Origin of the sequence: Flavobacterium daejeonense DSM 17708, from assembly GCF_000425425.1 — a bacterium.
Lineage (GTDB): Bacteria > Bacteroidota > Bacteroidia > Flavobacteriales > Flavobacteriaceae > Flavobacterium > Flavobacterium daejeonense.
This window is the reverse complement of sequence record NZ_AUDK01000001.1, coordinates 115,344-173,014: the sequence shown is the minus strand read 5'-3', so window position 1 is coordinate 173,014 and position 57,671 is coordinate 115,344. Positions and strand designations below refer to the sequence as shown.

51 protein-coding genes and 3 tRNA genes (2 of these 54 cut by a window edge) are annotated in these 57,671 nt (G+C 34.5%); 41 read left to right on the top strand and 13 right to left on the bottom strand.

What is annotated here, in order from left to right:
- Both gpmI and H599_RS0100695 read right to left on the bottom strand, forming a co-directional pair.
- Nucleotides 1-445: the start of a 2,3-bisphosphoglycerate-independent phosphoglycerate mutase gene (gpmI, locus tag H599_RS0100700; protein ID WP_026712357.1), read on the bottom strand. 1,079 nt of this gene lie to the left of the window's left edge; the window shows 445 of its 1,524 coding nt (coding positions 1-445); its start codon is at nt 443-445; its stop codon lies beyond the left edge, outside the window.
- Between the two features lie 141 nt (nt 446-586).
- Nucleotides 587-3,001: a DUF5916 domain-containing protein gene (locus tag H599_RS0100695; protein WP_026712356.1), complete on the bottom strand. Its 2,415-nt coding sequence runs from the start codon at nt 2,999-3,001 to the stop codon at nt 587-589.
- A gap of 187 nt (nt 3,002-3,188) precedes the next feature.
- On the opposite strand from H599_RS0100695, the gene H599_RS0100690 reads away from it, so the two are divergent.
- The 3 genes from H599_RS0100690 to H599_RS0100680 all read left to right on the top strand — a co-directional run bounded on the left by H599_RS0100690 (nt 3,189) and on the right by H599_RS0100680 (nt 4,300).
- A complete protein-coding gene (locus tag H599_RS0100690) occupies nt 3,189-3,908 on the top strand; it encodes a murein L,D-transpeptidase catalytic domain family protein (RefSeq protein WP_026712355.1) in 720 nt (239 codons plus the stop codon).
- A 166-nt stretch (nt 3,909-4,074) separates the two neighbouring features.
- Nucleotides 4,075-4,147 (top strand) — tRNA-Gly (locus tag H599_RS0100685).
- A gap of 80 nt (nt 4,148-4,227) precedes the next feature.
- Nucleotides 4,228-4,300: transfer RNA gene (locus H599_RS0100680), tRNA-Gly, on the top strand.
- A 94-nt stretch (nt 4,301-4,394) separates the two neighbouring features.
- Here H599_RS0100680 and pepE read toward each other — a convergent pair.
- Nucleotides 4,395-5,099 (bottom strand): dipeptidase PepE, encoded by a 705-nt coding sequence (gene pepE / locus H599_RS0100675; RefSeq protein ID WP_051590587.1) that lies wholly within the window; start codon nt 5,097-5,099, stop codon nt 4,395-4,397.
- Nucleotides 5,100-5,230: 131 nt separating this feature from the next.
- Here pepE and H599_RS0100670 point away from each other — a divergent pair, with 131 nt between their 5' ends.
- From H599_RS0100670 to H599_RS0100650, 5 genes are all read left to right on the top strand, one after another.
- Nucleotides 5,231-5,968 carry a peptidase associated/transthyretin-like domain-containing protein gene (locus H599_RS0100670; protein WP_026712353.1) on the top strand — a complete coding sequence of 246 codons (738 nt, stop codon included), beginning with the start codon at nt 5,231-5,233 and terminating at the stop codon, nt 5,966-5,968.
- Complete coding sequence (locus H599_RS0100665; RefSeq protein WP_051590608.1) at nt 5,961-6,680, top strand: carboxypeptidase-like regulatory domain-containing protein; 720 nt, start codon at nt 5,961-5,963, stop codon at nt 6,678-6,680. Before H599_RS0100670 ends, H599_RS0100665 begins: the two co-directional genes overlap by 8 nt.
- On the top strand, nt 6,670-7,422 hold the full coding sequence (locus H599_RS0100660; protein WP_026712351.1) for a peptidase associated/transthyretin-like domain-containing protein: 753 nt from the start codon (nt 6,670-6,672) through the stop codon (nt 7,420-7,422). The genes H599_RS0100665 and H599_RS0100660 overlap by 11 nt, the downstream gene beginning before the upstream one ends.
- 113 nt (nt 7,423-7,535) lie before the next feature.
- On the top strand, nt 7,536-7,862 hold the full coding sequence (locus tag H599_RS0100655; protein ID WP_026712350.1) for a Sec-independent protein translocase subunit TatA/TatB: 327 nt from the start codon (nt 7,536-7,538) through the stop codon (nt 7,860-7,862).
- Complete coding sequence (locus H599_RS0100650; protein ID WP_026712349.1) at nt 7,862-8,425, top strand: phosphatase PAP2 family protein; 564 nt, start codon at nt 7,862-7,864, stop codon at nt 8,423-8,425. The genes H599_RS0100655 and H599_RS0100650 overlap by 1 nt, the downstream gene beginning before the upstream one ends.
- Before the next feature lie 67 nt (nt 8,426-8,492).
- Here H599_RS0100650 and H599_RS0100645 read toward each other — a convergent pair whose 3' ends face one another.
- From H599_RS0100645 to H599_RS0100635, 3 genes are read right to left on the bottom strand one after another with little or no spacing between them, the layout of a single operon-like run.
- Nucleotides 8,493-9,134 (bottom strand): O-methyltransferase, encoded by a 642-nt coding sequence (locus H599_RS0100645; RefSeq protein ID WP_026712348.1) that lies wholly within the window; start codon nt 9,132-9,134, stop codon nt 8,493-8,495.
- Nucleotides 9,134-9,424 (bottom strand): type II toxin-antitoxin system RelE/ParE family toxin, encoded by a 291-nt coding sequence (locus tag H599_RS0100640; RefSeq protein ID WP_026712347.1) that lies wholly within the window; start codon nt 9,422-9,424, stop codon nt 9,134-9,136. Before H599_RS0100640 ends, H599_RS0100645 begins: the two co-directional genes overlap by 1 nt.
- On the bottom strand, nt 9,414-9,680 hold the full coding sequence (locus tag H599_RS0100635) for a hypothetical protein (protein ID WP_026712346.1): 267 nt from the start codon (nt 9,678-9,680) through the stop codon (nt 9,414-9,416). The genes H599_RS0100640 and H599_RS0100635 overlap by 11 nt, the downstream gene beginning before the upstream one ends.
- Before the next feature lie 199 nt (nt 9,681-9,879).
- Between H599_RS0100635 and H599_RS0100630 the strand changes: the two genes are divergently transcribed.
- Both H599_RS0100630 and rlmN read left to right on the top strand, forming a co-directional pair.
- Nucleotides 9,880-10,344, top strand: coding sequence for a hypothetical protein (locus H599_RS0100630; RefSeq protein ID WP_155960708.1), 465 nt, complete (start codon nt 9,880-9,882; stop codon nt 10,342-10,344).
- A 192-nt stretch (nt 10,345-10,536) separates the two neighbouring features.
- The gene (rlmN, locus tag H599_RS0100625) at nt 10,537-11,577 is read left to right on the top strand and encodes a 23S rRNA (adenine(2503)-C(2))-methyltransferase RlmN (protein ID WP_026712344.1); all 1,041 of its coding nucleotides are present in this window, start codon (nt 10,537-10,539) and stop codon (nt 11,575-11,577) included.
- An 82-nt stretch (nt 11,578-11,659) separates the two neighbouring features.
- Here rlmN and H599_RS0100620 read toward each other — a convergent pair whose 3' ends face one another.
- The gene (locus tag H599_RS0100620) at nt 11,660-12,511 is read right to left on the bottom strand and encodes a hypothetical protein (RefSeq protein ID WP_026712343.1); all 852 of its coding nucleotides are present in this window, start codon (nt 12,509-12,511) and stop codon (nt 11,660-11,662) included.
- Between the two features lie 178 nt (nt 12,512-12,689).
- Here H599_RS0100620 and H599_RS0100615 point away from each other — a divergent pair, with 178 nt between their 5' ends.
- The 5 genes from H599_RS0100615 (at nt 12,690) to dnaG (ending at nt 18,827) form a co-directional block, all read left to right on the top strand.
- A complete protein-coding gene (locus H599_RS0100615) occupies nt 12,690-13,667 on the top strand; it encodes a polyprenyl synthetase family protein (RefSeq protein WP_026712342.1) in 978 nt (325 codons plus the stop codon).
- 152 nt (nt 13,668-13,819) lie between these two features.
- The gene (locus H599_RS0100610; protein WP_026712341.1) at nt 13,820-14,389 is read left to right on the top strand and encodes an RNA polymerase sigma factor; all 570 of its coding nucleotides are present in this window, start codon (nt 13,820-13,822) and stop codon (nt 14,387-14,389) included.
- Entirely contained in the window at nt 14,376-15,059 is a 684-nt protein-coding gene (locus tag H599_RS0100605; RefSeq protein ID WP_026712340.1) for a hypothetical protein, read from the top strand. The genes H599_RS0100610 and H599_RS0100605 overlap by 14 nt, the downstream gene beginning before the upstream one ends.
- 31 nt (nt 15,060-15,090) lie before the next feature.
- Complete coding sequence (locus H599_RS0100600; protein WP_155960707.1) at nt 15,091-16,683, top strand: hypothetical protein; 1,593 nt, start codon at nt 15,091-15,093, stop codon at nt 16,681-16,683.
- Between the two features lie 89 nt (nt 16,684-16,772).
- Entirely contained in the window at nt 16,773-18,827 is a 2,055-nt protein-coding gene (gene dnaG, locus H599_RS0100590) for a DNA primase (protein WP_026712338.1), read from the top strand.
- A gap of 1 nt (nt 18,828) precedes the next feature.
- Here dnaG and H599_RS0100585 read toward each other — a convergent pair whose 3' ends face one another.
- The gene (locus H599_RS0100585) at nt 18,829-19,458 is read right to left on the bottom strand and encodes a response regulator transcription factor (protein WP_026712337.1); all 630 of its coding nucleotides are present in this window, start codon (nt 19,456-19,458) and stop codon (nt 18,829-18,831) included.
- A 98-nt stretch (nt 19,459-19,556) separates the two neighbouring features.
- On the bottom strand, nt 19,557-20,357 hold the full coding sequence (gene nadE / locus H599_RS0100580) for an NAD(+) synthase (protein ID WP_026712336.1): 801 nt from the start codon (nt 20,355-20,357) through the stop codon (nt 19,557-19,559).
- Nucleotides 20,358-20,459: 102 nt separating this feature from the next.
- Between nadE and gldB the strand changes: the two genes are divergently transcribed.
- Complete coding sequence (gene gldB, locus H599_RS0100575) at nt 20,460-21,425, top strand: gliding motility lipoprotein GldB (protein ID WP_026712335.1); 966 nt, start codon at nt 20,460-20,462, stop codon at nt 21,423-21,425.
- Complete coding sequence (gene gldC / locus H599_RS0100570; protein ID WP_026712334.1) at nt 21,425-21,760, top strand: gliding motility protein GldC; 336 nt, start codon at nt 21,425-21,427, stop codon at nt 21,758-21,760. The genes gldB and gldC overlap by 1 nt, the downstream gene beginning before the upstream one ends.
- 148 nt (nt 21,761-21,908) lie before the next feature.
- Here the strand turns inward: gldC and yihA are convergent, their stop codons facing one another.
- Both yihA and H599_RS0100560 read right to left on the bottom strand, forming a co-directional pair.
- Nucleotides 21,909-22,526 carry a ribosome biogenesis GTP-binding protein YihA/YsxC gene (gene yihA / locus H599_RS0100565; RefSeq protein WP_026712333.1) on the bottom strand — a complete coding sequence of 206 codons (618 nt, stop codon included), beginning with the start codon at nt 22,524-22,526 and terminating at the stop codon, nt 21,909-21,911.
- Between the two features lie 23 nt (nt 22,527-22,549).
- Nucleotides 22,550-23,314: an alpha/beta fold hydrolase gene (locus tag H599_RS0100560; protein ID WP_026712332.1), complete on the bottom strand. Its 765-nt coding sequence runs from the start codon at nt 23,312-23,314 to the stop codon at nt 22,550-22,552.
- A gap of 379 nt (nt 23,315-23,693) precedes the next feature.
- Here H599_RS0100560 and mraZ point away from each other — a divergent pair, with 379 nt between their 5' ends.
- The 24 genes from mraZ to H599_RS0100425 all read left to right on the top strand — a co-directional run bounded on the left by mraZ (nt 23,694) and on the right by H599_RS0100425 (nt 56,561).
- Nucleotides 23,694-24,164: a division/cell wall cluster transcriptional repressor MraZ gene (gene mraZ, locus H599_RS0100550; protein ID WP_026712331.1), complete on the top strand. Its 471-nt coding sequence runs from the start codon at nt 23,694-23,696 to the stop codon at nt 24,162-24,164.
- The gene (gene rsmH / locus H599_RS0100545) at nt 24,139-25,047 is read left to right on the top strand and encodes a 16S rRNA (cytosine(1402)-N(4))-methyltransferase RsmH (RefSeq protein WP_211253728.1); all 909 of its coding nucleotides are present in this window, start codon (nt 24,139-24,141) and stop codon (nt 25,045-25,047) included. Before mraZ ends, rsmH begins: the two co-directional genes overlap by 26 nt.
- Nucleotides 25,048-25,050: 3 nt before the next feature.
- Nucleotides 25,051-25,398, top strand: coding sequence for an FtsL-like putative cell division protein (locus tag H599_RS0100540; protein ID WP_026712329.1), 348 nt, complete (start codon nt 25,051-25,053; stop codon nt 25,396-25,398).
- On the top strand, nt 25,389-27,392 hold the full coding sequence (locus H599_RS0100535; RefSeq protein WP_026712328.1) for a penicillin-binding protein: 2,004 nt from the start codon (nt 25,389-25,391) through the stop codon (nt 27,390-27,392). Before H599_RS0100540 ends, H599_RS0100535 begins: the two co-directional genes overlap by 10 nt.
- Nucleotides 27,392-28,852 carry a UDP-N-acetylmuramoyl-L-alanyl-D-glutamate--2,6-diaminopimelate ligase gene (locus H599_RS0100530; protein ID WP_026712327.1) on the top strand — a complete coding sequence of 487 codons (1,461 nt, stop codon included), beginning with the start codon at nt 27,392-27,394 and terminating at the stop codon, nt 28,850-28,852. Before H599_RS0100535 ends, H599_RS0100530 begins: the two co-directional genes overlap by 1 nt.
- A gap of 80 nt (nt 28,853-28,932) precedes the next feature.
- Nucleotides 28,933-30,162 carry a phospho-N-acetylmuramoyl-pentapeptide-transferase gene (gene mraY / locus H599_RS0100525; RefSeq protein ID WP_026712326.1) on the top strand — a complete coding sequence of 410 codons (1,230 nt, stop codon included), beginning with the start codon at nt 28,933-28,935 and terminating at the stop codon, nt 30,160-30,162.
- A 1-nt stretch (nt 30,163) separates the two neighbouring features.
- Complete coding sequence (murD, locus tag H599_RS0100520) at nt 30,164-31,495, top strand: UDP-N-acetylmuramoyl-L-alanine--D-glutamate ligase (protein WP_026712325.1); 1,332 nt, start codon at nt 30,164-30,166, stop codon at nt 31,493-31,495.
- 95 nt (nt 31,496-31,590) lie between these two features.
- The gene (locus H599_RS0100515) at nt 31,591-32,886 is read left to right on the top strand and encodes an FtsW/RodA/SpoVE family cell cycle protein (protein ID WP_026712324.1); all 1,296 of its coding nucleotides are present in this window, start codon (nt 31,591-31,593) and stop codon (nt 32,884-32,886) included.
- Between the two features lie 34 nt (nt 32,887-32,920).
- Nucleotides 32,921-34,015 carry an undecaprenyldiphospho-muramoylpentapeptide beta-N-acetylglucosaminyltransferase gene (gene murG, locus H599_RS0100510; protein WP_026712323.1) on the top strand — a complete coding sequence of 365 codons (1,095 nt, stop codon included), beginning with the start codon at nt 32,921-32,923 and terminating at the stop codon, nt 34,013-34,015.
- Nucleotides 34,016-34,036: 21 nt separating this feature from the next.
- Nucleotides 34,037-35,389: a UDP-N-acetylmuramate--L-alanine ligase gene (gene murC / locus H599_RS0100505; RefSeq protein ID WP_026712322.1), complete on the top strand. Its 1,353-nt coding sequence runs from the start codon at nt 34,037-34,039 to the stop codon at nt 35,387-35,389.
- A complete protein-coding gene (locus H599_RS0100500; protein WP_026712321.1) occupies nt 35,373-36,098 on the top strand; it encodes a cell division protein FtsQ/DivIB in 726 nt (241 codons plus the stop codon). The genes murC and H599_RS0100500 overlap by 17 nt, the downstream gene beginning before the upstream one ends.
- 6 nt (nt 36,099-36,104) lie before the next feature.
- Nucleotides 36,105-37,484: a cell division protein FtsA gene (ftsA, locus tag H599_RS0100495; protein WP_026712320.1), complete on the top strand. Its 1,380-nt coding sequence runs from the start codon at nt 36,105-36,107 to the stop codon at nt 37,482-37,484.
- 55 nt (nt 37,485-37,539) lie between these two features.
- Nucleotides 37,540-39,522 (top strand): cell division protein FtsZ, encoded by a 1,983-nt coding sequence (gene ftsZ / locus H599_RS0100490; RefSeq protein ID WP_026712319.1) that lies wholly within the window; start codon nt 37,540-37,542, stop codon nt 39,520-39,522.
- 174 nt (nt 39,523-39,696) lie between these two features.
- Complete coding sequence (locus tag H599_RS0100485; RefSeq protein ID WP_026712318.1) at nt 39,697-40,146, top strand: GatB/YqeY domain-containing protein; 450 nt, start codon at nt 39,697-39,699, stop codon at nt 40,144-40,146.
- An 89-nt stretch (nt 40,147-40,235) separates the two neighbouring features.
- Nucleotides 40,236-40,309: transfer RNA gene (locus tag H599_RS0100480), tRNA-Arg, on the top strand.
- A 281-nt stretch (nt 40,310-40,590) separates the two neighbouring features.
- The gene (locus H599_RS0100475; protein WP_026712317.1) at nt 40,591-43,305 is read left to right on the top strand and encodes a hybrid sensor histidine kinase/response regulator transcription factor; all 2,715 of its coding nucleotides are present in this window, start codon (nt 40,591-40,593) and stop codon (nt 43,303-43,305) included.
- Between the two features lie 317 nt (nt 43,306-43,622).
- On the top strand, nt 43,623-45,848 hold the full coding sequence (locus H599_RS0100470; protein ID WP_026712316.1) for an alpha-galactosidase: 2,226 nt from the start codon (nt 43,623-43,625) through the stop codon (nt 45,846-45,848).
- 707 nt (nt 45,849-46,555) lie between these two features.
- The gene (locus tag H599_RS0100455; RefSeq protein ID WP_026712315.1) at nt 46,556-47,875 is read left to right on the top strand and encodes a sugar porter family MFS transporter; all 1,320 of its coding nucleotides are present in this window, start codon (nt 46,556-46,558) and stop codon (nt 47,873-47,875) included.
- A 4-nt stretch (nt 47,876-47,879) separates the two neighbouring features.
- Entirely contained in the window at nt 47,880-49,478 is a 1,599-nt protein-coding gene (locus tag H599_RS0100450) for a glycoside hydrolase family 32 protein (protein WP_026712314.1), read from the top strand.
- A gap of 13 nt (nt 49,479-49,491) precedes the next feature.
- Nucleotides 49,492-52,641 (top strand): SusC/RagA family TonB-linked outer membrane protein, encoded by a 3,150-nt coding sequence (locus H599_RS0100445; protein WP_026712313.1) that lies wholly within the window; start codon nt 49,492-49,494, stop codon nt 52,639-52,641.
- Between the two features lie 9 nt (nt 52,642-52,650).
- Nucleotides 52,651-54,396 (top strand): RagB/SusD family nutrient uptake outer membrane protein, encoded by a 1,746-nt coding sequence (locus tag H599_RS0100440; protein WP_026712312.1) that lies wholly within the window; start codon nt 52,651-52,653, stop codon nt 54,394-54,396.
- An 82-nt stretch (nt 54,397-54,478) separates the two neighbouring features.
- Nucleotides 54,479-55,375 carry a carbohydrate kinase family protein gene (locus H599_RS0100435; RefSeq protein WP_026712311.1) on the top strand — a complete coding sequence of 299 codons (897 nt, stop codon included), beginning with the start codon at nt 54,479-54,481 and terminating at the stop codon, nt 55,373-55,375.
- 56 nt (nt 55,376-55,431) lie between these two features.
- Entirely contained in the window at nt 55,432-55,641 is a 210-nt protein-coding gene (locus H599_RS0100430) for a hypothetical protein (protein WP_026712310.1), read from the top strand.
- Between the two features lie 101 nt (nt 55,642-55,742).
- Nucleotides 55,743-56,561, top strand: coding sequence for a zinc-dependent peptidase (locus H599_RS0100425; protein WP_026712309.1), 819 nt, complete (start codon nt 55,743-55,745; stop codon nt 56,559-56,561).
- Nucleotides 56,562-56,620: 59 nt separating this feature from the next.
- Here the strand turns inward: H599_RS0100425 and rpe are convergent, their stop codons facing one another.
- On the bottom strand, nt 56,621-57,283 hold the full coding sequence (gene rpe / locus H599_RS0100420) for a ribulose-phosphate 3-epimerase (RefSeq protein WP_026712308.1): 663 nt from the start codon (nt 57,281-57,283) through the stop codon (nt 56,621-56,623).
- Between the two features lie 148 nt (nt 57,284-57,431).
- On the bottom strand, nt 57,432-57,671 hold the 3' portion of the coding sequence (locus H599_RS0100415; protein ID WP_007804760.1) for a sigma-70 family RNA polymerase sigma factor. The gene runs 624 nt beyond the window's last position; only the last 240 of its 864 coding nucleotides appear in the window; its start codon lies beyond the right edge, outside the window — the gene reads right to left on this strand; its stop codon occupies nt 57,432-57,434.

Sequence of the window (57,671 nt, the reverse complement as noted above, 5' to 3'; positions counted from 1 at the left end):
TGAAAGCGTGTACAAAAACCTGATTTAATCCGTAATCCTGAGAAGCGTCGATTAAACCACGCAAATGAGAAGTGTGTGAGTGAACTCCTCCGTCAGAAACTAATCCTAAGAAATGGACTTTTTTGTTGTTTTCTTTTGCATATTGAAAAGCATCTTTAAGTACTTGTTCCTGAGCTAAAGTTTTATTGGCAACAGCCAAATTGATTTTAGCTAAATCCTGATAAACAATTCTGCCGGCACCTAAATTCATGTGTCCAACTTCTGAATTTCCCATTTGTCCTTCCGGTAAACCTACGTGTAAACCGTCAGTTCGTAATTGTGCGCTTGGGTATTTTTGGTAAAGGCTGTTTATAAACGGAACATTTGCATTATCAATTGCAGAAACTTTTGGGTCAGGTGATTTTCCCCAACCGTCCAAAATCATTAAAATTACTTTTTTGTTCATTGTTATTTAGTTTTCGACAAAGATAGATTATTTCTAAAATTTTCTTTAGGAATCAAATAACTATTATGTATTCGGAAATTTAGCGATACTAAAAATGATAATTTTTTTACCGAAGGTAGTTTTTATTAAAATAAATGCACTTTAGAATTTATTTTTCAGGGAGTTGTAATCAATGAAATAGCGCAAACTAATTGAGAAGATATTTGTCATATTAGAATTGAAGATGGAATTGAGATTTTTGTTAAGGCTTTTCTCTACCATATTGGTTTCTTCCTGAGCGTAGTTTCGGTATAATAACGAGAGTTGACTTCCGGGAGCAAACCACCAAGTGTATGAGAAATCTAAATTCCAGGAGTTTAAATTTCTGTTTTTATTATTATTGTAGCTGTTATTTGGGGTTAAGTAACCATTGTCTTTTAGTGTGAAATAGTCATGGTTTTCGGAATATGACCAATAGTATCTTACTTTAAGATTAAATGTCATTTTGTTATTAATTGCATATTTTCCAGTTAAATCTGCTTGAATAATTTCTCTGTTTCGTTTTGCAAAAATTATATTTGTGTCATTGGTTTCTACCCAGCCTATTGCGTTAGCTTCATTAGTGTAATCGGTTGTAAATGCTAATGAAAATCTATCGTTGAATCGGTATTTAGGTCCTGCGTAAATTCTGTATGTAAATCTGTTCTTTTCATCAAATTTTAAAAACGAAGGAGTGATGTTAAAAGTCAGGTTTTTGTTTTTGTTGGATTCCATACCTAGATAGGCAGAAATCACCCTTGGGTTGTAAATGTATTTGCCATCTTTTTGAGGCAGATAAAAATCAAATGTTTCAAATGGAACGATGTTAAATCCCATTTCAAAATTATATAAATTATGTGTTGTAGCAGCTACAGTAGTTTGAAACCAACTGGTGTTTTGAATCTTGTTAGTTGAATTGTCCAGGTCAAAGTTTGCCTCTTGCTCGATCAGAAAACTATTAAAAAGTTTGGTTGGATTTAAAATTCTATAACTTCCATTAACATAACCATTATAATAGTTGTAATAGTACAATATGCCAAGATCATTAGAATCAAATTGCTTAGATGTGTATTTTCCGGTAAGTAAGTATCTGTACTTTCCACTGGTTTTAGCAAAATTTAAAGAGGTTTTGAATCCGTCATAGTCTTCGGTGTCATTGATGGTGCTGTATCTAAAGTCTCCGGAGAGATTATAAGAGTTTGCTTTGGTGTTTAAGTCGAAAACTAAAGCGGTAACGTTTGCGTCTCTATAATTTCCGTTTCTGGTAGTGTTAGTGTTGATGATAGAAACAGAAGAATTTTGTCTGAAACGTTGATCAAATACTAATATGTTGTAATTAGCAAGTGGTTCAATTACTTTTTTTCTTGTTTCGTTTGTCTCGGAATTTGTTATAGTTGCAAATGTTTTTTCAGTAATTCCATTCAAAAAACCTATTCCAAGACCATTTTTGGTTCTTCCGGAAATTTTTATAGCGTTGATTAGGTTAACATTGTTTGGGTATTTTGTGACGCTTTCATTAGTGGGAAGATTTGATTCTACTTTTGATTGACTCACAGTTGGGCTTCCACCGATTCTTCGGGAGTAAAATATATTTCCAATATTGAATAAATTTGTTCCTTCGGTAAAAAACGGTCTGTTTTCGTTTAGTTTTTGTTCAAAAGGCTCTAAATTTAGAATAGCATTGTCAAATTTTGTTTGCCCAAAATCAGGGACCAATATAGCGTCTAGCGTGAAAGCATCATTAATTCGGTATTTGATATCTAAACCTGCTTTTATGGTTTTGTCAGAGTTGAAATCATCTTTTTGGTAATAGGCTGAGGTGTAGGGAATAAAGAAAAGTCGGGTAGACGGACTTATGTTTTCTATGCCTTTTAATTGCCCGCATTGGGTTAAAACATTTTTGATTTCTGCGTTAATAGGATTCCAGGAGAATTTTTGCGTAGTCCTTTTGATTTCGCGAACAAAGTTAATCCCCCAAACTTGTTTTTCATTTTTTGGAAAACGAATAGCGGCATAAGGAATCTTTATTTCTACTTCCCATCCTTTATTTGTGATTCTTGCATTACTTTGCCAAATAGCATCCCAGCTAAAATCCTCGTTATCTTCAGTGGCTAAACAATCCATCTGAGTTCCTGCGGCACTTACATAAAAACGATAATCTTGTTGGCCGTCATTAAAACCATTGATAAAAACAGCAAAATTATCTGCTATACCAAAAACGTCTCTTTCGGTAAGTTCGCGCTGAATTTTTTCGGGTTCGTTGTCGTTTAAAGTCGCAGAAATATAGATAGCATCATTGTCATAAAGAATCCGTACCTGAGTTTCTTTTTCTTTATCAATGTTTTTACCGTTGTCCGGAGTATACATGATGAAATTAGAAGCAATTTCATTGTTTTTTTGCCATTCGGTTTCGTCTATTCTACCATCAATATTTATGTTTCCGTCCTTTGGTTTAGCTAATAGTGTTTTTTTTTGAGCAAAAACACTTAGGTTTAGTAAGGCGAAAAAACAATAAATGGGTAAACGAAATGACGCCATATAATGAGATAATAGTCAAGCAAAAATACTAAAATTAGTCAGATTAACAATTTTTTAACATCGTTTTTTGTAATTAAAAAACTACTGTAAAGTTAAAACATTCTTATAGTGAGGTTTAAGATTTTTTTTTGTGATCTTTTTTTATATTTTTGGCATCAATAAAATTAATCTAAATAAATAGTAATCAATGGTTTGTAAGAGGGTTTTGTTTTTTTTGGGATTGTCTTTTTTGTTAATGTCTGCTACTGCTTTTTTGCCAAAGACGGCTGAAAAAAAGATTGTTTTAAAAAGAAAGGTGTTGAAGGAAGGTGAGGGGTCAGGTATTGAAGAAATTTATAGTAAGTTGCATACGTCTGGTTTTAGTTTGCCTAAATTAGAAAGTTTTAAAGAAGCTTTGGAAGGTTTTTATAAACTTAAAGCTCAGGGATTAGTGACTAAAAATATTGTTACCTTAATTGATTTTAGTTTGTCGTCAAATACTAAAAGACTTTGGGTGATTGACTTGGATTCAGATAGTATTTTAATTCATTCACTTGTGGCGCACGGCAAAAATACAGGTGAGGAGTTTGCAAGTAGTTTTTCCAATAAAGCAGAATCGTATAAAAGCAGTTTGGGTTTTTATGTAACCGGAGAAATTTATAATGGTAAGCATGGGAAATCATTGCGATTAGATGGTTTGGAAAAAGGAATTAATGATAATGCGCGCAATCGAGCGGTTGTAGTTCATGGTGCCAGTTATGTTTCGGATATTTTTATAAAAAATAATCAGCGTTTAGGCAGGAGTTTGGGTTGTCCAGCGGTTCCGCTTGCTGTTACAGACGAGTTAATCCGTACGATAAAGGATAAAAGCTGTCTGTTTATTTATTATCCTTCCGACTCTTATAAATATTTTTCAAGTATAATTTGATTGAATTTTGCTTAAAAAGTATTTTCTGATTTAGATTTGTTTAAAAAAATAAAAATCTAACAATTTAATTTTAAAAAGGTTATAAGTTAATTATAGATTTAAATAAAAAATCTGCTAAAAAAATTTGTTTTAAACTTAACTTATTCTTTATATTTGCACCCGCAATGCGGAAGTAGCTCAGTTGGTAGAGCTCCAGCCTTCCAAGCTGGTTGTCGCGAGTTCGAGCCTCGTCTTCCGCTCTGGTTAAAACCAAGAGTTATTGGTTTATTGAAATAAAATTTGTTGGTTAGCAAATAATAATTATATTTGCACCCGAAATGCGGAAGTAGCTCAGTTGGTAGAGCTCCAGCCTTCCAAGCTGGTTGTCGCGAGTTCGAGCCTCGTCTTCCGCTCTGTAAAGCCTTAAATTTTTTGTTTGAGGCTTTTTTGTTTTAAACAGGTTTTTTGTTAAGTTCAAAAAAAGTCCCGACTCAAATCGGGGCTTTTTTATTGGAAACTCAATTCGGTTTCTGGTGTTATCTCAATTGGAGGTTGGTTTTTTCGGAATAATTTGGCTGATAAAGCTCCTTTTAAAAAGATTTTGCCTTCTTTTATTTTTAGCCAACTTCCTTCTTTTAAACCTAAAACCGGAAAATTATTAAATTGATGAAACTCGTTAATTCGGGTTTCGCGTGATTCTCCCATGTGTGTAGATTGTTCCTCTTTGTCTAAATAATGTACATTTAAGTTGAAAGGAATTAGTCCTAAAGTTTGAAAACTTGGTGGATATACAATAGGCATGTCGTTTGTGGTTTGCATGCTTAGACCTGCTATATTGCTTCCGGCGCTGGTTCCTAAATAAGGTGTTCCTTTTTCCAGAGTTTCTTTTAGGGTGGTCATAATTTTGTTATGGTATAATTCTTTTACCAATAAAAAAGTGTTTCCGCCACCGGTAAAAATGCCTTTTGCTTCCTGAATAGCTAATGCCGGGTTTTCAAATTCATGAATTCCTTTGACTTCAATGTTAATTTGGGCGAAAGTCAAAACGGCTTTTTGAGTATATTCTTCATGCGTAATTCCGCCTGGTCTGGCATAAGGAATGAATAAAATCGATTTGCAGTTGGCAAAGTGTGTTTTTAATTCCGGTAATAAATATTCCAGATAACCACTGCCGTATAAGGTTGAGGTGCTTGCTAAAAGTATGTTTTTCATTCTGAATATTTTTTGAGCAAAGGTATTAATAGCTGTTTTATTGAAGAGGTTTAATTAACAAATTTTTATCAGCCTCTTAGTAATTAATTGGGAGTTGCCTATTCTAATTTTATCTTTTGAAATACAGTGAGATGAAAAAAATATTCCTTTCTTTTTTGATGTTATTTGCTGTTGCTTCTTTTGGGCAAAGTGCTGATGCTCTTGTTGTAAAAGGGAAGGTGAATGCTTATGTGGTCAATTTAGAAGGAGTCACGGTTATTGATACGAGAACCGAACATCTGGTTTTAACCGATGAAAACGGAGATTTTGTTATTCAGGCTAAGGTTGGCGATACTTTGGTGTTTTCAGGATTACAATTTAAACGAAAAGAAATTGTTCTGGGACAAGAAGATTTTGAAGACAAAATACTAAATGTGCATTTGGTTGCGGTTGCGCATCAATTGAATGAAGTTGTGATTAGAAATTATAATAGCATTACTGCTGAATCATTAGGAATTATTCCTTTGAATCAAAAAAAATACACGCCTGCCGAACGAAAATATGCAACGGCGGCTTCGTACAAAATGAATCCGCAGGGACTGGATCCGATATTGAATCTTATTTCCGGACGAACAGCGATGCTAAAAAAGGAAATCGAAGTAGAGAAGAAAGAAGCTTATATGGCCATGTTGGAAAAAATGTTTGATCAGGAACATTTTGTAAAAACTTTACAATTACCTTTGGAATATGTAAAAGGCTTCGAATTTTATGCGGTGGATAATAAACAATTTACCAAAATATTAGATACAAAAAACAAGACTACCATTGCATTTTTGTTAGGAGAATTAGCCGAAAAATACAAAGGGATAATTGCTTGTGAAAATGAATAACAGCTATTTTTTACTCCTTTTTTTATTTTGTCAGATGGTATTTTGTCAAAATAAAAACAGAAAAGAAATTCACGGAATCATTCGTGTCGATTCCACTTTTGTTGAAGGAGTGAATGTGTTGAACGAAAACACTCAAAAAGCAACTTCAAGTGACCGAAGCGGGAACTTCGTTCTTGTGCTAAAAGAAGGCGATGTTTTGGTTTTTTCTGCGGTAAATCTTGTAACTTTACGTAAAAAGATAGTTTCGGCCGATTTAGAATCATCAGTGTTGAAAATTCAATTGCAAACCGAAAGTATTCCGTTGAAAGAAGTTGTGGTTAAGGAAGAAACCCGAATTACCGCCGAAAATTTGGGGATTATTTCCAAGCCTGCAAAAAAATATACGGTTGCCGAGAGAAGATTGTACACTGCCAGGTCTGGTTTACTGGATCGTCCTTTGAATTGGATGTCGGGAAAAACTGCCCGATTGAAAAAAGAATTGGCGGTTTCCGAAAAAGAGCAGTTGATGGCTAAGATGGAATATCTTTTTGAAGAACATTTTTATACCGAAACTTTAAAAATTCGGAAAGATTATATAAGAGATTTTCAGTTGTTTTGTATTGAAAATAATGATTTTGTAACTTCACTTAAGGAGAAAAATAAAACATTATCTAAATTTTATATTCTTTCTTTGGCGAAAGATTACAATAAAATAACCGCTTATGAAAACTAAAGTAACCGTTTTGTTTTTTCTTTTTTTAATGCAATTTTCTTTTGGTCAAATTGGCGCCCGGAAAATCATTGAAGGACAGGTTAGGAATGATTTGGTGCCTGTGGAAAATGTGATTGTCTTTAATGTTAATTCTAATGTAGGAACGGTGGTTGATCCTTATGGTTCGTTTAGTGTTTTGGCTAAAGTCAACGATACATTGGTTTTTTCCAGTCTGGCATTTAAGTCTAAAAAAATAGTGCTTAGTGAAGGTGATTTTATAGGGGCAAAATTAATTGTCAAGTTAGATGTTTTTACAAATGAGCTGGCAGAAGTTCTTATTCGGGCTAAAAAAGAGCTGAATCCTATTCAGGGAAATACTCAGAAATATGTGGATTTGAAATATTTTGATGACGAAAAATCTTCGCCTAAAAACCGATTGATGCCGCCAAACGGGACTATAGAAAACGGAATGGATTTTGTGCGAATTTATAAGGATGTTTTAGGGGTTTTGCGGGCAAAAAATCCTCAGAAAACCGATTTTTATAAAGAAACCAGTTTTTCGGAAGTAGTGATGAATAAGGTGAATTATTCGTTTTTTTCAAACACTTTGCATTTAAAGGATGATGAAATTAAACTGTTTTTAATTTATTGTGAAAATGATTCGAAATCAAGAGTATTCATGCAGCCAAGTGAGGAATTCAGACTGATGGATTTTTTAATTACAAAGAACGAAGAGTATAAAAAAATCACACAATACAGATAAAAATTAGTTCGTAAAAAAGTCCTTAAGTTAATTAGTTAAGAGGCTTATTTTATGAAAAAATTAAAAATAGAACTTTTTAAATTTGGTATATTTGCCAAAAAAAATAACAGCATATGTTTGGTATTGGAGGAGGAGAATTAGTCTTTATAATGTTTGTGGTATTGTTGCTTTTTGGTTCAGATAAAATACCCGAAGTGGCTCGTACTATGGGTAAAGCTATGGCGCAATTAAAAAATGCGACCAATGATATAAAGAATGAAATTCAAAAAGGAGCCGAAGAAAACGGTTTGGATGCTAAATCCTTATCCGAAATGACCGGCGGAATTAATTCTCAAATTAATAAAGTTTCTGAAGATCTTTTAGGAGATACCGTAGTTCAGGCTAATAAAGTTAAAGAGGATATTGAAGATATCACCGGTCCGGTAAAACGCAGTCTGTAATGTTAGAAAAACTCCTTTCTTTAGATACACAGTTATTTGTTTATTTGAACGGCTTAGGTTCAGATTCCTATGATGGTTTGTGGCTTTTTATTACGAAGCAAATCAATTGGATTCCGTTTTTTTTGTTACTGTTTTATATTATTTATAAAAAAATAGGAAAGAGACAAACTTTATATGTTTTGTTGTTTATTGCGCTTTTAATTCTAATTACCGATCAATGTACTAATTTATTTAAGTACACGGTGCAAAGGTTGCGACCTTGCAATAATCCGGATATAAAGGGTGTCATAAGAATTGTACAATCCCGTTCTTCCTTTAGTTTTTTCTCCGGTCATGCGGCTAACAGTATGGCGGCAGCTATGTTTATTTATTTGTTGCTTAAGCCTTACTTTAAATATGTTTTTTTCCTTTTTTTATGGCCGTTAATTTTTGCTTACAGTCGTATTTATTTGGGATTGCATTATCCAATCGATATTTTATGTGGTTATCTTTTTGGGATGCTTAGCGGTTTATTTGTTTTCAGGATTTATCAATTTACGCAAATAAAATATTTTCCGCTTTAATTTTTTGTGGAAAGACAATAAACAAAAACGCACTTCAAAATTTTCAGAATGTGCGTTTTTTGCTTTTTTAAAGTACTCTGCTCACGGTTAATCCGTCGCGAATAGGAAGTAAAACCGTTTCTACTCTTGGATCTTCTTTTAATAACTGATTGTATTCGAGTAAAACTTTGGTACTGATATCTTTTGGGTTTAAAGGTTCTAAAACTTTTCCGCTCCAAAGCACATTGTCAGAAAGAATAATACCTCCTTTATTCATTTTCGGAACAATTAATTCAAAATAATTTAGGTAATTTTCCTTGTCGGCATCTATAAAAACCAAATCAAACTTTAAATCAAGCGTTGGAATAATGTCAACAGCCTCGCCTAAATGCTGTACAATTTGTTTTCCCCAAGGTGATTTGTCAAAATGTTTTCTTTGAAAATCAACCAATTCTTCTTTGATGTCAATGGTGTGCAAAACGCCGTTTTCGCGCATTCCTTCACATAAACATAAGGCAGAATAACCAGTGTAAGTTCCGATTTCCAAAATATTTTCCGGACGAATTAATTTGGATAACATACTTAAAACACGTCCCTGAAAATGTCCGCTAAGCATTCTCGGTAAAAGAACTTTTTGATAGGTTTCTTTGTTTAAAGCGGCTAATAATTCGGGCTCTTTTTCAGAATGTTGTTCTATGTAGTCTTCTAATTCTTGGGAAATAAAATGCATTATTTTAGTTTAAAATTACTTAAGTCTTGATGGTTGTTCCAAAATCGTAATAGGTAAACGGTTTTGTCTTTGATGGTGTAATAAATGGTGATTTGTTTGATAATAACCATTTTGTAAACATTGGTATAATCAGATGGTGTGAAAATAATATTCCCTTTTGCTAATAAATTAAGAGAATAATCTACTTCTTTTATGAAATTTAGAACTTCTTTTTCTGTCCAATGAATTTCCAGATATTCGATGTTTTTCCAATAATCATTTTTGGATAGCAAAGTCCATTCAATTTTCATTCTTGAAATATTTGGAATATTTTTCTTTGGTTTCTTCCATTACCATTTCATGAGGAATAGTTTGATGTTCCTTGACTTGAATGAGTGCTTCTTCTATTGCTTTTTTTTCAGAGAAACTCATTGAATTTGAAACGGAATCATCAGTTGTGGTGTCATTCAGATAATTATCAAAAACTGATGAAACGATACGTAATAAACGTTCGTCCGCATTTTCAATTTGCATTTGAATTTTTCGTTTTAATTCTGGAAGTCCCATAGTTAAGGATTTAGATACAAAATTACAAAATTTAATAATATGTTTATTTGTTGTATTAATCAATGAATTCATTTTTTTGTTTTTTTGAAATGTAGTTCAATGTGATTTTTTTGAAATAGATTAATTTGTCAAACATGTTGTTATATTTGTAATTTAAATCCTGTAATTATTGTTGATAAAATACGTGTATCTAAAAAGTATGAGAAAAATAAAATTAATTGCGAGTGTAGTTATGGTACTAATTTCATTTGCATGTAGCAAGACAGAGGACGAGACTGGAGTGGAGAAACAATTAGAGATAAATAATTATAATCTTTCTGGGATTTGGTATATCAAAAGTGTTATCAAATCAGATGGGAGTATTGTTGAACATAATAATATTTGTACATCTAAGAGAGATTATATTCAAATAAATAGTAATTATGTTATTTTCAATTTTGTGTATCAAGCAGATTGTATTAATATCAACAATGTTGGTTGTGGTTCCTTTTTCTTAGATAGCAAAGCGAAAACGATTACTGGTAACAGTTGTTCCTCTCCATTTGAAGGTAAAATTTCAAACCTGACAGCTTCTGTATTACAAATTGATTATAGTGAGGTAAAGGATTTAATGTTTCTGAACGAGCCTTTTAACTGCAAAGGGGTTATATTGTCACGACAGTAAAAATATTAGTTAGGTCTCTTTAATATAAAAAAGCTATAGAAAAATTTCCAGAAGTTATACGTTTTTTCAATTTTTTAAACGATTATTGGTGGTTTTATGGTGAGGGAATTTTATTTTTTTTGTACTCAAAAATCAATTTTAAAGTTTCTTTAGATTAGAGTCGATTTTGTAAATACTTGCTAACTTTGCACCATGATTGAGAAAAAAGACATACGAGCCTTATCTAAAGAAGATTTACGTCAATTTTTTGTGGCAAATAAAGATAAAGCCTTTCGCGGAAATCAGGTTTACGAATGGTTGTGGAGCAAGGGCGCGCACAGTTTTGAGGATATGACCAATATCTCAAAAGCAACCCGTAACATGCTTGAGGAACATTTTGTAATCAATCATATCAAAGTAGATACGATGCAGCGTTCGGATGACGGAACGGTAAAAAATGCAGTTCGTTTGCATGATGGTTTGGTGGTGGAATCGGTTTTGATTCCTACTGAAACCCGAACTACTGCCTGTGTTTCGAGTCAGGTGGGTTGCAGTTTGGATTGTAATTTTTGCGCCACTGCCCGATTAAAACGAATGCGTAACCTGGAACCGGCCGAAATTTATGATCAGGTGTTGGCTATTGACCGGGAAAGTCGGTTGTATTTTAATCATCCTTTGTCCAATATTGTTTTTATGGGAATGGGCGAACCTCTGATGAATTACAATAATGTGATGAAAGCGATTGATATGATTACTTCGGAAGAAGGATTAGGAATGTCGCCCAAACGTATTGTGGTTTCAACTTCGGGAATTCCAAAGATGATTAAAAAAATGGCTGATGATGAGGTGAAATTCAAGCTGGCGGTTTCTCTGCATTCGGCTATTGACGAAATCAGAGCCCGAATAATGCCTTTTTCTAAAAATTTTCCGTTGGCTGATTTGCGTGAAGCTTTAGAATATTGGTATAAAAAAACCAAAAGTAAGGTTTCGTACGAATATGTGGTTTGGAAAGGAATAAATGACAACAAAGCTTCGGTAGATGCTTTGGTTCGTTTTTGCAAATATGTTCCCTGTAAAGTCAATTTAATTGAATACAATCCAATTGACGACGGAGAATTTCAGCAGGCTTCGGAAGAAGCAATTAATGCTTATATTAAAGGACTGGAATCTATTGGAGTTGTGGTAAAAGTACGCAGAAGCCGGGGGAAAGATATCGATGCTGCCTGTGGGCAATTGGCAAACAAAGAAGCTTAATTTTTTTTGCAATAAAATAAAAAAAGCATTCGATTATTGAAGTAAATTATCAATAACCGAATGCTTTTTCGTTTTTAGGATTTTATTTTTTTAAGGTAATTTCGGTAGTCACACCATCAAGAGTAAGCGATGCCAGATTATTACATTCTCCGGTTCCAAAATCTAAAGTGGCTGTAGTATCATTCTTTGTGATTATTTTGGTTCCGGCAACCGGAAATGGCGAATTACAACTCATTTCGTAGCGCAACGGATTAGTGATTTCACAAGTAATTACCGTTCCGTCTTTTTTAGTGATGCTGCTGTCTCCTGAAATCATAAAAATATTGTCGTTCCATTCTAAAGGAGTACTGTAGCCTTCAACCATTTCACGAATTCGGTTACCTGCTATTTCATACGTTTTTCCGTCGTCAAAAGTGATAGAAAGATCGATGGTATGGCTTAACACCGGATGGATTTCTTCCTGTAAAGCAGTAGATTCTTTGGTGTAAGTGATGCTTTTACTTCCTTGGATAAGTTTGCCGTTATGATAAAATCCTTCAAAAGTAGTATTGATTGCGAGAGTATTGGTACTGAAATCATTGGTGAAACTGATACTGATTTTTCCTTTGATGGTATTTCCGTTTGCCAGCGTACAACCTTCTGCTCCAAAATCGATGGTTCGAGTCCATACATTATCGGTTAACACTGTGGTAATGGTAGCACAACTTGGTAAAATGCTTTTTCGGTAACCGTCAATTCGGGTTGTGAGGCTTTGTTGAGCACTAAACTGATCTTCGGTAATGGCGTCAATGTCTTCTAACGAGCTGTCAATTTTTGCCGTTAAGGCTACATCATTGGAAGAAACGGCGGTGCTGTCGGCAGTAGTGTCATTAGAACTACAACTGAAAAAAGTGAGAGCGGCAAAAAATCCAATTATTAAAAATTTTGTTTTCATAATGCTTCGGTTTTTTGGTTTTAGGTAAGACATTAAAATCTTTTATTGGTTTAATGAGCCAATTTTTTTTACATTAAACGCAATTTTTAGTTTTATAGTATAAATCTATTGATAATAATACTAAGAGTTTTAAAAAAAGAATGTCTTTTTTATATAAAATAGTATCTTTGAAAACCAAATGAATGTTACTTCTCAAATAAAACAGCCCATATTCAAGGAAATGGAACTTTTTGAAAAAAAGTTCTATGAATCGATGTCTTCACAAGTGGCGTTGTTAAACCGAATTACTTATTACATTGTCAATCGTAAAGGAAAACAAATGCGACCGATGTTTGTGTTTCTTACGGCTAAGATGATTTCCGGTGGAACGGTTAATGAGCGAACTTATCGTGGTGCTTCGGTTATTGAATTGATTCATACGGCTACTTTGGTGCATGACGATGTGGTGGATGATAGTAATCGTCGTCGCGGATTTTTTTCTATAAATGCTTTGTGGAAAAACAAGATTGCTGTTTTAGTTGGTGATTATTTGTTGTCCAAAGGTTTGTTACTTTCTATTGATAACGGCGATTTTGATTTACTTCAAATTATTTCTGTCGCTGTGCGCGAAATGAGCGAAGGCGAATTATTGCAGATCGAAAAAGCCAGAAGATTGGACATCACAGAATCCGTTTATTACGAAATTATCCGAAAAAAAACCGCTACACTTATTGCTGCCTGTTGCGCTTTGGGAGCCAAATCGGTTTCGGAAGATGTAGCGCAGGTGGAGAATATGCGAAAGTTTGGAGAATTGATTGGAATGGCTTTCCAAATCAAAGACGATTTGTTTGATTATACCGATGATGCGATTGGGAAACCAACCGGAATCGACATCAAAGAACAAAAAATGACGCTGCCGCTGATTTATGTTCTCAATCATTGCTCACCAAAAGAAAAATCCTGGTTAATCAATTCGATTAAAAATCACAATAAAGACAAAAAACGCGTTAAAGAAGTGATTGCTTTTGTGAAAAATAATAACGGTTTAGCTTATGCCGAACAAAAAATGGTCGAATTTCAGCAGGAAGCCTTACAGTTATTAGAGTGTTACCCCGATTCTGATTTTAAAACGGCCTTGACCATCATGGTGAACTACGTGATTGAAAGAAAGAAATAAGTAATAACAATTTCAATTTCAAAAGCTTATTAATTTTTTCAATTGCAATTGTAAATTGTCATTACTATTGCCATTTTTATTGATTTTTTTCTTCCTCATGCAACCTTTTCATATTATAAATCGTCTATGCTAATAGAAACACTTTATAAAAATTGAAAGTAATCCACTTACATCAGGAGGAAAAAGAAATAATCCGGTTAGCAGTCGAAAATAATCGATCAGCACAACAGCAGATTTATTCCAGATTTTCTCCAAAAATGTTATCCGTTTGCCGACAATACATAAAAGACATTCATCAGGCCGAAGATATCATGATTACCGCTTTTATGAAAGTGTTTACTAATTTGAAGAATTTTCAACACAAAGGAAGTTTTGAAGGCTGGATCAGGCGAATTATGGTAAACGAATGTATTTCATTTATCAGGGTTCATAAAAAATTGAAGTATATCGAAGATGATTTCGTCATTGGACGCGATGAGGAAAGTTTTGATTTTATTGAAAGTCAATTTTCGGTAGCTGATATTCAGTTTTTGATTGACAGTTTGCCGGATGGTTACAAGCTTGTTTTCAACTTGTATGCTATTGAAGGTTATAAACATCAGGAAATTGCCAAGATGTTACAAATTAATGAAGGAACTTCAAAATCGCAATTATCGCATGCCAGAAAGCTTTTGCAAAAGCAGATTACAACCCTAAAGAATTACGAGTATGGAACCGAATAAATTAGAAAAGCAGTTCAGGGAACAATTAAATTCCCGTGAAATCAAACCTTCGGAAATAGCTTGGGAAAAACTGGATGCCATGCTTTTGGAAGCGGAAAAACCAGAAGCTAAATTCCCTTGGTTGTATGTGGCTGCTAGTTTTGTTGGTGTTTCGTTGTTTTGCACTGTTTTCTTAAATGTTGAAAATTTAAAAGTTCATAAAGAAAATCCAATAGTTGTAAAGCCAAAAATTGAGGTTGATATTCTGAAAGAAGAAAAAAATATTAATGAAATTGTTCTGCCAATAAAAGCAAATAAGGCTGTTGTTCAAAGTAAACTAAAAGAACAATCTGAAAAAACGATGAATTTAGATGCTAAAGTTATAATCAAAGAAAAAGCGGACAATGAAGTAAGTGTTGTTTTATCTGAAAAAGAAAATTATCAATCAACAGTTAAGAATAGATACGTTTCGGCGGAAAAATTATTAGCAGAAATCAGTAATACAAAATTTGAATCTACTGATGAAACTATTAAAAATACGACTAAAACAGTTTCTGTAAATCCACAGCTTTTATTGTCAAATGCTGAAAATGAATTGAATCAGTCTTTTAAAGAATCTGCATTGGACAGGTTTAATAAAAAATTTAAGACTATAAAAACAGTTCTGGCCAATAGAAATTACGAGGAATAAAAATCAATTGTCAATCAAATAATAGGAGATTATGAAAAAAATAATATTGTTTTCAATAATAGTATTGGTTGCTATGATAACCAAATTAAACGCACAAAAATTAGATTCAATAAAAAATACGTCAGAATGGTATAACAGAGGGTCTATGCCTAATAGTTATGAAATGGGACCTGATAAAACGGCTGAGTTTAGAAATCAAAATATTTTAAAGATCAAATCGATTGAAAGTAAAATTAGTGGTTTTGGTACCCTTATGAATACAATCAAGTCTGAATTATATTTAGGTAAAACAGTTAAAATGACTGCTTATGTAAAAAGTGAAAACGTAAAATCCTGGGCTGGACTTTGGATGCGAGTAGATCATTATACTACGGCTGTTCTCGCTTTTGATAATATGCAAAAAAGACCTATTAAAGGAACAAAGGATTGGAAAAAATATGAAATTGTTTTATTTGTTCCAGCAGAATCTGCATCAATTTCTTATGGGGTTTTATTAGATGGAACAGGTCAGATTTGGTTTAAAGATGTAAAGCTCGAAATTGTTGATGATATTGTTCCTGAAACGGGTTTGACTAAAGGAAGAGAGCATAGAGTAATTCCATTTGAAAAAAGAGCAAAAGCAATAGCTGATCGAATTAAAATGATAACAGACTATGAAAAGAATGCTTTAAAAACTGAAGTAAATGAGCTAGATACAGAAGTAGAGAAAGGAATGATTTCTAAAGAAGAAGCGGAAGAGCTTAAATTAAAAAAAGCTAAGGTGCATGCGGATAGTATTGAAACAAGAGTAGCTGTTGAGCAAGAAAAGCTAAATCAATTAGTTCAGGATAAAGTTGATGGAAAGCTAGGTGAAGAAGTTGATTCGAAAAAGAAAGGTGGTACATTAATTTTAGGAAGTAATAATGGCTCTTTTGATAACAGTAGAGAGATTAATATTGCTTCAATGAAAGTTTACAATGGAGAAGAAGATAAGTTAAAACGTCATATAAAAAGAACAACAAGTCAGATTGTTTTTACCACAGGAGCCAATAATTTAGTAACAAATGGTTCTGTTGCTAATTCTGATTTTAAATATGCGCAATCTCGGTTTTACGAATGGGGCTTGACTTACAATACTCGAATATTTAAAAATGACAATTTATTACATGCCAAATACGGTTTGTCTTTAATGTACAATGATTTAAAACCAACAGATAATCGTTCTTTTGAGGTTAATGGGAATCAAACGGATCTTATTGTTCATCCGGTTGCTGTAAAAGATTCCCGTTTTAGAAATGTAAACTTAGTGGTGCCATTGCATTTGGAGTTTGATTTCACTGAACCAACAACTAAAAACGATAAAACGTATTTTAAATCACATGATAGTTTTAGGTTAGGTTTAGGTGGTTTTTTTGGAGTCAATTTAAAGTCTAAACAAATTCTTAAGTATAATTTAGATGGAGATTATACTGTTGAAAAAACACGAGGTGATTTTAATGTTAATAATTTTATCTGCGGTTTAAGTACTTATGTTGGTTATAAAGCAACCAGTTTATATTTGAAATACGATTTAAATCCTTTGTTTAGAGATAATGTGGTAAAGCAAAATAATGTCTCTTTAGGGTTGCGATTTGATTTTAATTGATGTTGTTTTTTGAAATTGAAATTGAAAAATGCTATTGGCATTGCCATTGATATTGTATCTTTGACCTTTCCAACTTTATCTTTAAAAAATTGATTTCAAAAGCTACCATAGATACTGTTTTCGAAACTGCCCGAGTTGAGGAAGTTATTGGTGATTTTGTACAGTTAAAACGTGCAGGAAGTAATTTCAAAGGGCTGAGTCCGTTTTCTGATGAGCGATCGCCATCGTTTATGGTATCGCCTGCAAAAGGAATCTGGAAGGATTTTAGCTCGGGAAAAGGAGGTAATGCGGTAGCTTTTTTGATGGAACACTCGCATTTTACCTATCCTGAGGCCATTCGGTATCTGGCTAAAAAATATAATATCGAAATTGAAGAAACCGAACAAACGGATGCCGAAAAAGCCAATATGGATGCGCGGGAAAGTATGTATTTGGTTTCTGAATTTGCAAAAGATTATTTTCATAAAACGCTTCTTAATACCGAAGAAGGACAAGCTATCGGACTTTCGTATTTTAAAGAAAGAGGATTTACTACCGAAACGATTAAAAAATTCAGTTTAGGATATTCACCTGAAACATGGGATGCTTTGACGAAAGAGGCTTTGGGCAAAGGGTATAAACTCGAATTTTTGGAAAGTACCGGATTGACAATTCCAAGAGAAGACAGACCTTTTGACCGCTTCAAAGGTAGGGTGATGTTCCCGATTCAGAGTATGTCAGGGCGAATTTTAGGTTTTGGTGGCCGAATTTTAACGAATGATAAAAAAGCTGCAAAATATCTGAATTCGCCGGAGAGTGAAATTTATCATAAGAGTAAGGTTTTATACGGAATTTTTCAGGCAAAGCAGTCTATTGCTAAGCTGAATAACTGTTTTTTAGTGGAAGGTTATACCGATGTGATTCAGTTTAATCAGGCTGGAATAGAGAATGTTGTGGCTTCTTCAGGAACTGCATTGACGCCGGATCAGATTCGATTGATAAACCGATTGACTCGAAATATCACGGTGCTTTTTGATGGTGATGCAGCCGGACTTCGCGCTTCTATCCGAGGAATCGATTTGATTTTGGAAGAAGGAATGAATGTTAAAGTTTGTGCTTTTCCCGATGGAGAAGATCCGGACAGTTTTGCCAAAAAAACACCTTATGATGACTTAGTTGCCTATTTAGAAACGAATGCGAAGGATTTTATTCAGTTCAAAGCTTCCCTTTTGATGGATGAGGCCAAGAACGATCCTATCAAAAAAGCTGACTTAATTCGCGATATGGTAGGAAGTATTTCTAAAATTCCGGATCGTATTCAACGCGAAGTTTATATTCAGGAGTGTTCCCGAATCATGGATATTTCGGAGCAGGTGCTTATTAGTACTTTGGCGCAGCTCATTCAAAAAGATATTGCCGAAGTTGCTAAAAAGCAAAAGCAGGAGCTGAGACCATTTCAAGTCCATAGAAACCAAAACCCTGCAAATACAGGTTTTTCTGGAGGAGATCCGGAAGATCCCAGAACCGGGCCACCAGAGGATTATCCGGGAGAACCGGGATATTCCAGTGAGCCTTCGGAAAAAGTAGATGTCTTGTATCGCTTAGAGCGAAAAATAATTGAGATTTTACTTTTGTACGGAGATAAAACGGAAGAGTTTGAAGATATTTTAATGAAGACCAATGAGGATGGCGAAATTGTAAATGTGAGCCATATGAAATCCTATAAAGTTTTTCAACGTATCTATCTGAGTTTGCAGGAAGATGAAGTCGAATTAGCTAATCCGATGTTTCGTGGGATTTTTAACGATTTGATTAATTATTACCTTCAAAATGAAAAATTCAGTTTGGAGCACTATTTAATGCAATTACCTTCTGAATATGCGCAGGAAGTAACCGATATTTTGATGGAAGATGAACGTTTGGTCATGCACAATTGGGAAGGTCAAAATATTTTTCCTAAGACAAAGCAGGAAACCGTAGCTCAAAATGTTTCCGAAACTATTTTAACGATGCGATGGTATCTGGTTGGGCGAATTATAGAGGAATTAAAAAACTCCATATCACCTGATCAGGATAATATGGAGTCTTTAATGATGATTAGAGACTATAACGAATTGACTCGTGCTTTTTCAAAAAAACTCGGTCGAGTTATGTCTCGTTTTTAGATTAAACAATCTCTAAACTTTTAGCCTTATTTACTAAGTCAACTAAGTTAGTTACGTTTAATTTAGTTAATAAACGTAGTTTGTAAGTACTAATTGTTTTTTCGTTAAGACCTAAGATTTCAGCAATCTCGTGGTTTTTCTTTCCTCCGCTTAAATAACGTAAAACCTCTACCTCACGGTTAGAAAGTTTACGGTATAGACGTTCGCTTTTGCTTTGTTTCGCTATTAAAGCCAGGTTTTTCTTAACCGTTTCGTTCATGATAATTTTACCTTGATGAACTTTGACTATAGATTGTCCTAAAGTTTCCAATTTTTCTTTTTTGTGTACATATCCGGCAACACCTGCTTTGATAGCGTTTGGTGCATAAATTTGTTCAGATAGACCACTGAAAATAATAATTTTGGTTTTTGGAAAATCCTTTAAAAGCGATTTTACTTCAAAAATACTGGAGAGTCCCTCCAATTCTAAGTCTAAAATTAAGACGTCAATTTCTTTTGTTGAAAGAATATCCCGAATCATCGAAAAACTACCAACATTGGCAGAAATTGAGATTTCAGAATGGTCTTTGAAGTAAGATTTTACTCCGAAATGCACTACCGGAAAATTATCGGCCAGACAAACTTTAATCATGATTTTTATTTTTTAGGGTTGTTTTTTTTTATATGAATTGTATGTATAAAATTAGGAAAAAAAATGGAATAATTTTATTTTTAATGGATAAAATCGTATTAATTCCGATTAATTACACAAACAGGTATTGGATTCATCTTGTGTTGGTTGATGGTGTTGAGTTTTTTGTAGATTTTAAACACCTCTTTTTCTCTTTCGGTATAATTATCTGAAGGACTGTTGTTTTGGTCTTCCATCATAGCCCATTCTAATTCGTCGTAACTTGCACCTAATTGTTGTTCGTCTGTTTTTTCATCTCCAAACAAACCGTCGGATGGCTGAGCCGTCAAAATAGATTCAGGGACTTTTAAATAAGCAGCCAGAGCAAATACGTCCGATTTCATTAAATCGGCAATTGGACTTAAATCGACACCGCCATCGCCGTATTTAGTATAGAAACCAACTCCGAAATCTTCTACTTTATTTCCGGTACCGGCAACCAAAAGGCTGTGAACTCCTGCATAGTAATATAAGGTTGTCATTCTTAAACGGGCGCGTGAGTTGGCAAGAGTTAGGTTGAGTTTGTGTTCTTCAAAGTTTGTAGGAACTTCTTTTTTGAAAGCTTCAAAAACAGCCGTTAAATCACTTTGAATACTGCTAACGTTTGGGAAACGTTTTTTTAATTGTTCAATATGTTCTTTAGCACGGCTAACATGGCTTTTGTGTTGGTGAATGGGCATTTCAACGCATAAAACCTGAAGTCCGGTTTGAGCACATAAAGTTGAGGTTACAGCCGAATCTACACCTCCGGAAATTCCCACTACAAAACCATTTACTTTTGTGGTTTCTGCGTATGATTTGAGCCAGTTAACAATGTGAGCGTTTACTTCTTCAACTTTAATACTGCTTTTTTTAGTCATAATTGTTCCAATTTTAGTTGTCAGGAATGTATCTTTGTGCATGATTTTTCGGTTAATCTGCTGGTTATCCTGACGCAATGCTGCAAATTTAATTAAAATAAAATGAAAACGTATGTAAATTTCTTAGTTCTCTTGTTCTTTTTTTTCTCTTGTAATACTAAAAATAAGACAGAAAAGGCAGTTGAAGCTATTTCTGTAGATTTGCAAGTGATCCGATTTGATAAAATATTTTTTGAAACGGAACCTAAAGATTTGCCTAAAATTAAAAAGGAATTTCCCTTTTTCTTCCCTGCCGGAAATGACGATGCGGTTTGGTTGGAGAAAATGCAGCATCCGCTTTGGAGAGAATTATACGGTGAAGTTCAAAAGAAGTTTTCAGACTTTGATCCTTATAAATTGGAGATTGAAGGTGTTTTTAAACGCATCAAGTATCATTTTCCAAAAGTTCAAACACCAAAGAAAATTTTCACAGTTATTTCGGAGATGGATTATAATAATAAGGTAATCTATGCCGATAGTTTATTGATTGTTTCTCTCGAAATGTATTTGGGAAAAGAACATAAGTTTTATCAGTTTCCAAATTACATCAAGCAAAATTTTGAGCCTAAGCAAATGATGCCGGATGTGGTGGAAAGTTTTGCTAAAAGGAAAATGATGTCCGAAAGGGATAAAAGTTATTTGGCGGCGATGGTTCAGGCTGGAAAAGAGTTGTATTTAAAAGATATGTTGTTGCCGGAAGATGAATATAAAGATGAAGATAAAATAGGTTACACTCCGGAACAGCTGTTGTGGTGTCAGGAAAATGAAAGTTATATTTGGCGTTATTTTATTGATGGGCAATTGTTGTATGATGATAATCCGAAATTAGTTTCCCGATTTATCAGTCCGGCGCCATTTTCTAAATTTTATCTGGAAATTGATAATGAATCGCCTGGAAAAGTAGGTGCCTGGATAGGATGGCAAATTGTTCGTTCGTATATGAAAAATAATGAAGTATCTTTGCCGGAGTTAATGCGGGTTTCTGCTAAAGAAATTTTTGAAAAGTCAAATTATAAACCTAAGAAATAATGTCAAACGCACATAAATCGGAAATTAATTTTCTGGTAGAATTAGATGAAAACCGAATTCCTGAAAAATTATACTGGACGGCAAAAGACGGCGGAGTAGAAATGGAGGAATCCAAAGCTATTATGTTATCGGTTTGGGATAGTAAAGCTAAAGAAAGCATGCGCATTGATTTGTGGACCAAAGATATGCCGGTGGATGAGATGAAAGTTTTCTTTCATCAGACTTTAGTGGCGATGTCGGATACTTTTCAGCGTGCCACCGGAGACGAAAAAATGTCGGCAACGATGAAAGATTTCTGCGAATATTTTGCTGAAAAATTAGAGTTGACAAAATAATCTCAAAGTTTCGGGATGAAAAAATCTTGTAAAAAATCCCAAATTCCAAGCTTTTAGCAAATGGAATTTGGGATTTTTTCGATTTTATTTTTTGGAATTTGGAATTTGGAATTTGGAATTTGGAATTTCTAAAATTGGAATTTAAAATTTAAAATCCGTTGTTATTGAAAATTTCCTGATTGACTTCGTCTATATAATTTAGGAGTTGTTCTTTTCCGGTTCCTTCGCTTGATGAGGTTACAAAGTAAGGCGGCATTTCGGCCCAGTTATTGGCAAACATTTGTTTGCGGTAAGCGGCAATATGCGAATCAATTTTAGTTTTGCTGATTTTATCGGCTTTGGTAAAAATGATGCAAAACGGAATTTCGCTTTCGCCCATAAAGCTCATAAATTCAATATCAATCTTCTGAGCTTCATGACGGATGTCGATTAGTACAAAAGCGCAGGCCAGCTGTTCTCTTCTTTCAAAATAATCGGTAATGAATTGTTGAAAAACCGATTTAGTTTTCTTAGAAACTTTGGCATAACCATAACCTGGTAAATCTACTAAAAACCAGTTTTTGTTGATTAAAAAATGATTAATTAGCTGTGTTTTTCCTGGTTTTCCAGAGGTTTTAGCTAAATTTTTGTTGTTGGTCAGCATGTTGATTAATGATGACTTCCCAACGTTTGACCTGCCTATAAAAGCATATTCGGGCAAAAAATCCTTAGGACATTTGCTTACATCAGAGTTGCTAATTATAAATTCGGCGGTATTGATTTTCATTTTATATTTTGTTTAAAAAAGGCTTATAAATTGGTTTTTTTAAGCCATTCTTCTAATAAATTGTTGAATTCGTCCGGATGTTCCATCATGGCAGCGTGTCCGCATTTGTCAATCCAGTACAAACTTGAATTTGGTAATAATTTGTTGAATTCTGTGGCTACTTCAGGAGGAGTAACCTTGTCATTTTTTCCCCAAATAATACAGGTTTGTACGTGCATTTTTGGTAAATCTTTAGCCATGTTGTGACGAATAGCACTCTTAGCGATGGTTAAAGTTTTGATTAACTTAATGCGATCGTTTACGGTTGCATACACTTCGTCAATTAATTCCGGAGTAGCAATTTTAGGGTCATAAAAGACATCTTCTGCTTTTTTCTTGATGTATTCATAATCGCCACGTTTTGGGTAACTGTCGCCCATGGCGCTTTCATAAAGTCCTGAACTACCTGTAATTACCAGTCCGGCAACTTTTTCGGGATACATTTTGGTATGGTACAATGCTATGTGACCGCCTAATGAATTACCTAAAAGAATTACGCGGTCAAAACCCTTAAAAGTGATAAAGTCCTTTACGTATTTGGCAAAGGCTTTTACGTTAGTTTTTAGAAGGCTTTGGGTGTATATGGGTAAATCCGGAATTACAATTTTGTATCCTTTGTCAGAGAAGTAACGTGCTACGCCATCAAAGTTGCTTAGGCCGCCCATCAATCCGTGTAAGATAACAATCGGGGTGCCTTCTCCTGCTTCATAATAGCTGTATTTGCCTTCTTTTTTATAGTTTTTCTCCATGCTTTTGAATGCGAATTTCAATTTTGACAAATATAGGATTTAATCAGTTAAAAAAGTTTTTGAAAACACTTTTTGGGGATAATATTTTGAATTTTTAGGGCTTTTTGCTTGGTGTTGTTTGTTATGTTGTTGAGACTCTTGTGTTTTTTTGTGAAAATATTGTGTTTTTTCTAATGTTAAATTGGTGGTTTTTTGGGGGGATTTTTTTGTATAAAATTCTGTTGCTTGTTAGAAAAGAGAATTGGGCTAATATTCTGATAGTCTAAAAATTAAGGGTTTTGTGTTGAAAGTGGGTAAACTTATCAACAAAGTGGTAGAAAGTGGTAAAAGGTGGTAAATTTTTTTATATTTTTGCTCTATATCATTTAAGAACTGTTTTTTGAATACAATTGTAGGGACATACGAGTGTAAAGTTGATGCTAAAGGGAGGGTGTTGTTGCCTGCTCCTTTGAAAAAGCAATTGGCTGCATCGCTTCAGGACGGATTTGTCTTGAAGCGCTCGGTATTTCAGTCCTGTTTGGAATTGTATCCAATGGAAGAATGGAATTTGATGATGCAAAAAATCAACAAACTCAATCGGTTTGTAAAGAAGAACAATGATTTTATCCGAAAATTTACTGCCGGAGTAAAAGTGGTAGAGATTGATGCTTTAGGCCGTTTATTGGTTCCAAAGGATTTAGTGAATTTTGCCAATATTACTAAAGATGTTGTGTTTTCATCGGCGGTAAATATTGTGGAAATCTGGGATAAAGATTTGTATGAGCAGTCTATAGATGACGGAGTTGATTTCGCAGATTTGGCTGAAGAAGTAATGGGTAATATAAATGACGACGAAAATGGAATATCATAATCCGGTTTTGCTTAAAGAGACGGTTGACGGTTTGAATATCAAGCCGGATGGTGTGTATGTGGATGTGACTTTTGGCGGTGGTGGTCATTCGAAAGAGATTTTAAGACGATTAGGTCCAAATGGAAAATTATTCGCTTTTGACCAGGATGAAGATGCTTTGGCTAACGCACTTGCAGACGAACGATTTGTTTTGATTAATGAGAATTTTAGATATATCAAACGTTTTTTACGTTTTCACGGAGTGCGAAGTGTGGATGGAATCTTGGGGGATTTAGGTGTTTCTTCACATCAGTTTGATGTGCCGGAAAGAGGTTTTTCTACCCGATTTGATGCGGAATTAGATATGAGAATGAGTCAAAAAAATGACTTAGATGCTTATAAAGTGGTAAATGAATATGATGATGCCAGTTTAAGACGTGTTTTTTATGATTATGGTGAATTAAAAAATGCACCGGCTTTATCAAGAACGATAATAGAAGCCCGCTTACACCGACCAATAAAAACTACTGACGAACTGAAAGATGCTTTAGCGAAATATTTGCCAGAGAAAGTTAGAAATAAAGTGTTGGCACAAATTTATCAGGCGATTCGGATTGAAGTAAACCAGGAAATGGATGTTTTGAAAGAGTTTTTAGAGCAATCCTTAGAAATATTAAATCCGGGAGGAAGATTGAGCGTGATTTCCTATCATTCTCTCGAAGATCGTTTGGTAAAGCGTTTTATGAAAAACGGAATGTTTGAAGGCGAACCGGAACGGGACTTTTTTGGGAATTATTCTGTGCCGTTTAAATTAATAGGAAAGCTGATAATTCCCAATGAGGAAGAAATAAAAATAAACAACAGAGCCCGAAGTGCTAAATTAAGAATTGCAGAAAAGATTTAGAGGATGAAGATGAGTATTTACAATCTGTTAAAAGCAAGGTTTTTAATCGATGAAGATGCGATAAAAAATTGGCGTTTTATTGTTTTTTTGATTGTTCTGGCAATTATTATGATTGCAAATACACAGCGTTACGAACAAAAGGTTTTTAAAATTGCCGAATTAGCATCAGAAGTAAAAGAGTTACGCTCGGAATTTGTGGACAGGCGTTCGGAATTAATGAAACTGAGAATGGAATCGACCGTTTCTGAGAAAATGGAAGAAAGACAAATTTTTCCATCGACAGTTCCGCCGGTGAAGATAAAAGTAAATAAAGAAGAAGATAAAAGTTTCCTTAAGAAATTATGGCAGTAGAAGATAAATACATATCGTACCGAATTTATCTGGTTGCTTGTGCTATTTTTTTGATGGCATTAGCGGTTGCTGTAAAGTTGACAAATATTCAGTGGGTTGAAGGAGATTATTATCGCGAATTGGCTAAGGAAAGAACGGTGAAGAATTTTGTAATTCCGGCTAATAAAGGAAATATTTATTCTTCTGACGGAAGTTTGTTAGCTACTTCGATACCTAAATATATTATTCGTTTTGATGCTTTAGCGCCTAAAAAAGAAGATTTTGAAAATAATGTCAGAGCATTATCGGATTCCTTAGCAACAATTTTAGGTAAGTCGTCCTATTATTATCAAAATGAATTAAGAAAGGCCAGAGCTAATAACAATCGTTATTTTTTAATCGCACGTGATTTAAGTTATACCGATTATATGAAGATTAAAAGTTTTCCTTTGTTCGAATTAGGTTCCTACAAAGGAGGAATTATAGTTGATCAGAAAACCGTTCGTGAGCATCCGATTGGGAAAATTGCCGAAAGAACCATTGGTTACGAAAGAACATACGATGCGGGACATTCAGACGGAAAAGGAATCGAATGGGCTTACAAAGATTATTTGAATGGTAAAGACGGCCGAATTTTAAAACAAAAAATTGCCAAAGGACAGTGGAAACCTATTCGCGACCAGAACGAAGTAGATCCGTTAGACGGCTATGATGTGATTTCAACCATCGATGTTTATATTCAGGACATTGCGCATCATGCTTTGTTGAAACAATTAGAAGATTATGAGGCTGATCATGGTTGTGTGGTGGTGATGGAAACGCATACCGGAAAAGTTAGAGCTATTGCTAATTTAGGAAGAGCCAATGACGGAACCTATTATGAAACGACTAATTATGCTGTTGCCGAATCCCACGAACCGGGTTCTACCTTTAAATTGGTGGACTTGATGACAATTCTTGAAGACAAAGTAGCTGATACCAGTACGGTTTATGATACACACGGCGGAGAAATTCGTTATTCCGGAAAAGCAGTAAGAGATTCTCACAAAGGAGGTTATGGGAAGATTTCTTTGGCCAGAGGTTTCGAATTGTCTTCTAATACGGTTTTGGTTCAGGCGGTTTATGAAAATTACAAAAACAATCCATCCAAGTTTGTAAATCATGTGAATTCTTATGGTTTGAACAAACGCTTACACATGGATTTTAAAGGCGAAGGACGTCCTTTTATTCCACAGCCAACAGATAAAAACTGGTCGAATATTTCTCTGCCTTGGATGGCTTTTGGATACGGTGTTTCGGTTACTCCAATGCAAACTTTAGCCTATTATAATGCAGTTGCCAATGATGGTATAATGGTCAAACCTTATTTTGTTTCAGAAATCAAAGAATGGAACAAAACCATCAAAAAGATGGAGACTCAGGTGATTAATTCTAAAATTTGTTCGGATGAAACACTTTCAAAATTAAAAGCGGTTTTGAAAAATGTAGTTAAAAAAGGAACGGCTTCTAAATTATATTCTAAAGATTTTCCAATGGCCGGAAAAACAGGAACAGCTCAGGTAAATTATGGAAAACGTGACGGTTCCGGTTTGTATTATGCATCATCATTTGTTGGATATTTTCCGGCTGATGCACCAAAATATTCCTGTATTGTGGTAGTTCATAAACCTAATACGGCTAATAACAATTATTACGGAGCCGATGTGGCGGGACCTGTTTTCAAGCGTATTGCACAAAAAATTTTTACTGAGGTGCCTTCGACAAATGAAATTAAAAAATTAGACAGAAAAGTACCTAAGCAGGAACAAAGTTACAACGAATATTTTGCGAAGCTTCAGAAAAACCAGCAATTAATGCCTAATGTAAAAGGAATGCCGGGAATGGATGCCATTGCTTTATTGGAAAATTTAGGATTACAAGTAAGAGCAAAAGGAATTGGAAAAGTAAAAAGTCAATCCTTGCAGGCAGGACAAAATATTAGAAAAAACACAACTATAACCTTAGAATTATTGTGATTAAATTAAAAGACATATTATACCGAGTAGCAATCGACGCCGTTCACGGTTCGACAGATATTGCTATCCACAAATTGGATTTTGATTCCCGAAAAATTGAAGCTAATGATGTGTTTGTGGCTATTCGCGGTACGATTTCAGACGGACATGATTATATCCAAAAAGCAATTGACTCAGGTGCTAAAGCTGTCATCTGTGATACTTTTCCGGAGCAGTTTGCCGCTGAAGTAACTTATGTAAAAGTAGATGATACCAATAAAGCCATGGCTTTTATGGCGGCTAATTATTTTGGAAATCCATCTGAAAAATTAAAATTAGTTGGGATTACCGGTACCAACGGAAAAACTACGATTGCTTCGTTGTTGTATCAATTATTCAAAAAAGCGGGTTTTAAAGTTGGTTTGCTTTCTACCGTTAAAATTTTGGCAGATGATGTTGAGTATAAAGCAACGCATACCACTCCGGACTCGATTACCATTAATCATTATTTAAAAGAAATGGTTAATGCCGGTGTTGAATATTGTTTTATGGAAGTGAGTTCGCATGGAATTCACCAAAAACGTACCGAAGCCTTACATTTTGCCGGAGGTGTTTTTACCAATTTGTCGCATGATCATTTGGATTATCATCCCACTTTTGCGGAATACCGTGATGTTAAAAAATCTTTTTTCGATCATTTGCCAAAAACAGCTTTTGCCATTTCGAATATAGATGATAAAAACGGAGCCATGATGTTGCAAAATACCGTTGCTAAAAAACGTACTTATGCACTAAAATCCTATGCTGATTATAAAGCGCAAATTTTAGAAAATTTATTATCAGGTTTATTGTTGAAAATCGAAGGTAATGAAGTTTGGGTAAAACTAATTGGGGTTTTCAATGCTTATAATTTGTTGGCAATTTATGCAACGGCTATCGAATTAAGATTGGATAATTTGGAAACTCTTCGTTTGTTGTCCGAATTAGAAAGTGTTTCTGGTCGTTTTCAATATATTGTTTCTAATTCAAATGTTACTGCGATTGTAGATTATGCGCATACTCCTGATGCACTTGAAAATGTATTGAAAACCATTAATGAAGTACGTACTAAAAATGAACAATTAATCACAATTGTAGGTTGTGGTGGAAACAGAGATAAGGCGAAACGACCAATTATGGCTGGTATTGCTTCTGAATTGAGCAATAAAACCATTTTAACTTCAGATAATCCGCGAGACGAAGATCCGGAAGTGATTATTGCTGAGATGGAAAAAGGAGTGCCGCCTCAAAATCATAAAAAAGTTTTTGCTGTAACCGACAGAAAACAAGCGATTAAAATTGCCTGTCAATTGGCACAGCCAAATGATATTATTTTAATTGCCGGAAAAGGACATGAAACCTATCAGGAAATCAAGGGTGTGCGTACTGATTTTGACGATATGAAAATTGTTAAAGAAATTTTAGAAGAACTGGGCAAATAATAGTCTAATCGTCAAACTGATTAAAAAATAAAAAACACAACGATTACACAATTAAATATTAAACAAATAGACCAAAAGATATGCTGTATTATTTATTTGATTATTTCAACAAAGTATTAAATCTTTCCGGGACGGGAGTTTTTCAATACATTACCTTCAGATCTTCATTGGCATTTATTCTTTCGCTTTTGTTGTCAACTATTTATGGTAAAAGAGTTATTAAGTTTTTGCAAAAACAGCAGGTGGGTGAAACTATTCGTGAGTTAGGTTTGCAAGGTCAAAATGAAAAAGCAGGAACTCCAACAATGGGAGGTTTGATTATCATTTTTGCTACGCTGATACCAGTATTACTTTTTGCTAAGTTGCATAATATTTACATCGTTTTACTTATTGTTACGACTTTGTGGATGGGGACCATTGGTTTTATTGACGATTATATCAAGATTTTCAAAAAAGACAAACAGGGTTTAAAAGGAATTTTTAAAGTTGTGGGTCAGGTAGGATTAGGGTTAATTGTAGGTAGTGTATTGTATTTTAATCCTCATGTAACGGTTAGAACGGATACCGGAAAAACTGACGTTTTTAAGGTTCCTACGGAAACTGTGGTGATGCCGGCTCCTGTTGAAGAAAAATCTACAGCAACGACCATTCCTTTTTTCAAAAATAATGAGTTTGATTATGCTGAATTATTAGCTTGGACGGGTGATGGTTATCAAAAATGGGCCTGGATTATCTTTATTCCGGTTGTGATTTTTATTATCACGGCAGTTTCAAACGGAGCGAATTTAACCGATGGAATCGATGGGCTCGCAGCGGGAACTTCAGCGATTTCGGTCTTGGCGCTGGCTATTTTTACCTTCGTTTCGGGAAATATTATTTTCTCCAATTATCTCAACATTATGTACATCCCTAATTCGGGAGAAATGACGGTTTTTATTGCCGCTTTTGTTGGGGCGTTAATTGGATTTTTATGGTACAATTCATATCCCGCTTCAGTATTTATGGGAGATACAGGAAGTTTAACTATTGGTGGAGTTATTGCAGTTTTAGCGATTGCCGTTCGAAAAGAATTATTGATTCCATTATTGTGCGGAATATTTTTAGTCGAAAATTTCTCAGTCGTTCTACAGGTAAGTTATTTTAAATATACCAAGAAACGTTTTGGCGAAGGCCGGAGAATTTTCCTGATGTCGCCTTTGCATCATCATTATCAGAAGAAAGGTTATCACGAAAGTAAAATTGTAACCCGATTTTGGATTGTAGCCATCATGCTGGCCATACTTTCCATTGTTACCTTAAAACTAAGATAATATGAGATTAGTTGTATTAGGCGGTGGCGAAAGCGGCGTGGGAACAGCCATTTTAGGGAAACAAAAAGGATACGATGTTTTTGTGTCTGATTTTGGAAAAATAAAAGAAAGTTACAAAGAAGTTCTTATCCAAAATGCGATTGCCTGGGAGGATGAAAAACATACTGAATCCTTAATTCTGAATGCCGATGTGGTGATGAAAAGTCCCGGTATTCCTGAAAAAGCGCCGATTGTTAAAAAGCTGATTGAAAAAGGAATTCCGGTGATTTCTGAAATAGAATTTGCGGCTCCTTTTACAAAAGCGGTTACCATTGGGATTACGGGAAGTAATGGAAAAACAACCACTACGATGCTAACGTATCATTTGTTGAAATCGGCAGGATTGAATGTAGGACTGGCGGGAAATATCGGAAAAAGTTTTGCCGAACAGGTTGCCGAAGATAAGTACGATAGCTATGTGTTGGAGTTGAGTAGTTTTCAATTGGACGGAATTATAAATTACAAACCACATATTGCGATTATAACCAATATCAGTCCGGATCATTTAGACCGATACGATTATAAATACGAGAATTATATTGATTCGAAATTTAGAATAACGATGAATCAAACCGAAGAGGATTATCTCATTTATGATGCAGATGACGAAGCCATTTCGGATTGGTTGAAGAAGAACAAAACAAGAGCGAAATTAATTCCTTTTTCATTGACAAAAACTTTTGAAGAAGGAGCCTTTATAAAAAATAATACAATGGAAGCAATCATTAATCAGGAAGAATTTAAAATGGAAACAGAATCAATTGCCTTAGAAGGAAAACATAATTTAAAGAATGCCATGGCAGCGACTTCTGTAGCCAAATTGATGCAAATTAGAAAAGCAACAATTCGTGAGAGTTTATCTAATTTCCAGGGTGTAGAACACCGTCTTGAAAAAGTATTGAAAATTCAAAATGTACAATACATTAATGATTCTAAAGCAACCAATGTAAACGCAACTTTCTTTGCATTGGACAGTATGACGACACCAACGGTTTGGATTGTTGGAGGAGTAGACAAAGGAAATGATTATAACGAATTGATGGCTTTAGTACGTGAAAAAGTAAAAGCGATTATTTGTTTAGGTGTGGATAACAGAAAAATTATCGATGCTTTTGGAAATGTGGTTGATATTATGGTGGAGGTAAATAATATGAACGATGCTGTAAAAATGGCGCAACGTATTACCGAAAAAGGAGATACGGTTTTATTATCGCCAGCCTGTGCGAGTTTTGATTTATTTGAAAACTACGAAGACAGAGGTCGTCAGTTTAAAGCGGCAGTGCATAATTTATAAAAATAGAGTCAGAAGTTAGGAGAAGGGAGTCAGGAGTATATACAAGTTACTTATAACCCACAACCCATAACTCATAACTCATAACTAAAAAAAGAATGAAAAAACTAATAAACAGATTAAACGGAGATAAAGGGATTTGGTCTTTTGTGGCCTTATTGGCCTTGTTTTCCTTTATGCCTGTTTTTAGTGCCAGTAGTAATCTGGCTTATTTAGGGCATGGTACCGGAAATACTTTGGGTTATTTAGTGAAACATTTGGCGCATGTTGCCTGCGGTTTTGCTATTATTTATTACGTACACAAAGTCCCGTATCATTATTTCAGATCCATTTCTAAAATTGCTTTGCCTGTGGTTTGGGTTATTTTAGCCATAACCATGATTAAAGGAACCGTAATTGGTGGAGCCAATGCCAGTCGTTGGATTCAGATACCTTTTGTAGGGATTTCGTTTCAGCCTTCGGCTTTAGCGGCTTTGATTTTGTATGTTTTTGTGGCGCGGTATTTATCTAAAACCCGTACCGAACCTATCGAATTTGTACAGTCTTTAAGGGAACTTTGGTTGCCGGTCTTTATTACTTTGATATTTATTCTTCCGGCTAACTTTTCGACTACGGCATTGATTTTTTCAATGGTGTTAATGCTGGTTTTTGTTGGGAAATATCCTTTGAAATATATCGGAATTATTGTGGGCTCGGGAATTGTTTTCTTGTCCTTTTTCTGGGTGTTATCTAAAGCTTTTCCGGATGCCAAATTGTTTTCGAGGGTAAGAACCTGGGAAAGCCGAATTGAAAATTTCAGTACCAATAAACCCGACGAAGACGATTATCAGATAGAGAAAGCTAAAATTGCAATTGCTTCCGGAAAAATTTACGGTTTAGGACCTGGAAAAAGTGTGCAAAAAAACTTTTTGCCGCAATCTTCTTCCGATTTTATTTATGCCATTATTGTGGAAGAATATGGTTTGATTGGCGGACTGGGAGTGTTGGCTTTGTATTTATTGTTGTTATTTCGTTTTGTGGTTGCTTCGCATAAAGCGAATACGCTTTTTGGGAAATTGGTCGTTATCGGACTGGGTTTTCCAATGATTTTTCAGGCGATGATTAATATGGCTGTGGCAGTGGAATTATTGCCGGTTACCGGACAAACTTTGCCGCTTATCAGTAGCGGAGGAACTTCTATTTGGATGACTTGTATTTCTTTGGGAATTATTATTGGGGTAACCAAAAAAGAAGAGGAAATCGAGCAGGAACAAAAAGAAGCTGCCCGAAGAGAAGAAGCTTTACAGCGATTGATTGATGCCCAACTGGCAGCTGAAGATGAACAAAATCAAAATCAATCTTTTTCGATTGAAGATAAAACAAATAATCCGATGAATGCTGTTTTGAATAAGTAATATTCGAAACCAATAGAAATAGATTTTTATAGCAATGGGACAGTATAAATTTATATTAAGTGGCGGAGGAACCGGAGGGCATATTTATCCTGCGGTGGCAATTGCTAATGAATTAAAATCAAGATTTCCTGATGCGGAGTTTCTTTTTGTGGGAGCCCAGGATAAAATGGAAATGCAAAAAGTGCCTCAGGCAGGTTATGCTATTGAAGGTTTGTGGATTGCGGGATTGCAGCGAAAGTTGACTTTGCAAAATGCCATGTTTCCTTTAAAACTCATCAGCAGTTTGTGGAAATCCCAAAAAATTATAAAAGCATTTAAACCGGATGTGGTAATCGGGACTGGTGGTTTTGCCAGCGGACCATTATTGCAAATGGCAAATATGTTAGGAGTGCCAACATTAATTCAGGAACAAAATTCTTTCCCGGGAATTACTAATAAATTGTTGAGTAAAAAAGCGAACAAAATTTGTGTGGCTTATGAGAATCTGGAACGCTTTTTTCCAAAAGAAAAAATGATTTTAACGGGGAATCCGGTGCGTCAGGATTTGATTGCTATTGCTGATAAAAGAGCTGAGGCGATTGCTCATTTTAAATTGGGTGCCAATAAAAAAACACTTTTAGTGCTTGGCGGAAGTTTAGGTGCCAGACGAATGAATCAGTTAATTGAAAAAGAGCTGAAAAATATTTTGGCTCAAAATGTTCAGATTATCTGGCAATGCGGAAAATTGTATTTTGAAGAATATCAAAAATATAATTCTGAAAATGTTCAGGTCGCAGCTTTTATCGAAAGAATGGACTTGGTTTATGCAGCCGCTGATATTGTTATTTCCAGGGCTGGGGCTTCTTCGGTGTCGGAATTATGTATTGTAGGGAAACCGGTCATTTTTATTCCGTCGCCAAATGTTGCCGAAGATCATCAAACTAAAAATGCCAAAGCAATTGTGGATAAAAAAGGAGCTATTTTGCTTAAGGAATCCCAATTGGATGCTGAATTCAGTTTGGTTTTCGAAGCTTTATTAAAAGATCCTGAAAAGCAAAAACAGCTGAGTGAAAACATAAAAGAATTGGCTTTGCCTGAGGCAACAAAACAAATTGCCGATGAAGTAGTGAAATTAATTAGAAAGAAATAATCAGAAATAAATATAATCATTATGAACTTAAATCAAATACAAAACGTCTATTTTATCGGTGTCGGTGGTATTGGTATGAGTGCTTTGGCGCGTTATTTTAAGTACATTGGAAAAGAAGTTTCTGGTTATGATAAAACGCCTACAATTTTAACCAATGAGTTGATTGAAAGCGGAATTGATATTCATTTTGAAGATGATATTAATTTAATTCCTAAAAATTATTTTGTTGAAAATACTTTGGTAATTATTACTCCTGCAGTGCCTAAAAATCATTCACAATGGAATTATTTCTTAGAACGTAATTATCAGGTTAAAAAACGTGCCGAAGTTTTAGGAATTATTACTAAAGATACCTTTTGTTTTGCTGTTGCCGGAACACACGGAAAGACAACTACTTCCAGTATTTTAGGGCATATTTTACACGAAAGTGGAGCTGATGTTACGGCTTTTATTGGCGGGATTGTGGAGAATTATAATTCCAATTTAATAGGCAGCGGAAAAACGGTAACTGTAGTTGAAGCTGATGAATTTGACCGTTCCTTTTTGCATTTGCATCCCAATATTGCCTGCGTGACTTCTATGGATGCTGATCACTTGGATATTTATGGGACTGATGAAGCTATTAAAGAATCGTTTACAGAATTTGCAGATAAAGTTCAGGATAAAAATAAATTGTTTGTAACCACGCAATTACCACTTTCGGGTGTTACTGTTGGTGTTAATGAAAAAGCGGGTTACAATGCTTGTAATATTAGAATTGAAGATGGTAGTTATGTTTTTGATGTAGAAACTCCAAATGGGATTTTGAAAGATTTTCGTTTTGGATTACCAGGACGACACAATTTGATGAATGCTTTAATGGCTCTTGCAATGGCAGTAAATTTCGGCACCCCAACCGATGCCATTGGAAGAGCCTTAGCTTCATTCAAAGGAATACGAAGACGTTTTTCGTATCAAATAAAATTGGAAAATTTGGTTTATATCGATGATTATGCACATCATCCTACTGAAATTAATGCAGTGCATCAGGCTGTGAGAGAGCTGTATCCGGGTAAAAAAGTGTTGGCTGTTTTTCAGCCGCATCTTTTTAGTCGAACCAGAGATTTTGCGGATGATTTTGCTAAAAGTCTTTCGCAGTTTGATGAAGTGTTTTTAATGGATATTTATCCGGCAAGAGAATTGCCTATGGAAGGAATAACATCGGAGTGGTTGTTATCTAAAATCGATAACCCAAACAAGAAAATTGTTTCTAAAGAAGCATTAATTCCGATGATGGTAGAAAATAATGCATCCGTTTATGTGACTATTGGTGCAGGTGATATTGGAGAAATGGTAGGGGAAATTAAAAATGCATTGAATGAAAAAAATATTTAACTGGACTAATCTCAGATTAATTTTAATGTTTGCTTTGGTGTTGTTTCTTTTTTCGTTCACATCAAAGCGAAATGAGAAGCGAAAACTGGCTAAAATCAATGTGGTTTTTGTAGGAGAAAACAATCTTTTTATCAAAGAAGAAGCGGTTAATAAATTGTTAATAGAAAATATGAACAACCGTTTAGCTATTGAAAAAGATAAATTAGCTTTGAATAAGCTAGAGAAAATACTAGATTCAAATGCGATGATTGACGAATCGGATGTGTTTGTAAGTATCGATGGTGTTTTGAAAGCGGTTGTAAAGCAAAAGACTCCTGTAGCCAGAGTGGTCAGTGAATTTGAATCTTTTTATGTTGATTATAAAGGTGGTAAGATGCCGCTTTCGGATAATTTTACAGCCAGAGTTCCGCTGGTGTCCGGAGATATAAACAGTAAGAATGAAGAGAAATTGGCGTGTTTGTTTCGTGTGATTTATGAGGATGATTTTTTGAAAAAAAACATCATTGCAATTCAAATTATGCCGAATGCGAGCTTAAAAATGTTCAACAGGAATTATAATTACCAGATTGATTTTGGTAGTATGAGGAATTTTGAAACAAAATTTAAGAACTATAAAGCCTTTTTTCAAAAAGCGGTTTTAGATAGTACATTGTATAAATACAAAAAAATTGACCTGAGGTTTACAAAACAAGTAGTTTGCACTAAATAATAGAAAATGGAAAAAGAGAATATTGCAGTAGGTCTAGATATAGGGACAACCAAAATCGTAGCCATGATTGGCAAGAAAAATGAGTATGGAAAGTTAGAAATTTTGGGGGTTGGAAAATCCAAGAGCTTAGGCGTGGCCAGAGGTGTGGTAAATAACATTACACAAACCATTCAGTCTATCCAGCAGGCAATAAATGATGCGGAAGTAAATTCAGGTTATAAAATTAAAGATGTTGTAGTAGGAATTGCGGGTCAGCATATTCGCAGTATTCAACATACAGATTACATTAGTCGTAGCAATCCTGAGGAGGTAATTGGTGGTGCTGATATTCAGTTGTTGATTGATCAGGTGAACAAATTAGCAATGTTACCGGGAGAGGAAATTATTCACGTATTGCCTCAGGAATTTAAAATTGACGGACAATCTGAAATTAAAGAACCTATCGGGATGTATGGAGGGCGCTTAGAATCCAGCTTTCATGTGGTGGTAGGTCAGGCTTCTTCAATTCGTAATGTGGGCCGTTGTATTCAGAGTTCCGGAATTGAGTTGTCAGGATTAACATTGGAGCCGTTAGCTTCTTCAGATGCTGTTTTGAGTCAGGAAGAAAAAGAAGCCGGAGTGGCTTTGATTGATATTGGTGGTGGAACAACTGACTTGGCAATTTTTAAAGACGGAATTATTCGTCATACCGCTGTGATTCCTTTTGGAGGGAATGTAATCACAGATGATATCAAAGAAGGTTGCTCTATTATAGAAAAACAGGCTGAATTATTAAAGGTGAAATTTGGATCTGCCTGGCCGGGAGAAAATAAAGACAATGAAATTGTTTCAATTCCGGGGTTAAGAGGCAGAGAGCCAAAGGAAATTTCGCTTAAAAATTTATCCAAAATTATTCATGCCCGTGTGGTTGAAATCATTGAGCAGGTTTTTAACGAAGTGAAAGCTTACGGACACGAAGATCCAAGAAAAAAACTAATTGCCGGAATTGTACTTACCGGTGGTGGCGCTCAATTGAAACACATTAAACAATTAGTGGAGTACATAACAGGAATGGATACCAGAATTGGATATCCAAATGAGCATTTGGCTGGTAATTCAGATGAGGAATTTTCAAGTCCGTTATATGCTACAGCTGTTGGATTAGTGATGAACAGTATTGCGAATAATACGCAAAGTGCTGTTAGAAAAGAAGAAGTAGTTCAGCAAAGAAATGTTTTTTACCGCGAACCGGTAGCCGAACCTGTGGAAAGAGTTCAGCAACAGGTAGAAGAAGTGGAAACAGAAGTCTATTCTAAAAAAGAAGAATCTACAGGGGATAAGATTAAGCGTTCTTTCTTTGATCGCTATGTAGATAAAATCAAAGATTTTTTAGATAACGCTGAGTAACAGGGAGAAAGAGAAGAATAAAGACAAAATATATTAATATCAAATACCAAATAATATGACGAGCAACTCAGAATTTGGAAGTATTTCATTTGATTTGCCTAAAAATCAATCAAATGTTATCAAAGTAATTGGTGTAGGAGGTGGCGGTAGTAACGCGATCAACCACATGTTTAGACAGGGAATTAAAGGTGTTGATTTTATTGTTTGTAATACCGATTCGCAAGCTTTACAAAACAGTGCTGTGCCTAACAAAATTCAGTTAGGAGTAAACTTAACAGAAGGTCTTGGAGCCGGAGCAAACCCGGATGTAGGACAACAGTCGGCTATTGAAAGTATTGCAGATATCGAAAAGATGTTAGATCGCAATACAAAGATGGTTTTTATTACTGCCGGAATGGGTGGGGGTACCGGAACCGGTGCTGCGCCTGTAATTGCTCAACTGGCTAAGGAAAGAGAAATTCTGACTGTAGGTATTGTGACTTTGCCGTTTACTTTTGAAGGAAAGGTGCGTCAGGAGCAAGCGCTTATCGGAATTGAAAAATTACGTAAACAGGTAGATTCTTTAATTGTTATTAATAATAACAAATTAAGAGAAGTTTATGGAAATCTTGGTTTTAAAGCCGGATTCTCTAAAGCGGATGAAGTTTTAGCAACAGCCTCAAGAGGAATTGCTGAAGTTATTACTCATCACTATACTCAAAATATCGACTTACGTGATGCTAAGACGGTATTGGCTAACAGCGGAACGGCTATTATGGGGTCGGCTGTGGCTGCAGGTGAAAACAGAGCGAAAGAAGCTATTATTGCAGCTTTAGATTCTCCATTATTGAATGATAACAAAATTACAGGTGCCAAAAACGTATTGTTGCTCATCGTTTCTGGATCTAATGAAATTACTTTAGATGAAATTGGAGAAATCAATGACCATATTCAAAGCGAAGCTGGTTATAATGCCAATATCATTATGGGGGTTGGTGAAGACGACACATTAGGAGATGCAGTAGCGGTAACTATTATTGCTACCGGATTTGATATTGAACAACAAAGCGGAATTGTAAATACAGAGCCTAAAAAAATCATTCATACTTTAGAAGATGAGCAAAAAATTGTTCATAATCTAAGTAATGCTCCGGTTGCTAATTTTGATTTGAATATAGATAAACCGGTAGCTGCTCCGGAAAACAAAGTGGTTTTTGAATTGATTGAAGAAGAAGAAGAAGTAGTTGCGGCTGCTCCTCAGGTTCAGGAAACGGTAGTTCCGGTTCCGGGAAACGAGGACTTGATGGCGATGTCAGAATTTATTAAAAATATCGATGTTACTTTTGAGATTGTTTCTCCGATCAAAGAAGAAGAATTTACTTTTTCGGCTCCAAAAGTAGAAGAAGTAAACCAGCCGGTTGTTGAAGGACCAAAAGCAGTAGAAAAACAAGAGCAAACTTCATTTTCTTTTGATTTGCCTCTTTTTAAATCAGAACCTGCACAGCCAGAACCTGTTCAGGAACAACCAAAAGAAGAAAGAGTTTTATTTGAATTGACGAATGAAACTAAAGAAATTAAGGTGAAAGAAGCAGTTCAGTTTGTGCCTGTAACGGAGGTTTCTGAAAAAGGAGTTATCAAATATTCTTTAGAGGAATATATGGATGCTGAAAACGAATTAACAGCTGCCAAACCTGCTGCGAAAGTAGTAGAGGAAGTGATTCCGGAGGAATTGAACATTACGATGAAAAAAGTAGAATTGGCTCAGGATGATTTTTCTAAAGCTGAGGATATTTCGCCAATCGAAATGACAATTGAAGAAACATTGCGTTTAAGAGCTGATGAGAGAAGAAAGAAATTAAAAGAATTCAATTACAAGTTTCATAATAATGTTTCCCGTATTGATGAGTATGAAAAAGAACCTGCTTATAAAAGATTAGGTATCGATATTTCAAACAATCAAACGAATAATGCAAATTCAAGAATATCAGTTGGAACCGATAGTAATAACGATTTACAATTGCGTTCTAATAACTCTTATTTGCATGATAATGTAGATTAGTTGGCTTAATTCATAGATAATAACCCGAAGATTACATTTAATTTTCGGGTTATTTTTTTTACCTTCGCGCAGCATTAAAGTTTAGCAAATGTTTCTTTGGAGGTGTTTTTGTTACAACTTTTTTTAAAAACTAATGTCGAATAAAGCAGTACTGCTTGTTAATAAAATACAACAATGAGTTTATCAGTAAAAATCATGGATGAAATGAAAACAGCCATGAAAGCAAAAGATACCGTAGCATTAGAAGCTTTAAGAGCTATAAAATCAGAATTGTTATTAGCGCAAACTTCTTCAGGTTCTAAAGAGGAGATTTCAGAAGATGAAGAAATAAAATTGTTACAACGTTTAGTAAAAACGCGTAAAGAAAGTGCCCGAATTTATACTGAGCAAAACCGTCCTGATTTGGCTGAGCCGGAATTAGCGCAGGTTGCAGTTATCGAGAAGTTTTTACCGGCACAATTAAGTGAAGCTGAAATCGAAGCTGTAATTGCGAAAATTATTGCCGAAACTGGTGCTTCCGGAATTGCATCTATGGGTAAAGTAATGGGATTGGCAACTTCGCAATTGGGCGGAGCTGCAGAAGGAAAAGTAGTTTCTGGTATTGTTAAGAAATTGTTAGTTTAAAAGTTTAAATTCCCCAAAAGAAATTCCAAATTTCAATTTTTTTAGTTTTGGAATTTGAGTTTTTTTAAGATTGGTATTTATATAAAAATGGCTGCGTAGTTCAACTGGATAGAATATCAGATTTCGGCTCTGAGGGTTGGGGGTTCGAACCCCTCCGCAGTCACAAAGACAAATTTTTAATGGCGTGATGATTATACAAGTTTTGTGTAATTATCACGCTTTTTTAGTTTTTGGTAATTCAAAAAAAGCTTAGGAATGTTTTGTTTTGAAAAACAGGATTTATTTTTATTATGCAAAAAATATTAGGTTAAATGTTAAGAAAATCATAACTTTCCATCTCTAAAGCAGCGATGAGAATTGACTGCTTACTTCAGGTTAGCTTTAAATAGTATTCCATTTTTTCAATTTTACTAAATAGTATATTTCCTTAAATAAATTAATGGTATGTTCAGAAAGATTTGTTTTGTGTTCTTATTGGTATTGATGCTAAATTCATGTAAAAATGAAGAAGATAAGGATGGAATTTTAATTGGTTTTTCTCAAAGTATCGACCATGATATATGGAGGAAATCAATGGAACATACTATGGAAATTGAGGCAGCCTTACATCCTAATGTGAAATTGAAAATCTATAATGCTAATCGAAAGTCTAAAAGACAAATAAAGGATATAGAGCGGTTTATTGAAGAGAAAGTAGATGCTATTATAGTCTCTCCATTTGAATCAGATTCAATTATTCCGGTAATAGAAAAAGCAAATTCTAAAGGGATTCCTGTTGTTATAGTTGACAGAAAAGTAAATACTTCAAATTATACGGCTTATATAGGGGCAGATAATGTCGAGGTAGGAAGAATTGCGGGCAGGCATATTGTATCATTGTCAAAAGGGAAGGCAAAAGTGATTGAAGTCAGAGGGGCCTATTATACTTCGCCCGGCTTGGAGAGAAGTTTGGGTTTTAAAGGGATTGTGGAGCAATATCCAGGTATAAAGGTGGTCAGGTTGGATGCTTATAAAGATGAATTACCTAAGGAGGCTTTTTTAAAAGCTTTAACTGAGAATCGGGATGTAGATTATGTTTTTGCTTATAACGATGTAATTGCTTATCAGGCATACCTTGTTGCCAAAAGCAAAAAGCTTGAAAAAAAGATTAAAATAATAGGTGTTGATGGTATTAATGGTCCTTATGGCGGAATCCAATTAGTAAAGGACGGGATTTTAAAAGCCACAGTATTATATCCTACGGGAGGAAGTGAGGCCGTTAAATTGGCTCTAAAGGTGATTAATAATGAAATTGTTCCCAAAAAGAATAATCTTAATACCGTTTTGATTGATTCTCTTAATGCTGAAATTATGAGTAATCAGTTTGATAAAATCACTATTCAGCAGTCGGATATTGAGGAACAGCAACATATTATTAAAAATCAGGAAGAGAAATATGCCAGCCAGAGTAATCTTCTCAAATTATTAATCATTTTGTTTGTCATTGTCTTCGGGTTGGCCATATATAGTATTTATTCCCGAATAACAATTAGTCGTAAGAAGAATGAATTAGAAGAAAAGAACAAAAAAATAGTGATCCAAAGAAATGAAATCAAGCAATTTGCAAAGGAATTGAAAAAGAGTAATGAGGGAAGACTTTTATTTTTTACAGGTCTTTCTCATGAGTTTAAAACACCTTTGACCTTGATTTTGAGTTCGGTGGAGTCTTTGAAAAATGAATTCAGGAATAAAGGAATTGCGGTTAATACTGAGATTAATTTGATGTATAATAATTCGAGAAGATTATTAAGGTTAATTAATCAGCTTTTGGATTACCGAAAAATAGAAGATAAAAAATTTGTGCTCAAAGCATCAAAAACAAATATTTTAGATTTTTCGAAAAGTATAGTTTGTGATTTCGAAAAAGAAGCAAAGAGAAAGCTTATTGATTTTACGCTGACGAGCAATAATCCGGATTTGGAGGTTTATATTGACCGAAATTTGATGGATAAAGTTTACTTTAATTTGTTATCCAACGCCTTTAAATTTACTCCTGAGAGTGGTAAGATTGCTGTTGCAATCAATGAAGATAAAATTAATAATGTTGTTAGGATTTCTTTTAAAGATTCAGGTATTGGAATTCCTGAAAATGAAATAGAGGAGGTTTTTAAAGCTTTTTATCAAGGATCAAATAATTATAGAAGCAACAGTTCGGGCATAGGGTTACATTTGTCAAAGAATTTTATTGATTTGCATAAAGGTAAGGTAGCGATTAATTCTAAAAACGGGACTGAATTTATTATTAGCTTACCATTGGGCAAAGAGCATCTGGATGCCAAATCAATAATAGAAGATCAGGTCCTTGATTTAATATACCAATCGGATTATTTGGATTCGGATATCCAAGTGAGTGAGCCAATGATTAATGAGGATAAGTATTCTATTTTTTATATTGAGGATAATGTTGATTTATTGGATTTTATAACCAATAAATTTTCGACACAGTACACTATTTATACCTCAGACGGTACTGATGCTATAGAACGCGCTTTGGAGTTAATTCCGGATGTTATTATTTGTGATTTGAATTTGCATGATAAAAATGGCTTTGAAATTTGTAAAATTTTAAAGAAAGACCTGAGAACGTCTCATATTCCTATTATTATATTAACAGCATCAGAAGATCAGGATTCTTATTTGAAAGCATTAGAAAGCGGTGCAGATATCTTCCTAACCAAACCTTTTGACTTAAAAGTTTTATCTCAGTCTATTAAAGGGCTTTTGTATAATAGAGAAAAATTACGGTTTTATTACACTAATAATATTTTAAAAATTGACGATAGTGGTTTTGGTTTTTCCGAACAGAATTTTTTACGAAAACTCAATTCGTTAATTGAAAAAAACATGGAGAATTCGGCTTATCTGATAGAAGATTTAGCGCATGATTTAAATATTTCCAGAGTACAATTGTATCGAAAAGTAAAGGCGATATTAGGAATTAGTGTAAGTGATCATCTCCTTAACCTTCGATTGGAGAAATCTAAAATACTGCTTAAGAAAACGAATCAGAATATTTCGGAAATAGCTTATGCCGTAGGTTTTTCATCGCCTAATTATTTTTCGACTTCTTTTAAAAATAAATTTGGTGTAACACCAACGGAATATAAAGGAGTAAAATAGGTTTTGAAGGTTTAATTGTCTTCTTTTTTCATTGTATTTATGTTACGTAATTGTAAATCATGTAACATGAGTATTCTTTTAGGATAGATTTTATAATTGGTTTTCGCTGTCAGGCTTTGTTTTTAAAGGCTTTGTAGTGATGTTTATGTGCTTTTTTTGAAATTGTGCCAATTGAAACATATTGAGAATGTAATTATGATTTTTAATATGAAATTAGCAGGGTTTGGTTGTAGAAATAGATTTGGATTTAATCATTTGCACATCGATACATACTTACATATTGCTATTAATTCAAAAAAAATAAACCACTATTAATTATGAAAAAGGATCTCGTTTTCTCTTTGTTAAAAGGTGATTTCAAATTTGTTGTTGTTTTCTTTTACGGTTTGCTAAGTTCTTATGCACAAAATATTACAATTCCGATAGAGACTAAAGACCATGCTTTAGTATTGCAAACAGATAATGATAAACGATTGCGAAATATTTATTTTGGCAAACCACTAAAAAACAAGGCGGAATATGATATTATAGCTAAGAGTTTTGATTTTAATGATGCAAATGCAGGAATTTATAATATCGCTTATACTCCTTCGGGGACTTCTAATTTGTCGGAGCCGGCCTTGCAGGTAAAACATGCTGATGGCAATACCTCTCTGGAACTTAAATATGTTAGTCATAAATATCAGAAGATTGATGTTGATGTTACTTTAATCAGTATCGTTCTTAAAGATCCTGTTTATCCGTTTGAGGTAACTTTGTTTTATAAAGTATGGGCTGCTAAAAATGTTATCGAGCAGTGGACTGAGATAAAACATCAGGAGGAAAAGGCTGTTTTATTGCAAAAATATGCTTCGGCTAATATGTATTTTACCAATAAGAATTTTTATCTGACCAGTTTTCAAGGGGAGTATCTTAAGGAAATGCAGCCTGTCGAAACTAAATTGGAACAGGGAATCAGAGTGATTGATTCAAAACTGGGGACAAGGGCAATGCTTTTGCAAACTCCAAATTTTATGGTTTCATTTGGTCAGCCTGCTTCAGAAAATGAGGGTTTGGTTATGTTGGGGCAGCTTGCCTGGAGTGGTAATTTTAAACTTGATTTCGAAATCGATTCGTATAAAAATCTTCGTTTGATTGCCGGAATTAATCCTTGTGCTTCCGAATATTCTTTGGTGCCTAACAGGGTTTTTAAAACTCCGTCTTTAATTTATGCATTGTCTAATGAGGGTACCGGAGAGGCTAGCCGTAATCTTCATGAATGGGCCAGAAAATACAGGGTTTTAGATGGTGAGGGTGAACGTTTGACTTTGTTGAATAATTGGGAAGCTACTTATTTTGATTTTGATGAGGCTAAGATTAAAGATTTATTTAAAGGTGCTAAATCATTGGGTGTTGATATGTTTTTGTTAGATGATGGCTGGTTTGGAAATAAATATCCCCGAAATAATGATGATGCAGGTTTAGGGGATTGGAAGGAAAATAAGAAAAAATTGCCTAATGGATTGGGTTATTTGGTGAAAGAAGCCCAAAAAGAAGGGGTTAAATTTGGTATCTGGATAGAACCTGAAATGGTTAACCCAAGAAGCGAATTGTATGAAAAACATCTGGACTGGGTTATTCGTCAGCCGGAAAGACCTGAGATTTATTATAGAAATCAGTTGGTTTTGGATTTGTCAAATCCCGAAGTGCAGGATTTTGTTTTTGGGATAGTAGATAATTTGTTTGTTAAAAACTCTGATTTGGCTTTTATTAAATGGGATTGTAATGCGGTAATCTATAATGCTTATTCTGCTTTTCTCTCTAAAAAAGGAATTCCTCAGTCTAATTTATATGTAGATTATATTCATGGGTTGTATAAGGTTTTAGAAAGAATCAGGGCAAAATATCCTAAAGTTCCTATGATGTTGTGCTCTGGAGGAGGTGGTAGGGCTGATTATGGGTTCTTGAAATATTTTACTGAATTTTGGCCTAGTGATGATACTGATCCTATTGAAAGAATATTTATTCAATGGAATTATTCGTATTTTTTTCCTTCGATAACTACCGATAATCATGTGACTGATTGGGGAAAACAACCGTTAAAGTTTAGGGTTGATGTTGCGAGTATGGGGAAATTAGGATTTGATATTGTTGAAAGCCATTTAAGTGAAAACGATAAAGTGTTTTGTAAGCAGGCAATTTCAAATTATAATTCGTTTAAAGATATTGTATGGCATGGCGATTTGTATCGTTTGTTGAATCCGCATGAAAATGATATTTCGTCTTTAATGTATGTGAATAAAGAAAAAAATAAAGCTGTTGTTTTTAATTATCTGGTTAATAACCGATATAAAATCACGGCTACTGAAAGACCAATTGTGTTGGCGGGATTGGATCCGGATAGTAAATACACTGTTAAAGAAATAAACCTGTATCCCGATACAAAATCTATGATTAATGCAGGAAATGTTTATTCAGGTAACTTTTTGATGACAGTAGGGATAAATCCAAATGTTACCCTAAAACGTACGAGTGTTATATTAGAAATAACCCAGGTAAAATAATGATTTATAAAAGTATGCTCTAGGCATTAGGGAATTTTTTCTGTTTAAGTTGAAAATGCAGCTGGTTTAAAATCAATTGCATTTTTTTATGCGGTAAATTTAAGTTGAGTTGTTGTTTTAATGAATGTTTGTTTTTCTGTTTAATGGTCGCTGATTATTGTTCAAATTTTATTTTTCACCTGCTGTAGATGAATATAAAGGATTGAAAATTCAAAAGAAACTGATGATAAGAAGTGAAAATGCACAATTCAAACTAAATGTTTTCCAGGTTAATGTCTTTTAAATAGAATGTTATTACAATTGGTGTTTTTTGTTTTAATGGTTCGTTTTTTAATTATTAATTATAAAGAAAAGGATTCTTTTTTTGTGAAATATTTTAGATATTTTGAAGCTTTTTCAGTTTGTTTTTTATGTAAAATATAATTTAAAAGTATAAAAAAAGCAGGAAGTGAAATTTTACGGTTAATAAATTGATTATTTCCTTATTGAATCATGTAACAAGGTTGTAGATTGCGTAACATTAGTATACTATAACCTTTTCTTTAGGCCTATTAGAGCCATTTGTCTCTTGGTAATAAATCCTTGTAAAATAAGGGATTATTTGATTTTTACATTCTTTTAACATTTACAAACACAATTGTAACATTGCTAAAATAGGTGAGCCTATTAAGCAGATACCTTAGCAATTGAATTTAAAGTTACAGATAATGAGAAAAATATTTATTTGGGCGTTAGTAGCATCACTTGCAGGATTCCTTTTTGGTTTTGATACTGTTGTGATTTCCGGAGCTGATAAAAAGTTACAGTCGATTTGGAATTCATCGGATGCTTTTCACGGTACAGTTGTAATGGGCATGGCTTTGTGGGGAACTGTAATAGGAGCCATTTTTGGAGGGATACCAACTAACAAATTGGGTAGAAAAAATACTTTATTGTGGATTGGAATATTATTTTTCTTCTCTGCTATAGGTTCTGCTTTAGCAAACGGACCTTATGTATTTGCCGCTTTTAGATTTGTTGGCGGATTGGGGGTTGGAGCTTCTACTATAGCGGCACCGGCTTATATTTCAGAAATCGCACCGGCAAAAGACAGAGGGAAATTGGTGGCATTTTACCAGTTTAATATTGTACTGGGAATTCTTATCGCCTTTCTTTCTAATTATCTGTTACGAAACGTAGGTGAAAATTCATGGAGATGGATGATGGGGGTACAGGCATTTCCTTCTTTCATTTATTCAGTATTAATTTTTTCTATTCCTAAAAGTCCAAGATGGTTATTATCAAAGAACAGAGATGAAGAAGCTAAAAGTGTTCTGGAGCGAATGGGATTGGAAGCTGATTTTGAAGAAATGAAAAAAGAGATTGATGCGGATAACGCTAATGCAGCTCTTGCTAATGACAGCATCTTTTTAAAAAAATACAGAACCCCATTGATATTAGCGTTTTTGATTGCTTTTTTCAACCAATTATCAGGAATTAATGCTTTTCTGTATTATTCTAATAGAATTTTTCAGGAAGCCGGTTTAGGAGAAAGTACTGCTTTGTTGAGTAGTATTGGAATTGGAGTGGTAAACTTAGTTTTTACTTTGATTGGTGTTTTCCTGATAGATAAGTTAGGACGGAAAATTCTAATGTATATAGGGTCAGTAGGTTATATCATTTCGCTTACTTTAGTAGCTATGGCATTTTTCCTTCATTGGCAGGGGATTATGGTTCCGGTATTTTTATTCTTATTCATTGCTGCACATGCAATAGGTCAGGGAGCAGTAATCTGGGTTTTTATATCCGAGATTTTTCCTAATCATCTCAGAGCTTCAGGACAGGCTTTTGGTAGCACGACACATTGGGTTTTAGCTGCAATCATTCCATCATTGATTCCTTTTTTATTTTCTACGATTGGTCCGGGGGTTGTGTTTTTGTTTTTTGCCATAATGATGGTATTCCAACTACTTTTTGTTGCCTTTTTAATGCCTGAAACCAAAGGGATTTCTTTAGAAGAGTTAAGTAAAAAATTAATTAAAAATTAATAACATGAACAGAATAAGAATTAAGAAATGGTTAGGACTAATAAGCAGTCTGGTAATTTTTTCGGGTTTGTTTTCCTGTAAAGAAGCTGGAGATTCGGATGGGGAAAAATATACTGAAGAGGAACTCTACAGACCTAATTTTCATTTTACACCTAAAAAAGGTTGGATGAATGATCCTAATGGATTGTTTTATTACAATGGATATTACCATCTTTTTTACCAACATTACCCCGATTCAAATATTTGGGGACCAATGCACTGGGGCCATGCTATAAGTACCGATTTGATTACCTGGACAGAAAAACCTATAGCTCTTTATCCGGATGCCAAGGGGTATATTTTTTCGGGTAGTGCGGTTGTAGATTTAAACAATACTTCTGGTTTTGGTAGTTTAAAGAATCCGCCTATTGTGGCAATGTTTACCTATCATGATCCGGTAAAAGAAAAATCCGGAGCTGTAGATACTCAATCGCAGGGGATTGCATATTCATTAAATGAAGGTTTGACCTGGACAAAGTATGAGGCAAATCCGGTTATTAAAAATCCGAACCTTAAAGATTTCAGGGATCCTAAAATGATCTGGGATAATATTCACAAACAATGGTTAATGGTCTTAGCCGCAGGGGACAGTATTTTTTTCTATGGCTCTAAAGATTTAAAAAACTGGGAATTACTTTCTGATTTTGGAAAAAATATAGGGGCGCATGGCGGAGTTTGGGAGTGTCCGGATTTATTTCCAATGTTAATTGAAGGGTCTGATGATTATAAATGGGTGCTTTTGGTAAGTATAAATCCCGGAGGACCTAACGGAGGTTCGGCAACACAATATTTTGTAGGTGATTTTGATGGTAAAAATTTCACTCTTGACGAATCTTTTTCTCAGGATTTAAAAGAAAAAAAATCGCTTTGGATTGATTACGGCAGAGACAATTATGCAGGAGTTACATGGTCAAATATTTCTGAAGTGGATGGAAGAAAATTATTTGTAGGATGGATGTCAAACTGGAATTATGCTCAAAAAGTGCCTACTCAAAAATGGAGAAGCAGCATGACTCTGCCAAGGGAATTAGCACTTGTTAAAGATGACGGACATTATAAAGTTTCTTTTCAGCCAGTGAGGGAATTACAAAATTATGTGTCAAAAACAATTAAAAAAGAAACTCTTAAAATAAACAAAAAAACGGTTTTAACTGACAAATCATTCGTTGATTTATCCAAAACAGATATCCGATTTAATGTATGTAACCTTAAAAACGATATCTATACATTCTCCTTGTCAAATGCTTTAGGTAATACAATTGAATTTGGAATTAATAAAAAGGACAAGTTCTTTTTTGTTGACAGAAAAAAATCAGGAGTGATTTCTTTCTCGGATGATTTTGCAAAACAAATTTCAAAAGTAGCTTTTACAAAGGATTTTAATAAAATGGATGTAAGGGTTGTAATTGATAAAACATCAATTGAGGTATTTTACGACAAAGGAAAAACAGTTATGACCGAGATATTTTTTTCTGAAAAACCTATGGAAACATTCTCGGTTAACAAAGGGAATTTTGACTACGCTATTGAAAATCTAATTATTAACCAACTAAATTTTAACTAAAACTATTTAAATTATGAAACGAAAAATCATTCTCTATTTAATTTTAATGGGCTCCTTTTTTTCTTTGTCGGCTCAAAATATAGGAATAAAAGGGACAGTAACATCTTCTGAAGATGGAATGTCATTACCAGGTGTGTCAGTTCTAGTCTCGGGGACAAATAAGGGAACTACAACTGATCTTGATGGTAAATATGAGCTTAAAAATGTAGACGCTAAAGCCTCTTTGGTTTTTAGTTATGTAGGTTTTACAAACCAAACAGTACAGGTAAACGGTCAGGAAACAATTAATGTTGCTTTGAAAGGAGAATCACAACAATTGACCGAAGTTATTGTAACGGGATATTCAAAAGAACGTAAGGTAGACGTTACAGGATCTGTTGTTGTAGTTGAGATGAAGCCTATTGAGGGACAAAGTATGAGTTCCGGTAATGCCATGCAGGCTATGCAGGGAAGGGTTGCCGGTTTGTCAGTAGAAAAGTCCGGAGATCCGAGCGGAACCAGCAGCAAGATTTTAATCAGAGGGGTTAGTACTTTAGGAAATACTGATCCGTTGTATGTAATTGACGGAGTTCCTACTGTAAGACCGGAAGTTTTTGCCAGTTTAAATCCAAGTGTTATAGAATCTGTTCAGGTGTTAAAAGATGCTTCTGCTTCTTCTATTTATGGTTCCAGAGCAGCCAATGGTGTTATTGTAGTAACAACTAAAAATGCTTTCAAAGGAGAAAGAATGAATGTGTCTTACAGTACCAGTATTTCTGCTATGTCAGAGAAAAAGCAAAGGTATAAAATGTTGAATGCAGTCGACAGAGGTAAGGTATTGTGGCAGGCGTCTGTTAATGATGGTGCATTTCCTGAAGACGGTTATGGCGAAATTTACAATTTTGACTGGAATAATAATTTGGCTAATCCTGTTTTAAATGGGGTAACGGTTCAGCCTTTTGTTGGAGGGGATACTAATATGCCTGCAGGAGATACTGATTGGCAGGATGTATTGTATAAAACGGGATTTGTTGTTAATAATGATTTGTCAGTTTCGGGAGGAAGTGATAAATCGAATGCAATGTTGAATTTAGGGTATTTAGATAATACAGGTATGTTGAAGTATACTGGTTATGAAAGGTACACGGCAAGATTGAATGCTAATTTTAAATTGTTTAATGACAAAGTGCGATTTGGAATTAATTCTCAGTTTACTCAGTCTAATGAGACATTAGCGGCTGCTGATGTTGGGAATTCTCCGGTTCCTGCTCTGGCTATTTCATTAGCGCCAACTATTCCTGTTTATACAAATTCCGGGGGATATGGAGGGGCTTTAGGTTCTGGATATTCTGACAGAAATAACCCTTTGTTGATGCAGTATTTGAACCGATGGGATAATACCAGAAGAATGTCTTTGTTTGCTAATGTTTTCACAGAAATTGATGTGGTTAAAAATCTTACTTATAGAAACAGTATAGGTATTGATTTTAATGATTACAACAAAAAAGATATTGAGCCAAAGGTTAGTAATGGATCAGTTAACAGAGATAATAATAGTCTGACTCTTGATACAAATAAATATTCCAGTTTAACTATTTCTAATACGTTGAATTATAATGTAAAATTAGAAGATCATAAAATAGGTGTAATTGTTGGTACTGAATCAGTTAAAACGGATTTGAATAGTATATATGCCCGTGGGGAAGGATTTGCAGTTGAAACAGAAGATTATTTTGTTTTATCGGCTGCCACGGGAGCTAGGACATCAAACGGGCTTTCTACAGGAAGCAGATTGCTTTCTCAGTTTGGTAAGTTAAATTATTCGTTTTCAGATAAATATTTGGCAACTTTTACGATAAGACGTGATGGTTCTTCGCGATTTGGAGCAGATAACAGATATGGTATTTTCCCTGCTGCCACAGTAGGTTGGAAGATGAGTAATGAAAATTTCCTGAAAAATGTTGAAGCAATTTCGTTATTAAAATTTCGTGCTGGTTATGGAGAGGTTGGGAATCAGTCTATTGGAGATAATGCCCGTTTTGGTTTGTACGAAACGAGATACGGTCCTAATCAAAATGTATTTGACCCATGGTTTTTTAATATTTATTACAATGTTGGAACAGCTTATGATTTGAATGGTAATAATACAGGGAATTTACCATCAGGTTTTGTTTCCATTCAAGCGGCTAACTCGGGATTGAAATGGGAGTCAACTAAAGAGATAAACGTAGGATTGGACTTTGCTTTTTTAGATAATAAATTATCAGGATCGTTTGATTATTTCGCAAGAAAAACGGATGGAATATTAATTAAACCACCAGTTGCTTCGGTTGTTGGTGAAGGCCAACAACGTTTTGTAAATGGAGCATCTACTGAAAATAAAGGATGGGAATTAGTTTTAGGTTATTCAGATACTTTAGAGAACGGATTGACTTTTAATGTAACTACCAATTTTGGTGCAACAAAAAATAAAATTACTCAATTACCTGAAGAGGTAAGATCGGCATATCCGGGTACGGCGGCAAATTCAATTGTTGGTCATTCACAGTTTGAAATTTTCGGATATAAAACTGATGGATTGTTCCAGTCACAGGATGATATTGATTCACATGCAACTCAGGTGGCTGCCAGATTAGGAGGTATTAAATATGTGGATATCAATAATGATGGAGTTATTAATTCTAATGACAGAACTTTTATTGGTTCAACACAACCTAAATTAGAATATGGTATTAATATTAGTTTGAGTTATAAAAATATTGATATGTCCATTTTTGGTTCGGGGGTTACAGGAAGAAAAGGGGTAGATCCTTATATCTATTGGAATAATTTTGTTCAGGGAAGAGAAAATGCAGGGCCTGGAACTTTAAATGCCTGGACTCCTACGAATACGAATACAGATGTTCCATCACTTTCTTTAGCGCATAATGATACTCAGATGTCGGAATATTTTTTAAGAAACAATTCGTATTTCAAAATGAGAAATATTCAATTAGGTTATACATTACCGGAAGCATTTGTTAATAAAACTGGGTTCTTGACACATTGCAGAATTTATGCTCAGGGAGAGAACTTATTTTGGTTTACTCCAAAAGGCTACATAGGTTCTGATCCGGAACGTACAGATGTAAATAGAATACCTGTACCAACGACTTTCTCTTTAGGAGTAAACTTAAACTTTTAATTAAATCTCATGAAAAAATATAATAAAATAGTTATCAGCTTCTTGTCAATTTTATTTTTGGCATCATGTAGCTCAGATTTTTTAGATTATGAACCTAAAGGCGTATTGTCTTCGGAGAATGTAGCAACAGCTGAAAATGCAGATGCTCTTGTAAATGCGGCTTATGCCGCAATAGGAAATGACGAAATGGTAGGTCCAATAACCAACCAGTGGGTCTATGGAAGTGTGCGTTCTGATGATGCTTACAAAGGTGGTGGTGGACGCTCAGATGTGGATGTAATTGATACTTATGAGCAGTACAATACAACTATTCCTGATTATGGAGACTGGATGCTTCCAAGAACCTGGACGAATCACTATAAGGCTATTTCCAGAGCTAATTTTGCCTTGTCAGTAATTAATTCTTTGTCAGAGACGGAGTATCCGCTTCAAAAACAAAGACAGGCAGAGCTTCGTTTTTTAAGAGCGCATTCTCATTTTATGTTGAAATTGTTGTTTAATAAAGTTCCGTTTATTACTGAAGATCTTACTAAAGAGGAAATTTTAGAAACATCAAATGATTTGACTTCTGATCAATTGTGGGATAAAATTGCTGAAGATTTTATTTTTGCTCATGATAATTTGCCACCTTCACAAGATGAAGTAGGTAGAGCAGATAAAAATGCTGCTTCTGCATATTTGGCTAAATTAAGATTGTATCAGGCTTATGAACAAAATCCTACTACTCATGCTGTAATAAACATTAACGCAACAAGATTACAGGAAGTGATTGATTATGCTGATGAAGTAATTGGAGACTTAGAGATTGATTTTGGTTTCAATTTCTTGGATGGTCATGATAACGGTCAGGAATCTATCTGGGCAGTTCAGTTTTCTATCAATGATGGAACTAATACCGGAAGGGTTAGTTTTGTTACCGGATTGAATTCGCCACATGGTTCACCGCTTTACGGATGTTGCGGTTTTCATTTAGCTAGTCAAAACATGGTGAATGCCTTTAAAACGGATGCTGATGGTTTACCATTATTGGATACTTTTAATGATTCGGATATCTATAATACTGTAGATGCAAATGGAAAATCAACTTTGACTACCGGTGTAACACTTGATCCAAGAATTGATCATACGGTAGGAGTCCCTGGCAGACCATTCAAATATAAAAATACCTTGAAAACAGCTGGAGATATGGTTTACAATTTTAGTTGGGCGAGAGATCCGGGAGTTTATGGTTATTTTGGAAATATGAAAGAGCAACAATCCCCTGACTGTTCTTGTTATGTGAAAAACGGGCCATTTATAGGGACTTCAAAAAATGTTGATTTTATTAGATATGCCGATGTATTGTTGTTTAAAGCAGAAGCATTAATTCAATTGAACAGAATAGAAGAAGCACGACTAATTATCAACCGAATAAGAGAAAGAGCAGCGGCCAGTACAGCAATGCCATTAGCAGCAGGTGCTTCAAATGTTTATAATGTTGGTACGTATGATTCTTTTTCTTCAAAAGATTATGCTATGAAAGCATTGATGTTTGAAAGAAGATTGGAGTTTGGTATGGAAGGCCCTCGATTCTTTGATTTGGTACGATGGGGAATCGCAGAACCGGTTTTAAATGCTTATCTTGCAGTTGAGAAAACTAAAAAAGGGTTCTTGTCAAGTGCTCATTTTACAGCAGGTAGAGATGAATATTATCCGATACCGCAAAGAGAGATAGATTTTACAGGAGGATTGTATACGCAAAATCCTGGATATTAATTGTTAATAAAAATGTGTTTGGTTATTTAATGTGATTGAGGGCAGGTTTTATACCTGTCCTTAATTTTTAAATATTGTGATTATGAATAAAAAAGATGCTTTAAAAGCTGTTTGTTTTGGGGAAGTACTTTGGGATTTATTTCCAACACATAAAAAAATAGGTGGAGCACCTTTAAATGTTGCTCTCAGGATGAATGCTTTGGGAGTTAAAACAGCTATGATTAGTTGTGTGGGGAAAGATGAAAATGGGGAAGATATCCTGTCTTTTTTAAATCAGCATAATGTTAGTACTGATTTTGTTCAAATAACCGAAAAATATAAAACGGGAGTTGTTAATGTTATGGTTAATGAAAAAGGAAATGCTTCTTATGATATTTCATATCCTTCCGCCTGGGATAAAATTGAACAGACAAAGTCAATGGATACTGTTGTGTCAAAAGCAGATGCATTTGTTTTTGGAAGTTTGGTGTGCAGGGATGAAGTGTCGAGATTAACCTTAAATCATCTTTTAGCAAAAGCAAAATATAAAGTTCTGGATGCAAATCTCAGGGCGCCCTACTATACAACGGAGACACTTACCGATTTGATGATGAAGGCTGATTTTATTAAACTTAATGACGAGGAATTATTCGAAATTAGCAAAGAGCTGGAATCTCCTTTTAATTCTTTTGAGCAGAATATCAAATTTATAGCTGAGAAAACCAATACCTCACAAATATGTGTGACCAAAGGTGCTTTTGGGGCGGTTTTATTCAGCAATGGAAAGTTTTATTATAACAGCGGGTATTTTATAAAAGTGGTGGATACAGTAGGAGCAGGTGATTCTTTTCTTGCAACTTTGATTACGAGATTGCTTAAAGGAAAATCACCCCAAAAAGCTTTAAATTATGCCTGTGCCGTTGGAGCATTAGTTGCCGGAAACGAAGGAGCTAATCCGGAATTGGATAAGGAAACAATAAAAGAATTTATGAAAGTTTAGTATTTCTAAGTATGTAGAAACTATTACTTAGTTGTATATAAAATAAAAACATAAACATGAAAAATCTATTTTTATTAATTGCCACAATTGCAATTAACCTAAGTTTAACTGCTCAAAATTACGAAGTTAAATCTCCGGACAATAAATTGATCATTACTATTACATTAAATGAAACTATTTCTTTTGTTGTAAATTATAATGATAAAATGGTTGCAGAGGCTAAAGATATTTCGCTTGAAATAAGCAATCTGGACATGCTAATTTAGCAGTTACTAAAAAAGTAACAAAAAAGAAGTTATTTCTTTTCTATTGCTTTTTTGCTTTTTAAAGAATATATTTAGCAATCCAAATCTCTTAAACTTAATTTATGGCTACTGTTTTTCAAGTACTCACTACGTTGTTGATGGTAGTTCTGTTTGTTGTTTTTGTTTTTAAAATTATAATAGAACCTGTTTATGTTCTTTTTTATAATAAGCCGGTTTATATTCACTACTATTTTCCGGTTCGAAAATTAGATGTAGTTCAAAGTGATTTCTTGGAACGCCATTTTTCTTTTTATAAAAAATTATCTCTGCAAAAAAAGAAGTACTTTAATCATCGCGTGGCTGCTTTTGTGGCTAAATATCAATTTATTGGTCAGGCTGGTTTTATAGTAACTGAGGAGGTAAAATTGCTTCTTGCGGCAACTTATGTGATGCTTACTTTTGGAATGCGCCATTATCGGATCAATAATTTTAATAAAATTATCATTTATGCCGAAAGCTATTATTCGGTTATAACCAAACAATACCACAAAGGCGAATTTAATCCGGCTTTAAAAGCCTTGGTGTTTTCCTGGAAAGATTTTGAAGAAGGTTTGCGTTGCGAAAATGATAACTTAAATTTAGGATTACATGAGTTTTCACATGCCTTGTATTTTCATGGATTAAAAGGGCGGGATCAGAGTAGTGTGGTTTTTGCGGATTCTTATGATAAGATTATTGCTTATCTCAAGCGTCCTGATGTTTTAAACGGGCTTATTGCGTCAAATTATTTTCGAATTTACGCTTATACCAATCAGGCTGAATTTGTAGCTGTGGTTTTGGAACATTTCTTTGAAACGCCTTTGAAATTCAAGCAGGAGTATCCTGAGCTTTTTACGATTGTTGCTGAAATGATCAATATCAAAGAAGAGTATTTTGCTTAAAAAAAAACACTCCAAAAGAATATTACTTTTGGAGTGAATTATATTTTTAAAATTTTACTTTATAGAGTAGTGATTTTTTTCAAATCAGCCACGGTAGCAATTGGGTCAGCGGAACCAAAAACATAGCTTCCGGCTACCAAAACATCGGCCCCGGCTTCTGCTAATTGTTTAGCGTTTTTGTTGGTTACACCACCGTCAATTTCGATAATGGTTGAAGCGCCTTTTCTGTCGATTAAAGCCTTTAGTTTTCTAACTTTATCATAAGTGTTTTCAATGAACGATTGTCCTCCGAAACCTGGATTTACACTCATAATTAAAACCATATCAATGTCGTTGATTACATCTTCTAATAAATCAACGCTGGTGTGTGGATTTAAAGAAACTCCGGCTTTCATGCCTTCGGCTTTGATTGCCTGAATAGTTCGGTGTAAATGCGGGCAGGCTTCTAAATGTACCGTAAGGATATCAGCTCCCAATTTTTTAAAAGTAGAAATATATCTGTCAGGATCAACAATCATCAAATGTACGTCGATGGTTTTAGTAGCATGTCTTTTAATAGCTTCTAAAACCGGCATTCCAAAAGAAATATTAGGAACAAAAACGCCATCCATGATGTCGATATGAAACCAATCGGCCTCGCTGGTATTAATCATTTCTATATCACGTTGCAGATTGGCAAAATCAGCGGCTAATACAGAAGGAGCAATAAGTGTGTTTTTCATTGTGGTTGTGTTGAAATTTTTGCAAAGGTACAAAATCAAATGTTTTTTATACAAGTCGCTTTATGCTTTGTTTTTGAGAAGATTGGATAATAAAAAACTCCGGTGTTGTGCCGGAGTTTTCTACTAGAAATAATTAATTATGGGAAAATTATCCTAAGTATGTTTTTAAAATTTTACTTCTTGAAGTGTGTTTCAATCTACGGATGGCTTTTTCTTTAATTTGACGAACTCGCTCACGAGTTAAGTCGAAAGTTTCTCCGATTTCTTCTAAAGTCATTGGGTGCTGATCGCCTAATCCAAAGTACAAACGAACTACATCAGCCTCACGAGGAGTTAAAGTTTCTAATGAACGCTCGATTTCAGTGCGTAATGATTCGTGGATTAATTC

Coding starts and splice junctions, on each gene's coding strand:
- H599_RS0100695 (WP_026712356.1), bottom strand. CDS start 3,001: ATGGCGTCATTTCGTTTACCCATTTATTGTTTTTTCGCCTTACTAAAC.
- H599_RS0100690 (WP_026712355.1), top strand. CDS start 3,189: ATGGTTTGTAAGAGGGTTTTGTTTTTTTTGGGATTGTCTTTTTTGTTA.
- pepE (WP_051590587.1), bottom strand. CDS start 5,099: ATGAAAAACATACTTTTAGCAAGCACCTCAACCTTATACGGCAGTGGT.
- H599_RS0100670 (WP_026712353.1), top strand. CDS start 5,231: ATGAAAAAAATATTCCTTTCTTTTTTGATGTTATTTGCTGTTGCTTCT.
- H599_RS0100665 (WP_051590608.1), top strand. CDS start 5,961: ATGAATAACAGCTATTTTTTACTCCTTTTTTTATTTTGTCAGATGGTA.
- H599_RS0100660 (WP_026712351.1), top strand. CDS start 6,670: ATGAAAACTAAAGTAACCGTTTTGTTTTTTCTTTTTTTAATGCAATTT.
- H599_RS0100655 (WP_026712350.1), top strand. CDS start 7,536: ATGTTTGGTATTGGAGGAGGAGAATTAGTCTTTATAATGTTTGTGGTA.
- H599_RS0100650 (WP_026712349.1), top strand. CDS start 7,862: ATGTTAGAAAAACTCCTTTCTTTAGATACACAGTTATTTGTTTATTTG.
- H599_RS0100645 (WP_026712348.1), bottom strand. CDS start 9,134: ATGCATTTTATTTCCCAAGAATTAGAAGACTACATAGAACAACATTCT.
- H599_RS0100640 (WP_026712347.1), bottom strand. CDS start 9,424: ATGAAAATTGAATGGACTTTGCTATCCAAAAATGATTATTGGAAAAAC.
- H599_RS0100635 (WP_026712346.1), bottom strand. CDS start 9,680: ATGGGACTTCCAGAATTAAAACGAAAAATTCAAATGCAAATTGAAAAT.
- H599_RS0100630 (WP_155960708.1), top strand. CDS start 9,880: ATGAGAAAAATAAAATTAATTGCGAGTGTAGTTATGGTACTAATTTCA.
- rlmN (WP_026712344.1), top strand. CDS start 10,537: ATGATTGAGAAAAAAGACATACGAGCCTTATCTAAAGAAGATTTACGT.
- H599_RS0100620 (WP_026712343.1), bottom strand. CDS start 12,511: ATGAAAACAAAATTTTTAATAATTGGATTTTTTGCCGCTCTCACTTTT.
- H599_RS0100615 (WP_026712342.1), top strand. CDS start 12,690: ATGAATGTTACTTCTCAAATAAAACAGCCCATATTCAAGGAAATGGAA.
- H599_RS0100605 (WP_026712340.1), top strand. CDS start 14,376: ATGGAACCGAATAAATTAGAAAAGCAGTTCAGGGAACAATTAAATTCC.
- H599_RS0100600 (WP_155960707.1), top strand. CDS start 15,091: ATGAAAAAAATAATATTGTTTTCAATAATAGTATTGGTTGCTATGATA.
- H599_RS0100585 (WP_026712337.1), bottom strand. CDS start 19,458: ATGATTAAAGTTTGTCTGGCCGATAATTTTCCGGTAGTGCATTTCGGA.
- nadE (WP_026712336.1), bottom strand. CDS start 20,357: ATGACTAAAAAAAGCAGTATTAAAGTTGAAGAAGTAAACGCTCACATT.
- gldB (WP_026712335.1), top strand. CDS start 20,460: ATGAAAACGTATGTAAATTTCTTAGTTCTCTTGTTCTTTTTTTTCTCT.
- gldC (WP_026712334.1), top strand. CDS start 21,425: ATGTCAAACGCACATAAATCGGAAATTAATTTTCTGGTAGAATTAGAT.
- yihA (WP_026712333.1), bottom strand. CDS start 22,526: ATGAAAATCAATACCGCCGAATTTATAATTAGCAACTCTGATGTAAGC.
- H599_RS0100560 (WP_026712332.1), bottom strand. CDS start 23,314: ATGGAGAAAAACTATAAAAAAGAAGGCAAATACAGCTATTATGAAGCA.
- rsmH (WP_211253728.1), top strand. CDS start 24,139: ATGACGACGAAAATGGAATATCATAATCCGGTTTTGCTTAAAGAGACG.
- H599_RS0100540 (WP_026712329.1), top strand. CDS start 25,051: ATGAAGATGAGTATTTACAATCTGTTAAAAGCAAGGTTTTTAATCGAT.
- H599_RS0100535 (WP_026712328.1), top strand. CDS start 25,389: ATGGCAGTAGAAGATAAATACATATCGTACCGAATTTATCTGGTTGCT.
- mraY (WP_026712326.1), top strand. CDS start 28,933: ATGCTGTATTATTTATTTGATTATTTCAACAAAGTATTAAATCTTTCC.
- murD (WP_026712325.1), top strand. CDS start 30,164: ATGAGATTAGTTGTATTAGGCGGTGGCGAAAGCGGCGTGGGAACAGCC.
- H599_RS0100515 (WP_026712324.1), top strand. CDS start 31,591: ATGAAAAAACTAATAAACAGATTAAACGGAGATAAAGGGATTTGGTCT.
- murG (WP_026712323.1), top strand. CDS start 32,921: ATGGGACAGTATAAATTTATATTAAGTGGCGGAGGAACCGGAGGGCAT.
- murC (WP_026712322.1), top strand. CDS start 34,037: ATGAACTTAAATCAAATACAAAACGTCTATTTTATCGGTGTCGGTGGT.
- H599_RS0100500 (WP_026712321.1), top strand. CDS start 35,373: ATGAAAAAAATATTTAACTGGACTAATCTCAGATTAATTTTAATGTTT.
- ftsA (WP_026712320.1), top strand. CDS start 36,105: ATGGAAAAAGAGAATATTGCAGTAGGTCTAGATATAGGGACAACCAAA.
- ftsZ (WP_026712319.1), top strand. CDS start 37,540: ATGACGAGCAACTCAGAATTTGGAAGTATTTCATTTGATTTGCCTAAA.
- H599_RS0100485 (WP_026712318.1), top strand. CDS start 39,697: ATGAGTTTATCAGTAAAAATCATGGATGAAATGAAAACAGCCATGAAA.
- H599_RS0100475 (WP_026712317.1), top strand. CDS start 40,591: ATGTTCAGAAAGATTTGTTTTGTGTTCTTATTGGTATTGATGCTAAAT.
- H599_RS0100470 (WP_026712316.1), top strand. CDS start 43,623: ATGAAAAAGGATCTCGTTTTCTCTTTGTTAAAAGGTGATTTCAAATTT.
- H599_RS0100455 (WP_026712315.1), top strand. CDS start 46,556: ATGAGAAAAATATTTATTTGGGCGTTAGTAGCATCACTTGCAGGATTC.
- H599_RS0100450 (WP_026712314.1), top strand. CDS start 47,880: ATGAACAGAATAAGAATTAAGAAATGGTTAGGACTAATAAGCAGTCTG.
- H599_RS0100445 (WP_026712313.1), top strand. CDS start 49,492: ATGAAACGAAAAATCATTCTCTATTTAATTTTAATGGGCTCCTTTTTT.
- H599_RS0100440 (WP_026712312.1), top strand. CDS start 52,651: ATGAAAAAATATAATAAAATAGTTATCAGCTTCTTGTCAATTTTATTT.
- H599_RS0100435 (WP_026712311.1), top strand. CDS start 54,479: ATGAATAAAAAAGATGCTTTAAAAGCTGTTTGTTTTGGGGAAGTACTT.
- H599_RS0100430 (WP_026712310.1), top strand. CDS start 55,432: ATGAAAAATCTATTTTTATTAATTGCCACAATTGCAATTAACCTAAGT.
- H599_RS0100425 (WP_026712309.1), top strand. CDS start 55,743: ATGGCTACTGTTTTTCAAGTACTCACTACGTTGTTGATGGTAGTTCTG.
- rpe (WP_026712308.1), bottom strand. CDS start 57,283: ATGAAAAACACACTTATTGCTCCTTCTGTATTAGCCGCTGATTTTGCC.